Source organism: Nocardia sp. NPDC058658 (assembly GCF_042716665.1).
Classification (GTDB): Bacteria; Actinomycetota; Actinomycetes; order Mycobacteriales; family Mycobacteriaceae; genus Nocardia.
In genome coordinates this window covers 1-54,425 of sequence record NZ_JBHXRR010000023.1, presented here as the reverse complement: position 1 = coordinate 54,425, position 54,425 = coordinate 1, and the positions used below count along the sequence as shown (strand labels likewise).

The following is a 54,425-nucleotide window of genomic DNA, read 5'->3' as shown; positions in this document are numbered from 1 at the left end:
CTTCGCTCAGATGGACCAGACCCGCCGAGATGCCATCGAAGAGCTGGCAGACGAGCTGTAATCCGGACTCTGACAAGATGGTTCGGTGGATGCCAACCGCCGCGCACGTCCTACCGTTCGGTTGCTTGCCGAGGATTTGCCCTCAGGCTGGGCCGACCCGAGAATTTTCCGCGCCGTCAACGAGGGCCGGTGGAACGACCTCCATCCGCTCGGTGAACTTCCGCACCCGTTGCTCCGCAAGGCAGCCCAGCTCTACGGTGACGACCCGCAAGACGATCCTCCGCCACGAATCATCGCCTGTTCGGGCTCGCTCAAACTGCAGGAATTGCGAAATGCTCAGTGGCGCGCAGGAATCTGGACCGACCCAGAATCCGGTGTGCGGTGGGTGTGTGTCGCCGGACTCGCGAAAGGCGGGCACCGGGACGGCGACGACTTCTACGAAAAGTTGAACGCGCTGGTCGAGCGTTCCGGTGGTTCGGAGTTGAGGCCGACCGACGCCGACCGCCGACTGTTGCGCCGTGAGACAGCGGCGTGGGCGATCACTGCCTGGGAACTTCGACTGCAAGCGACCGTCGGGGAAGTCTTGGAAAGTGTCGTAGGCGGAGGTATTGCGCGCTTCGATGCACCTCACCCCGCCCGATCCGAATCGATGGGCGAGATCGAGTTGACTGTCGTCTCCGGCGACTGCGAAGAGTTTGTGCTCGTTGTCGATCTCGACGCGCGCTTTGCCGCAAGCTCGCTCGGATGGTCGCTCATCACCCGAGTTCTCGTCTCGATCTCGCCGCCGACTCAGGACTGGGATCGGTTCGAACGTTCGTTCGCGACCAGCGCGGAGGGCGGGTTCGCGCGGCACCGCGCCGCGCAACTTCGCCTAGCGGCGGAGCGCGGCGAACTGCTGCCCCCGGAGTTCGGAACTGTGAGCCATTTCGTTCACTCGGAACACCTTGCCGCCGCGACCGTCGAGGGAAACGCGACGCGCGCGCTGTGTGGAGTCTTCTTCGTTCCCATGCAAGATCATGAGCGCCTACCCACCTGCCCGGAATGTACCGTCAGATTTGCTGTTCTCCCGAAATAGCTGTGCAGGCGGCACTATCGACGTACCGCCTGCACATCCGAGTCAGCGCAGGCGGCGGCCGTCGACGCTGAAGAAGTACACGTGTTCGGGGTCGGCGGTCAGGCGGAGGCGATCGCCTTTGCGCGGCGGGTTGCGCCAATCGACCCGCGCCACAATGGTTTCGCCGGTCTGGCCGCTGGCGCCTGCGGAGAGGGCACGGCCGTAGACGTAGGCGTCGGAGCCGAGCTCCTCGACCACGTCGACTTCCATCTCGAGGCCGCCGTTGCCCACCTCGAGGTGTTCGGGGCGGATGCCGAGTACCACGGAGCCCTCACCCGCGTCGGCCACCGCGCGCGGCACCCGGACCGGGTAGCCGCCGATGGTGACGGCGCCGTCGTTGACGGGGAGCGTGAACAGGTTCATCGCGGGCGAACCCATGAAACCGGCGACGAACATGTTTGCCGGGTCGCGGTAGAGGTCGCGCGGGGAGGCGCACTGCTGGAGCAGGCCGTCCTTGAGGACCGCGACCCGGTCGCCCATCGTCATCGCCTCGACCTGGTCGTGGGTGACGTAGACCGTGGTGGTGCCGAGCCGCCGCTGCAACTGTGCGATCTGGGTGCGGGTCTGCACGCGCAGTTTGGCGTCGAGGTTCGACAGCGGCTCGTCCATCAGGAACACCCGCGGCTGCCGCACGATCGCGCGCCCCATCGCCACCCGCTGCCGCTGACCACCGGACAGCGCCTTCGGCTTACGATCCAGGTACTGCTCGAGGTCGAGCAGCTTGGCCGCCTCGAGCACCCGCTCGTCCCGCTCGGCCTTGGACACCTTGGCCAGCTTCAGCGCGAACCCCATGTTCTCCGCGACCGACATGTGCGGGTACAGCGCGTAGTTCTGGAACACCATCGCGATATCGCGATCCTTGGGCTCGGCGTTGGTCACATCCTTCTCGCCGATCCGAATGCACCCCGAGTTCACCTCCTCGAGCCCAGCCAACATCCGCAGCGAGGTCGATTTGCCGCACCCCGAGGGTCCGACGAGCACCAGGAATTCGCCATCGGCGATCTCGAGATCCAATGCGTCGACCGCAGGCTTGGTAGCACCGGCGTACAGCCGGGTAGCGCGGTCGAAAGTAACGGTAGCCATGCGTAGATCAACATCCCATCCCGGCAGGAACGTGCCGGACGATCCGAGTACGGGTTCTTATTCGGTACGAGCGCCATCACATTAGCCGCCCCCGCGACGCCAGGCGAGGGACCTGCACACCGGCTGTCGAGCCGCGCTTGTGCAATCCTCGATCATGCGGAAAGTCAGAACCTGGGTTGTCGTCTCGGCCGTATCGCCGATCGTTTTTCCGCTGGTCGTCGTCGGTGTGGCATACGTGGTGGACGCGATCACCGGAACGGGCGCCGACATCGCCTGGAACTGGTTGTTCGTCCTGATCCTGGGGATCGTCTTTTTCCTGCCTGGAATCTGCGCGCCGCTGGTCGGTGCCGCCTTGCTCCCGCGCCGCTCCGGCGCAGTCATCACCTTCATCGGGCTGCTGCTGAGCGCGGCCGCGGCCGCATTGCTGATCACCGGCGGGCTCGATGACGCCCGCAACAGCCTCGATGATCAACCGCGGATGACCCCGCGCTTGTCGATTGCAGAAGCGCTTGTGTTCGCGGTGCCCTATGCGCTGGTCATCCTGGTCAGCCTCTACGCCGCCTGGCGGGTTGTCGCAGCCGCACGCACCCGCGACGAGGGCGCCGGGCCCATCGCACCGCAGGACCGTGCGACCCCCGCGAGCTCCGGGTAGCCTCGGTCGCGGAGTCGATCCGAGCCCTCGAGGAGCTAACGGTATGAGTCGTCCGGTGCGTATCGGAGTTCAGCTTCAGCCACAGCATGCGCCTGATTACGGGCTGATTCGCGATGCGGTGTTGCGGGCCGAAGAGGCCGGGGTGGACATCGTGTTCAACTGGGATCACTTCTTTCCGCTCACGGGTGATCCGGCGGGCGCGCACTTCGAATGCTGGACGATGCTCGGGGCTTGGGCCGAGCAGACCGAGCGGGTGGAACTCGGCGCGCTGGTCACCGGCGGCGGGTACCGGAATCCGGATCTGCTGGCCGATATGGCGCGCACGGTGGACAACATCAGTGGCGGCAGGCTGATCCTGGGGATCGGTGCGGGCTGGTTCGAGCGTGATTACGACGAGTACGGCTATGAGTTCGGCACGCCGGGCAGCAGGCTGAAGTTGTTGAAGGACAGCATGTCTCGCATCACGGCGCGGCTGGCGAAGCTGAATCCGCCGCCGGTCAGACAGATCCCGATTCTCATCGGCGGTGGTGGTGAGCGCAAGACGTTGCGGCTGGTCGCCGAGTACGCCGACATCTGGCATTCCTTCGCCGATGTGTCGACGCTCGCGCACAAGAACAAGGTGCTGGCCGAGCACGCGGCGGCCGTCGGGACCGACGAGTCGCGGATCGAACGCTCGGTGCAGTGGCAGGGTCGTGACGAGGCGAAGGCGCTGCACGACGCCGGCGTCACGCTGTTCACCGTCGGCGTCTCCGGCCCTGACTACGACCTCACGGAGGTGCGTCGCGCGATCGAATGGCGCGACGACGTGAACCCGGAAGTGCTGGAGGGCCTCGCGTAAGCCCCTTCCGCTAGGAGCTGCGTCATACCGCCGCGCTGCGTAACCTTCGATTCGCAAGGTTGCGGCTAGGGTTTATCGCCATGGCAGGTGTACGAACCAAGGCGCGGATCGCCGCCCTCTTGCTCCTCGTCGGCGTCGCCGCGACCGGTTGCGGTGGTGGCTCCGACAGCAGCACCGCACGCGACCTCTGTTCGCCACCCGGTCCGTCAGCGGCGGCCGCCGCCCCTGCCAACCTCGCCGCCGGCGAGACCGCGGGCCCCGACCGCTACACCACGGCGACCACCGCACCGGTCGAGCAGATCGACACCTCGAAACTCGGCCTGCTCAACCCGGGCGTCCTGAGCGTCGGCACCCTCTCCGACGCCCCGCCGAGCATCTGCGTCAACGGCCAGGGCTCGTTCACCGGCTTCGACAACGAACTCCTCGCCGCGATGGCGGCGAAACTCGGTCTGCGCGTGGAGTTCTCGGGCACCGAGTTCGCCGGCCTGCTCGCCCAGGTGTCGGGCAAGCGCTTCGATGTGGGTTCGTCCAACATCACCACCACCGACGCTCGCCGCGAACTGGTCGGCTTCACCAACGGCTACGACTTCGGCTACTTCTCCCTGGTCGTCCCGCAGAACAGCGCGATCAAGGGCTTCGGCGACCTGACCGGCAGCTCGCGCATCGCGGTGGTGCAGGGCACCGTGCAGGACGAGTTCGTGGTGAACCAGCTGAAGCTGGACCCGGTGAAGTTCCCCGACTACAACACCGCTTACGCGAATCTGAAGTCCGGCCAGGTCGACGCGTGGGTCGCTCCGTCCGCGCAGGCCGAGGGTGCGATCAAGCCCGGCGACGGAATCGTGGTCTCGCAGAACACCTTCAGCCTCGACAACTTCGTCGGCTACGCGGTCGCCAAGAACAACCAGCCGCTGATCGACGCGCTCAACTCCGGCCTCGACGCGGTGATCGCCGACGGTACCTACGCCCGCCTCTACGCCGACTGGGTGCCCCGCGAACTCCCGCCCGGCTGGAAGCCCGGCTCGAAAGCCGCACCGGCACCACAACTTCCGGACTTCAAAGCGCTGGCAGCCGAAAAGGCACCGGAGACAGAGCAAGTCGCGCAGAAGTCGACCCTGCAGCAGTTGAAGGACACCTTCTTCGACTGGTCGCTGTACCGCCAGGCCTTCCCCGATCTGATCAAGACCGGCCTGCCGAACACCCTGATCCTGGCGCTGGTTTCGGGCATTCTCGGCACCGTGATCGGCATGCTCCTCGCGGTGATGGGCATCTCGAGAACCCGCTGGTTGCGCTGGCCCGCCCGCGTCTACACCGACATCTTCCGCGGCCTGCCCGCCGTGGTGATCATCCTGCTGATCGGCCTCGGCATCGGCCCGGTGGTCCGCAATATCACCGGCGGCAACCCGTACTGGCTCGGCGCGGTCGCACTCGCGCTGCTGTCGTCGGCCTATATCGGTGAGATCTTCCGCTCCGGCATCCAGTCGGTGGAGCCGGGCCAGCTCGAAGCCGCGCGCGCCATCGGTTTCGGTTACCGCCAGGCCATGACGTTGGTGGTGATCCCGCAGGGTGTGCGACGGGTGCTGCCCGCGCTGATGAACCAGTTCATCGCGCTGATCAAGGACTCGTCGCTGATCTACTTCCTCGGCCTGCTCGCCTCGCAGCGCGAACTGTTCGCCGTGGGCCGCGACCTCAACGCCCAGACCGGAAACTTGTCCCCGCTGGTCGCCGCGGGCCTGATGTACCTGGTGCTCACCATCCCGCTCACCCACCTGGTCAACTACATCGACCAGCGAATGCGCACCGGCAAACCTACCCCCGCCGACCCGATCGAACAGGCCGTCATCACAGAAGGGCGAGGCGCATGAGCGAGCGTAGCGAGCGGCAGACCAGCACAGCTGCCTATGCAGTCATGGCGGAACCGAGCGCCAGCGAGGTGGAGGCATGAGTGCATCGTTGACCGGGACCGGGCTCGAGCTCACGCTCGGCAACAACCACATCCTGCGCGGTGTCGACATCCACGTCGAGGCAGGCCACGCCACCACCGTCATCGGCCCGTCCGGCTCGGGCAAATCGACCCTGCTGCGCGTGCTCAACCGCCTGCACGAACCCGATTCCGGCGACGTGCTCCTCGACGGCAAGTCGGTACTGAAGGACAACCCCGACAAGCTGCGCCAGCGCATCGGCATGGTCTTCCAGCAGTTCAACCTGTTCCCACACAAGACCGTCGCCGACAACATCGTCCTCGGCCCGCGCAAACTGCGCGGCCTGTCCGCCGACGAAGCCCGCGCGCTGGCGATCGAGCAGCTCGAGATCGTCGGCCTGGCCGACAAGGCCGACGCCAGGCCGGCCGCGCTGTCGGGTGGTCAGCAGCAGCGCGTGGCCATCGCCCGCGCGCTGGCCATGAAACCGGAGCTGATGTTCTTCGACGAGGCCACCTCCGCGCTCGACCCGGAGCTGGTCAAGGGCGTGCTCGCGCTGATGGCCGACCTCGCCTCTGGCGGCATGTCGATGATCGTGGTGACCCACGAAATGGGCTTCGCGCGCGAGGTCTCCGACAGTGTGGTGTTCATGGATCAGGGCGTGGTCGTGGAGACCGGCACCCCCGACGCCCTGTTCGACGACGCCAAGACCCCGCGCCTGCGCCGGTTCCTCGACCAGGTCCTCTGACGGGACCCGACAGCTATTCATGCGCGACTGCTAATGTCGGAAGGGCTTGGAGCTCCATTCGATCAGTACCGGCCACGTGCCGGGAAACCGGAAAGAGAGAGCCGATGACCGCCACGCACGCCGAACACCCGCAGCACACCCACGTTCACGGACCCACCTGCGGCCACGTCTCTGTCCCGCACCAGGACCACGTCGACTACGTCCACGACGGCCACCTGCACCGCGAACACGAGGGTCACTTCGACGAGTGCGAGACCTCAGCACACGTCGAGCACACCGCCCACACCCACGAACACGGTCCCGGTTGCGGCCACGTCTCCGTGCCGCACGGCGACCACGTCGACTACGTCCACGACGGCCACCGCCACGCCCCCCACGCGGACCACTACGACGAGCACTGACTGCCCGCATTACTACCGGCTCGACGGTCGGCCGGTTCCCCCGTTACTGTCTGTGCCTGGCGGCTCGCGTCATGCCTGCCGATTGATGGATGGGGAACTTTCGGCCGATGGGCAAAACAATCAGGCGCGCACTGGCTTTCGGTGTCGCGGGCAGTGTGCTGGCCGCGTGCGTCGCCACCTACGGCATCGGCGTCAGCCTGGCCGACGGGCGCGACCCGATCATCGAATCCAAGAAGCTGCTCGCGACGCCGACCACGGCGAACGGCTCGAACATCATGTCGAGCCGCGTCGATGACCGAAACCTGACCATGCTGGTTTTCTCCGCCGCGATGAACAAGCCGATCACGGTGAAGGTGCAGCGCCCCAGGGACGCATCCGTGCCGCGTCCGGCGCTGTACCTGCTCAACGGCGCGGGCGGCGGCGAGGACAGAGCCACCTGGTGGCAGAACACCGACGTCGGCGACTTCCTCGCCACCAAGGACGTCAACGTGGTGATGCCGGTCGGCGGCGCCTGGGCGTACTACACCGACTGGCAGCGCGACGACCCCGCGCTCGGCCGCAATAAATGGCGCACGTTCCTGCTCGACGAACTCCCACCCCTTGTCGACGCGGCACTGGGCACCAACGGCGTCAACGCCATCGCCGCCAACTCGATGACCGCCACGGCCGTCCTGCAATTGGCGCAGGCCAAGCCCGGTTTCTACCGGTCCGTCGCCGGCTACAGCGGCTGCGCGCAGATCGCCGACCCGGTCGGCAAACAGTTCACCAAACTGGTGGTGGAAACCTACGGCGGCGGCGATGTCACCAACATGTACGGCGCCGACGACGACCCGGCCTGGGAAGCCAACGACCCGGTCGTGAACGCCGAAAAACTGCGCGGCACAAACCTTTACGTCTCGGACGCGTCGGGTCTCCCCGGCCCGCACGACAGCACCGACGACCCGTACATGATGAACCCGACCCCCGTCGGCCTCGCCAACCAGCTCGTCGTCGGCGGCGTCATCGAAGCAGCGGTCAACTGGTGCACCCGCAACCTCGAAACCCGCCTGTCCGAACTGAATATCCCCGCCACCTTCGACCATCAACCCACCGGCACCCACTCCTGGGGCTACTGGCGCGACGCCTTCCACCGCTCCTGGCCAACCCTCGCCACAGGCCTCGGCCTCCGCGAGTAAAAGGCATAACGCTCTCGGTTGAGCGGCTGGCTGCGGGCTCGGGTCGGTCCGCAGTCTTCGGGTCTCGAACTCGTTGTGCGGCAACGCCGATGGTGGGACCGGTCAGTCGGTGACGGTGGCGAAGGCTGCCCAGAGGAGGGGGGAGTTTTCGGGGGTGGGAGTGGTGCGCCAGGTGGACAGGCGCGATCTTTGCCAGGTCAGGAGGGTGGGGATGGGTGTGGGGGAATCGTGGGCGGTGTCCACGGCGCAGATGGCGGCTTGCAGGGGGTAGGTCGTGGTGGGGGTGAGGGTGCGGAAGGCGTGGTCGGTGGGCAGGGGCCAGCGGGTGGCGGTGACGAGTTCGGCGCCCGCTGCCAGGGCCGCGGTGGTGAGGCCGAGGGCCTCGGTGAAGCGCAGGTCGCCGCCGCTTTCGCAGGCGATGAGGGCGACGCGGCTCGGCATCGGCCACAGGTCGCGGCCTGCGATCGGGGACGGATCGAGGGAGTGGGTGCCGAGGAGGAGGTCTTTCGCCGACAGGGGGCGGTGGCTGCGGTTCGGGGTGGCGAAACCGCGGGTGTCGGCGGTGCAGCTCAGGTGGAGTTCGGCGTGTTCGCTCTGGCCGGATTCCGGTGCGGCGGAAGTGACATGGCCGACGTAGAAGAGTCGGCTCGCGCCGTCGCGGAGGACGTCGGACAGCCATTCGCGGTCGGTGTCGCCGCGACGGAAGAGCTCGACCGGGTCGGCTACCCGAGGGACAAGTCGAGCACCGTAGCGGCTGAAGTGCTGGGCCACTGGGCTTTCCGCGCTCGGCCGACCGAGTACCGAGCCCAGTTCGGAGTCCGCGCGGAATCCGGGCACGCGCGGGTCGAGCACCGCGACAACGGGCAGATCGCGAGTCTCGTTCCACCGGTGCGCAATTCGCTCCGGAAAATGCACCACTGATACCGGCGCGAGCAGACTCACGTCGGCGATATCGAGCAGCCGGATCGCGGGATCGGGCGCGATGATCTCCCACGGAACCTGGGCGAGTCGGGGCGAGGGCTGAATCCGCAGGTGTGGGCGGACCCCACGCTGGGACAGTTCGTACAGCTGCACGGCCAACCCGTACGGCAACAGCGTGCGTGACAATTCCTGTGCCAGAGCACTTTCCGCGGTTGGATCGACGAGGGCGCCCTCGGTCATCACCCGCCGAAGGTCCTCGGGTCGCGCGGGATCGGGCACCGCATCGGCGAGCGTTCGCAGCACTTCACGCACCTCGTCTCGCGGCAGCATCGCGACCCCGCGCGCCAAGGCGTCGTCGGCCCACCGCCACGACACATACACATCTCCCGCATCGGCCATCCGGACGAAGGCGGTCGGTCCCGGTGCCGTATCCACGACCGTCTCGTTCGGGGGCGGTGTGTTCACAGTGCGATCATTCGACGGTCGCGGACAGGTCGGCCGTAGCGTTGTTCGGCGTGGGTGATGAAGTCCGACAGCACTATTCGGTCACCATCGGTGAGTCTGGGCGGGGGCGCGACGGGGATTCCCGCCGCTGCGGCGACGTCGGCGAGTGCGGCGCCGAGTTGTAATGCGGGCGTGGATGTCGACGCGGGGGAGGTGGGGTCGATGAGCTCGAAGCCGAGGTCGGGTGCGGTCGGCTCGAGGGAAGTCAAATCGAGAGTGGTTCCCGCGCACTGGGTATCGATCAGATCGCTGACCAGTTGACCGTTGCCGGACAGGGCGGCGCAGCGGAAAGCCAGCCGCATGGCGGGTTCGGCGACGGTGCGGTGCCAGTGCTCGCGCTGATTGCCGTTGGGGAGCGTGTGGCGCACGGCATCGATGGCGAGCGCGGCCGGGACCGCCAGGGATACCGCGCGGCTGAGAAGTGCCGGATCCGGTTGTGCCGCTTCCTCGATCGCGGCGTACAGCAGTTCGGCATGCCAGTAGTCGAGCTGGGCGCAATGCATGCCGAGCCCGTGCGCGGCGTAGACGGCGAACGACGCGTCGAGCAGCGCTTCGCCGAACTCGAGATCACCTTCGGCGCAGGCGACGGTGGCCAATCGCAGGCGCACGTCCGCCGCGTCCACCACCGCGCCGCTGGCGTCGAATCGTGCCAGCGCGCGCTCGTAATGCGCACGGGCCGAGGCGAAGTCGCCCCGGCGTTCGGCGAGAAAACCCATCGTCTTCGCGCCGATCCCGGACCGATGCCCCAGCTCGGCCGCTTCGAAGAACGCCTGACTGGCCAGCAACGGTTCCTCGGCCTCGTCGAAGTGACCCGCCCGCACCAACATCGTCGCCAGGTTCTGCCGCGACTCGGCGACGGCGTCGTCGGCGCCCGCAGCGGCGAACGCGGCCACACTCTGTCGAGCGAAGTCGATGGCGAGCTCCCACCGCCCGGTTTCGAACGAGCACGCGGCCAGGTTCATCAGGGGATGACCGGCCAGCTCCGGCACGAATCGTTCTGTCACACCGAGTGATTCGGTTGCCAGTTCGCCCGCGCGCGCCCACTGCTGTCGATGCAATGCCACCGCCGTCAGCGACAACAGGCACGCCACCCGCAGCATCCCCTGATCGGAACTGTCCGCGAGCAGTGTCCGCGCTTCCTCTAGCACGTCTTGTGCCGCGCCGAACTCGCCCAGATGCTGGAATGCTTGCGACAGATTCACCAAAGCCGCAGGTCGCTGGTGCGCGGCATCCTCCGGCATCTCGGCGAGGGCAGTCCGGAACAGGGTCACCGCCCGTCGATGGTCGCCGAGCTCGTCGGCCATGCTCGCCGCGTTGACCAGCGCCGCACTACGCAACCGAGGCGCCGCACTGGCGGCCGCGTTCTCGAAGATCTCCAGCGCCGCGACCACGTCACCACGCTGGTACGCCGCGTATCCCGCGGTGAGCTGCGCGTCGTCCTGGTCGGATGTTCTGCCCGTGGCTGCCATCAGAAGTCCTCGTCCGTTTCGGCGGCGACGGTTTCGGCGTTCAGCCGCAGGTCGCCCCCGGCGAGACGACGGCGGGCGAACCCGCGAATCCGATCGCGAGCGGCCGCCTCGTCTTCCGCTGGTTCGGCAGGCCCGACTGCGGGAACGAAAACGGTGACTTCCAGAGATGTTTCCGGTGTCCCGGGGATCTCGGCCGTTCCCGTCCAGACGTCCCCGCGCAGCTGCAACGCGATCGCCACGTCGGCCGATGGCGGTGACGCCGCACGATCGTCCGGGGCGACCGACCGCACGCGTGCGAAGGGTCGAAGATGGTCGGGGACGGTGCTCCGACAATCGGGCGCGGCGACCACGCTGACCTGCGCTGTCGACACCCCGGACGCCCGTGTCACCTGCCACGACACTGCCTGCTCGCTCGCGTCGAGAATGCCGGGCGGGCAACGCCGCCAATCCCATCCACCACTCCCACGCGCGACGATCAGGCCGCCAACCCGGTCCTGACCACCGGCCGCCAATGCGTAATCGTCGGCGCGCCCACGAGATTCACCGTGCGAATCTGCACGGCGCCCAGCCGCCCCGTCCTGCTTCCGACTGCCCGACGCGCCCCCGCCGTCATCGGAGCCCGCATTGTCACCGTGTTCGATCTCCATTTCACGGAGCCCCGCGCCGCCCGAGAGAGCGGATTCTCCATCACCGGAATTCGCATCGAGCACCATTTCGCAAGTCCCGCTGAGCGATTCGATCTCATCCAGGAGCAGCCGAGCATCCAGCGACGGAATCCCGTCGACAGTCGACGCGGGCCACCACCGACTTGCCCAGTGTGCGTAGGCAAGCCGACGTAGAGCTGTCACCAGATCCGGTCGGGCGGGTTCGGCTGTGAGTGACTGTGGATGGTTTCCGGCGACAACCAACGCGACCGCTTCGCCGTAGACCGCCCACACCCAATCCTGAGCCGCCTCGACATCATCGAGCACCGCAGCGGGCAGTTCGCCACCATCGAGAGCCCAACTCAGGTGCCCGCCAACAACTTCGAGTACCAGCACATCGAGCCCCGGCGCGGCATCGGTGACCAGCGGCGCACCGTCGGGCGCGATGACGAGCAGCCCGGGTTCAGCGCGGCGAAGATCGACAACAGTCATCAGCTGGCCCTCGCTTCCGTCACAGTCGCCTCGGCGGTGAGTGCCTGTTTGACCCGCGTCCGGTGATCCAGCATCACCGACCGCGCCACACCGTCGAGCAGATCCCACAGCTCACCGGGCTCGTACACCGGCATCTCCCGCACATCCCGCCCATGCAATCGCACCCACAACCTGCGCAGATACGGCCGCCACGGGGTCCGCAACTCGGCCGCCACCGTCGCCAGCGGACCCACCCCGTCGACCGCGTGCACCGCGTACCGCCGCGCCTGCAGCACATACCCTTCGCGCCGCCACCGACTGTTGACCACCTCGTGCGCTCGCGAAGTCGCGCCGGACGTGTCGATCGGTGAAAGCCCTAGCGCCAGTTCACAACCCGCGGCGGCGGCGACTCGCAGTGACTCGTCGAGCAACCCCCACGGCGAACAACTGCGCGAGATCTCCCGCGTCACCAGCTCCGGAATCTCCGGCAGATCGGTCCGATCGAGACTGCCCTGCAGCACCGTGAACACCCGCTCGTACACGGTCCGGTCGAACGGCAGTCCGAGATTCGAGGTCGATGCCGAGGCGCCGAGCGCGGGTTGTCGTGGACTCGAATACGTGGTGAGCCCCAGGTCATCGGCACCGTGCGCCGGATGTTCCAGCCACAGGGCGATTCCGCGATGGGTGCCGGCGCGGTCGTCGACGATGTCGTCGAACAGCGGCCCGGCGTCGGCCGGATCACCTTCGCGGGCCAGCGTGCACGCCTCGAGCAGTTCGGTCAGTTCGGCTGCCAGGTCACGCGCGCCATAGGGTGCGAGGGGTCGTCGAGCCCAGGCGATATCCAGCAGTCCGGCCAACTCTGCGGCCCGATCGGGTGCTGTCACATAGGTTTTCAGTGCGGTAGTGGTGCGGCCGCCCGTGCTCTCGTGGACTTCGCGCAACGTCTCCTCGGCCCGCGCCCGCCCGTCACCGTCGGGCGCACCACAGACGATCGCGAGTTCGAAGCAGCGCTGGAAGTACAGGTCCTGCGCGTTCCCCTCCGTGATCCGCAACGCCCGCCGCACCTGCTTCAGCACGGTGAACCATGCAGCGCAGGCCCGCAGGGTGTCCGATTGCGCGTGTACCAGCGCGGTCAACAGCGCGATTCCGTCGGCGTCGAGCACGCTCGCCGCCAGCGTCGGATGCTGCATCGGTCGCAGCACCAGCGGATCGAGGATCAACTTCACCGTTCGCCGCAACGGCCCACCGGCGGCCCCGCTCAGCGCGTCGACCCCGTCCAACTCCCGCCACACCTCATCGAGAACCATGGCGCGCGGTCTGAGCATCGCACCAGGTTATAGGTACCTTCGGCCGCTGGTCACCTCCTCTCGACGGGTAAACGATGACGTTCTCGGCGCGCCTCCGCCGATGGACTGACCGGAGGGTGCGACGAAGGAGTGCCCGGAGGGAGGGAAGAGGCGGAGTTAAGCGCCGAGAACCGCGGCGCCAGCCGCCATTAGATACCGAAAGTTGGGATCGGTAGGCGGCGGAGGATTTCTACCTTTCTCTCAACGGGTTACCAGCCCGAACCACCCAGAGAAACGGAAACCACCATGAACACCAAGCTGATCGCCACCCTCGCCGCTTCCGCCGCCGCCACCGCGCTGTTCGTCACCGGCTGCAGCGACGACGCGAGCACCACCTCCCCGAGCACCCCGGGATCGGCGGCCCCCGCCCCGGCGGCAGGCAAGTCCACTGCCAGCGTCGACGGCAAGGAATTCACCGCCAAGTTCGACACCACCTGCGCCAAGCAGGCAGGCACCCTGGCCCTGGCACTCACCGACACCGCCAACTCCACCTACGGCAGCCTCTCGGTCAGCGCCTCGATCGAGGGCGAGACGGTCCAGGCCGTCGCCATCGCGGGCAGCCAGGGCGGCGCCAACGGCCTGCCCTACGCGGTCGGCTACGGCAACGGCCAGCCCGGCGGTTCGGCCACGCTCGCCAAGGACGGCAACACCTACCGCGTCACCGGCGAGGGCATCAGCGCCGACATGACCAACCCCCTCGCAGGCCCGTCGACCGTCAAGTTCGACATCACCTTCGCCTGCTCCACCATCGTCGGCGCCTGACCATGCGGGCCAAACTACGCGCGGCCGCGGTCGCGTTCGGAATCCTCGCAGTCGGTTATTACCTCTACTACGGACTCACCTACACCCCCGACGAATTCACCGGCGCGATGCTCGGCTGGGTCGGCCCGCAGATGGCCCTGCCGATCATCGCCCTCACCATCGTCCCGATCGTCTTCGCCTTCACCGGCGACGGCATCCTCGAAGCCTTCACCGGCCGCAACAGCAGCGAGTTCCGCGACGCCGCAGTCGGTATCGGCACTATCACCTCGTTCCGGCAGACCGGCGTCTCGGTGAACGACCAACCGCAGGTCAAGATCGATTTCCGGGTCGAGGGGTCCGATGGAAAGGTCTTCGATTCGCACGCCAAGATGATCGTTCCGCTCACCGAACTGGCCCTGCTGCAGCCGGGCGTGGTCCTGCCGGTCCGCTACCTGCCGGGCCGCACCGACAAGGTCGAGGTCGACCGCTCCGGCGACAACGGCGCCGCCCAGCGCGCGATGAACGAATCCCTGATCCGCAAGGGCATCACCACCCGCGGCAAGCTCGACATCGCCGAACGCGGCATCGCCGCCCAGGCGGTGGTCCGCAGCCTCGACGTCCCCGGTCGCATCCGCGGCGGCTACACCGAGATCGCGCTCGGCCTGGTCGTCACCCGTCCCGACGGCACCACTTTCGAAACCCGCGCGGAGAAGTATCTGCCCCCGACGGCGATCGGATCGGTGCAGGTCGGCCGCATCGTCGGGGTGCACTACCTGCCCGGCAACGAGCAGGAGGTAGTGATCGCCCTTCCGGTCAACGCCTGATGGCAACCACCGCGCGCTGTGCCCGATCCCTGTGATCGGACACAGCGCGCGCCTAGTTTTGGTCGTGCGTTCATCTTCGCTTTCCCGACGGCTCGCTTGGGGTGCTTACGGTGCCGGAAGTCCGTTCTACTCAGGAGTCACCGTGAGTCCGAAACCGCTCGCCCTGTTCGTCAAGCATGACGGCCAGTCGGCACGCGCCGCCCTGACCTGTGAATACAAGTGTGGCAACGCTTGCTTTCACGAGCCCCCGAACACCTCGGAGGGTGCCTACTTCGGTGACATCGTCAGCGGCCTCAACCGCCGTGGCCTGATCAAGGGTGGCGCGGCCGCCGTGCTGGCTGTCGGTGCGGTGAGCGCACTGGCCGCCTGCGGTGACGACAGCACCGAGGCGAGTGTGCCGAAGCCGACTCCGGCCGGAACCCCCGGCACCGGAACAGCTTTCACCGCCGTCGCGCCGAACAAGGAAGATGCGCTGACGATTCCGGAGGGCTACGAGCAGCAGGTCGTCATCCGCTGGGGCGACCCGATTTTCGCCGACGCCCCCGCGTTCGACTTCGACAAGCAGACCGCCGCGGCGCAGCTGAAGCAGTTCGGTTACAACAACGACTTCGCCGCGCTGATGCCGATCGAAGGCCAGGCCAACAGCTACCTGCTCGTGGTCAACCACGAGTACACCACCGGCCCGATGATGTTCCGCGGGTACGACAAGGACAAGCCGACCGACGAGCAGATCGCGATCACCAAGGCCGCGCACGGCATGGCCGTGGTCGAGCTCAAGGGTGAAGCCGGTTCGGGCAAGCTGACCCCCGTGTTCGGCAAGTACAACCGCCGCATCACCGCCGACACCGAGTTCCTGCTCACCGGTCCGGCCGCGGGCAGCGCGTTCACCGTCACCGGCGCCGACCCGTCGGGCACCAAGGTGCTCGGCACCTTCGCCAACTGCGCCGGTGGCGTAACCCCTTGGGGCACCGTGCTTTCCGGTGAAGAGAACTTCAACGGCTACTTCGCCAACGGCGACAAGGCTTCCGACCCGAAGGGCCGTGTCAAGCGCTACGGCTTCCCCAAGGGCGGCACCCCGAACCAGTGGGAGCGCACCGACAAGCGCTTCGATCTGAATCAGGAACCCAACGAGGCCAACCGTTTCGGTTACGTCGTCGAGGTCAACCCGTGGGATGCCTCCTCCACGCCGATCAAGCACTCCGCGATGGGTCGCCTCAAGCACGAGGGCGCGTCGATCTACGTCACCGACAAAGGTGACGTCGTCTCCTACACCGGCGACGACGAGAAGTTCGACTACATGTACAAGTTCGTGTCCTCGCGCAAGATCCAGTCGGGCACCGGCGCTTCGGCGATGCGTCACAACATGACCATCCTCGACGCGGGCACCCTCTACGTCGCCAAGCTCACCGGCGACCACGCCGCCGAGATCGACGGCTCCGGCAAGGTCCCCACCGGCGGTTTCACCGGCAAGGGCCAGTGGATCCCGATCCTCGAGACCGGCGACGACGGCAAGGGCAAGTCCCTGGTCGATGGCATGACCGCCGCCGAGGTCGCGGTGTTCACGCGCCTGGCAGGCGACAAGGTGGGCGCCACCAAGATGGACCGCCCCGAGGACTTCGAGGCCAACCCGTTCACCGGCAAGGTCTACGTGGCGCTGACGAACAACGACAACCGCGCCAAGGACGACAAGCCGGGCGTCGACGAGGCCAACCCGCGCAAGCTGAACAAAAACGGCCAGGTCCTCGAAATCACCGACAACCACACCGGCACCGACTTCACCTGGTCGCTGCTGCTGGTCTGCGGTGACCCCGCCGCCGCCGACACCTACTTCGCCGGCTTCGACAAGACCAAGGTCAGCCCGATCTCCTGCCCGGACAACCTGGCCTTCGACCCGTACGGCAACCTGTGGATCTCCACCGACGGCAACGCGCTGAAGACCAATGACGGCCTGTTCTCGGTGATCCTCGACGGCCCCAACCGCGGTGAGACCAAGCAGTTCCTCACCGTCCCCAAGGGCGCCGAGACCTGCGGCCCGATCGTCACCGAATCCCACGTCATCGTCGCCGTCCAGCACCCCGGCGAGTCCGACGACGCCACCCCCGACAACCCGCAGTCGCACTGGCCCGACGGCGGCACCGCCCAGCCCCGTCCCGCCGTGGCGGTTGTCTGGAAGAAGAACGGCGGACGAATCGGCGTATAGCCGGTCCCCGATCCGCTGACGAAACCGCTACTCGGCTGGGCGAGTAGCGGTTTCGTCATGTCGGCGCTCGGCGATCGCCGCGGCCAGCTCGTCCGCGGTGACAACTTCGCCACGCGCGAGCTCAGCCTCCGACTGTGCCATCCGCAGCAATGCCTCTGGGTCCGCTGAAATCGCAGCGGTTTCGGCTTCGGACTCGCTCATCGCACCGGGTCGTGCACGGGGAAGCCGAGCTGTTCAGCGACCGAAATCATGTTCTTGTCGTGGGTCACGATGGTGACGTCGTCCAACCCGCTGCGCAAGGCTGATGCGAGGTGAATGGCATCGAGCGACTTGACGTGCGAGATAATTGCCTCGGCCTCGTTCAAGACGGCATGGTCGAGCGGGATGATGCCGATCCGGTCGAGGATATGATCGCGATCGAGAACCGGTTTTCCTTCGCGGCGCAGAACGCGGGTGAGTTCGGTCCGCAGTAGGCGCGACGAAACTACCGAAACATCCAGGTCTCCTGTGGCCGTGTCGAACCACCGGGCTGCCTCTGGCGACTGGCCGAGCAGAATTCTCACGGCGATCGACGAATCGAGGTAGTACGCCTTCACCACTCGCCCTTCTCGGATTCGAGCAGTTCGTCGATGGTGCTCGCGGTGCGGAGTTCGTGTCGCGGGATTTCGCTCGTCCGCGCGGGACCGGCCAGCTTGCGCGGGATGATGCGCGCAGACGATGACGCGGGCACGATGTAACCGACGCGGTGGTTGTGTCGAGTCAGCTCGTAGACCTCCCCCGATTCGACATCGGCAATCATCTCCGATGGATTCTGGCGGAGCTCCCCAACGCTGATCGACTTCATAACCCCAGTGTAGAGCAGTTTGTCTACATATGTCTACGAGACAATCGTTGCCGGCTAGCTGCTGCCGAACAGGCCGGACATGTTGGCGAAGCGGGCGAAATCGGTGTGGGTGGCGTTGAAGCGGTTGACGTCCGTGCCGCCGTGGATGCCGGGGACGGTGCCGCGGTCGGTGGTCTGCCAGAAGGTCCAGGTGGGCCAGGCGCCGGGGACTTCGGGGTGGTCGTTGCCGCTGTAGTCGGCGATCCAGAGGGGGAATCTGTGGAACGCGTTGGTGTCGGCCATCGCGGTTTTCCAGAAGTTGGGGTAGGTGTAGATGATCGGCGTGCGGCCGGTGAGGGCTTGGACCGTGTTGAGGTAGCGGTGGGTCCAGTCGATGAGGGCGGCGGGGGCGAGGCCGCCGGAGGTTTCCAGGTCGAGGACCGGGGGCAGGTCGAGTGGGCCGTTCTGGCCGAGAACTGTCGTCGCGTACATCGCCGCCTGCGGTTCGGGCGGCAGTTCGGGCCGTGCGAAATGGTAGGTCCCGCGCGCCACCCCGGCGGTGCGCATCAGAATGCTGTCCTGCACGAAGTACGGGTTGACGTAGTGCAGCCCCTCGGTGGCCTTCACCATCGCGAACTGGTGGCCGGCCGCGCGCACCGCGTGCCAGTCGATCATCCGCCCGTCCACATGCTGCCAGGACGACACATCCGGCCCGCTGGGCTCCGCCTGCGCGGTAGCGGGCAGTGCGCAGGCCAGCGCGACGAGCGCAACACAACCACGAACCGTCGAACTCCAGCGCTTGGTGTCCATGGCCGTCGACCGTAGTGGCTTGTTGCCGGTGTGACCAGTGGTGTTGGTGGGTGTCTGTGAATAGTTACCGAAAGCCTGTCGGTGCGTGCCCGTATCTTGGTGCGGACATCGGATGACGGGAGTGCAGGTGGCGCGCAAGCGTGAGGTGCGGTTCGAACCCGCGGTGGCGAAGCCGGGCGAGTTGCGTCCGGCCCTCGCGCCCGGCGACGACCCGATCAATGAACTGACCGTGACCGACGTCGACTATCGGGACGCGGATTTCGCCGACAACCACGTCTCCGGCATGAGCGTCGAGGCCTGCCGATTCGAGAGCGTCCGATTCCCGAGCACGCTGCGCCACAGCGTCATCGCCGAATCCACGCTGCGCGTCTGCGATCTGGCCAACGTGCAGGCCGACGACTCCACGATGATCGAATCCCTGATCGAACACGGTCGCCTCACCGGATTGTCCTGGACCGCAGGCGTTCTCCGCGACGTGCTGATCGAATCCACGCGCGCCGATCTGTCTTCCTTCGCCCAATCTCGCCTACGCACAGTAGTTTTCCGCGACTGCGACCTCCGCCAAGCCGACTTCCAGGGCGCCGAATTCCGCAACGTCCGCTTCGAACGCTGCAACCTCGTCGGCGCCCGCTTCACCGGCGCCCGCATCCAGCAGAACCTGCGCTTCGAGGACTGCGACCTCACCGGCATCTACGGCATCACCGCGCTACGCGGCGCCACCATCCAGGGCGGTGACCCGGAAGGACTGGCATCGACGCTGGCTCGCGAACTCGGCATCACTGTCGAGTGGCAGGTCTACGCCGGCGAGAACTAGCCCAGCCAGTCGAGAACCGAAGCGGCGGTCCAGGATTGCTGCATGCTGCCGAGGGGGGCGCCGGTGAACGGTTCGTAGTATTCGGCGAAGCTACCGTCGCTGGCTTGGCGTAGACCTTCGGCGCGCAGCATGTAGGAGCGTTCGGCCCAGCCTCGGCGGGCGAAGGCCCAGGAGAACAGCCAGCTCATGACCGGCCAGACGGGGCCGCGCCAGTATTCGCGGGGGCGGAACTCCTTGGCGACGGGGGAAGTCGAGGGTGGAAGGGCGTAGCGGAGGTCGGGGTGGCCGCAGAAACGGGGGCCTTCGAAGGTGTTGAGCAGGGCTCGTTCGGCGTGGCGGGAGAGGCCACCCGAGAGCAGGGGCGCGAACATGGCGAGGGTGTCGGTGCTGATCCAACGTTGCAGGCGGACGTCGTAATCCCTTGCAGCGCCGGTGCGTTCGTCGGTGGTGGTGACCACGCCCTTGCGGAAGCGTTCGGCCCAGCCGTGCAGCTCGCGGACGTCGGCGTGCGGTTGTTTGTACTCCTCGCCGATATCGGCGAGCACCTCACACGCCAGCGCGAAGATCGCCGAGACGAACACGTCCTCCACGGCGAAACTCATCACCGAGGTGAGCTGGAAATCGTCGTAATTCGCCCGCCGCATCTGCTCGACCAACCACAGGTAGCGGTCGTATTCGCGGTCGCTCGGCCGCTGGGAGAGATCGGAGATGATCGAGGTGTCGGCCCGGCGGTAAGGCGGAAGGTCCGCGCCTGGAACAACATTGGCGTAGGCGCGATCCCAGCGCGGCGAGTTGTCCATCCCGGATTCCCACCCGTGGTACAGCGTGATCCGCCCGGTTTCCTTGGGGTCGCGGGCGTGCGCGAGCCAGCGGTGCCAGCGCACCAGATCCGGCCAGCGGCGGTTCAGGAATTCCTCGGCGACCGCGCGGGTGGAGCGGCCGTGGCGGCGGGAGTGGTCGAGGATGCGCTGCACGGCGATCGCGTGCACCGGGGGCTGGGTGATGCCGGAGGTGTCGGGGCCGTCGGGTGCGTTGGCGGCCAGCTTGCGACATTCCCAGCGCGCTGGCCCTGGAAAATACCCGTCGACACCGTTGGCGAACACGATGTGCGGGATCATCCCGTTCTTCCACTGCGCCGACAGCAACGTGTCGAGCTCGACCACCGCCCGCTCCACGCTCAACGGCGCCAGCCCCACCGCGACGAACGCCGCGTCCCAGCTCCACATGTGTGGGTAGAGGCGGGGCGCGGCGCTGGTCATCGTGCCCAGGTCGTTGCCGCGCAGGAGGTAGGCGGCGCGGGCCGCGAGCTGCGTCGAGGTGAAACCCGGGTCGGTCATCTATCTATTTTGCGGCGTAGCCGGCCCTACGGCATCTCGGCAGTGGTGTGACGATCAGTACCCGGCTTGACGTGGCGTGTTCTGGGCGGCCGATCCGACCGAGCTGAGCATGGTGGTGATGCACAGACCCACCAGCAGGTTGATCGCCGCGGTCGCGATCTTGGCGTCCAGATCGGCGACCAGGGTGAACGGCAGAATCACCGCGACAGCCGTGAGCAGCAGACAGATCCAGGTGAAGAACGTGAGCGGGCTCGGCATGGCCAGCAGCAACACCATCAACAGGGCCGTCGCCATCAGCGCGGCACCCGCGGCGGCGACGGCATAGGACGTGGTGGAGACGGTGCCGTACGCGCCAGCGCCTTCGGGCGAGAGGATCGCGATGCCGAGCACCCCGCGGATCAACATGATCGCGACGACCACCAGCAACGCGGCAACCACAGCCGTGCCGATCCCACCCGCCCACAGCTTGCCCACATTGACCTTGGGCTCCGGCTCGCCCTGAGGGTAGTGCTCACCCTGGGGATACTGCTGGCCGTGCGGGTACTGCGGCTGGCCCGGGTGCTGGGAATACTGCGGGTTGTCTGGTCCGTAGTTGTACCGGGGATCGGTCATAGTCCGACGGTACTAGTCGGTGCTGACATCCGCGCGTGGAAACGGCCACGGTGTCGAGAACTAACGTGAACCCATGACGGTGACCAGTACCCCCGCCCCGACCGCCCTCATCACCGGCGCCAGCCGTGGACTCGGCGCCGCGATCGCCCGCGAACTCGCGCCCACCCACAACTTGCTGCTCGGCGCCCGCTCCGCCGACGCGCTACAGCCGATCCTCACCGAGCTGCCCGAGGCCACGGGCTGGCCGGTCGCGCTCACCGATTACGCCGCCGTCGCCGCGGCCGCCGAGCAGATCTCGCACCTGGACGTGCTCGTCCACAATGCGGGGATCGCCGATCTCGGCACGGTCGCCGAGTCGTCGGTGGAGCAGTGGCGTGAAACGCTCGAGGTGAATCTGATCGCGGTCGCCGAGCTGACCAGAGTGCTGCTGCCCGCGTTGCGTGCCGCGAACGGGCATGTGGTGCTGATCAATTCGGGTGCGGGTATCCGTGCGAACGCCGGTTGGGGCTCCTACGCGGCGAGCAAGTTCGGACTCCGCGCGTTCGCCGACGCGCTGCGCCTGGAGGAACCCGCTCTCCGGGTGACCTCGCTGTTCCCCGGCCGCATCGACACCGATATGCAGCGCGCGATCGTCGCCGACGAGGGGCGCGAATACCGGCCGGAGGAATTCCTCAACGCCGAGACCGTGGCATCAGCGGTCCGCAACGCCGTCGATACTCCGCGCGACTGCCATCCGACAGAGATCGTCCTGCGCCCGGCATAATCACGCAATTCGAGTGGTTCCAGTCAGAAAACTGACTGGAATCGCGTTGTTTGCGTGATTATGCCGGTCGAATCAGTCAACCCGTGCCGGTCACACATGCTCCCACCGGCACAAAGGGTATTGTCGCGATGCGCGGACGGCCTTCAAGGGGGTCGATGCTGTTCGCGCGCATGTGCCCGACGGTTCGCCTGCTCGATGGATTCCCCGGGTACGTTTCCGCGCGTCGAGAACTGCGGCACCAGCCGCGAAGAGACTTCAAGTAGGGGTTCGCACAGTGGATAGACGTCGAATGCTGGCGCTGTTGACCGCCGGCGCCGCCGTGGCGCTGACCGGCTGCGCGACCGCCGAGGGCGAGACGGTCGAGGCCGGTTCCGCAGGCGGCGAGATCCCCGCTCCGCCCCCCGCCAAGCCCCTGCTGCCGCCTCCGCCGGGCGGCCCGAAGTCGATCATCCCCCCGAAGCCGATCACCGCGCTTCCGGGTGCGGGCCAGTCCATGGCACTGACCGTCGACGACGGCGCCAGCCCCGAGGTCGTCGGCGCCTACGTGAAATGGGCCAAGGACACCGGCGCCCGCTTCACCTTCTTCGTCACTGGCTACTACGAATCCTGGACAATCCACCGCGACGCCATGCGCCCGCTGGTGGAATCGGGTCAGATCCAGCTCGGCAACCACACCTGGGACCACGCCGCCCTGACCAAGATCAGCTCGACCGAGGTGGCCGACCAACTCAGCCGCACGAAGGCATTCCTGCGCAACAACTTCGGTGTCGACGGCACCCCGTTCTATCGACCGCCGTTCGGCTATCACAACGCGGGAGTCGACAAGATCGCCGCCGACCTCGGCTATACCGTCCCGACCATGTGGTACGGCTCGCTGTCGGACTCAGGCCTCATCACCGAGGAATACCTGATCGAATGCGCGCACAAATATTTCGCCGCCCAATCCATCATCATCGGCCACGCCAATTTCCCCCCGGTCACCCACTGCTACGGGCAACTCGTCGACATCATCCGCGAGCGCAACCTGTCGCTGGTCACGCTGAACGACGTCCTGGAAGTACGGAGCTGATCTCGCAAGAACATGGGTAACTCACCGGGAACGAGCTAACCCACCTACCGCACAAAGCTTGCCGCGTCCCCAACTCTCCCCGTACCCGGGTCTGGCCAAAAGACCCGGGGAGGCGGTTACGGGACGATGTTGACCATCTTGCCGGGGACCACGATGATCTTGCGCGGTGCTTGACCCTCGAGCAGAGCGATGACCTTCTCGTCGGCCAGAGCCGCTGCCTCGATCGCCGCGACATCGGCGTCGGCCGGAACCTGAATTCGGCTGCGCACCTTGCCCTTCACCTGAATCGGGTACTCCACCGAATCCGCCACCAGCAGTGCGGGATCGGCGGTGGGGAAGGGGCCGTGGGCCAGGGAAGTGGTGTGGCCCAGGCGTTCCCAGAGTTCCTCGGCGATGTGCGGGGCCAGCGGGGCGAGCATCAGCACCAGGGGTTCCACGGCGGCGCGGGGGGCGCCGGTGGGGTAGGTCTTGGTGAGGTGGTTGGTGAGCTCGATCAGCTTGGCGCCCGCGGTGTTGTCGCGCAGCGCCGCCAGGTCCTCGTCGACGCCGGCGATGGTGCGGTGCACCAGGCGCAGGGTTTCGTCCGACGTGGCGGCGTCGGTGGCCTTCACCGTGCCGGTTTCCTCGTCGACCACCAGGCGCCAGACGCGCTGCAGGAAGCGGTGCGCGCCGACGACATCCTTTGTCGCCCAAGGGCGTGAGGTGTCCAGCGGGCCCATCGACATCTCGTAGAAGCGGAAGGTGTCGGCGCCGTACTGGTCGCACATCTCGTCGGGCGAGATGGCGTTCTTCAGCGACTTGCCGATCTTGCCGTACTCCTGGAAGACCTCGATCTCGACACCGTCGGGACCGGTCCAGAAGAACTTCGCGTCGCGCTCGACGATCTCCGCAGCGGGTACGTAGGTGCCGCGGGAGTCGGTGTAGGCGTAGGCCTGCACGTAACCCTGGTTGTAGAGGCGGCGGTAGGGCTCGCTGCCCGACACATCGCCCAGGTCGAACAGCACTTTCTGCCAGAACCGCGCGTACAGCAGGTGCAGCACCGCGTGCTCCACACCGCCGACGTACAGGTCGACGCCGCCCGGGTCGTCGGGTCCGTGCTGGGGCCCGAGCCAGTACTTCTCGTTCTCCGGGGCGCAGAACGTGTCGGTGTTGGTCGGGTCGGCGTAGCGCAGCTGGTACCAGGACGAGCCTGCCCAGTTGGGCATGACGTTGGTGTCGCGACGGTACAGCTTCGGCCCGTCGCCCAGGTCGAGTTCGACGTTGACCCAGTCGGTCGCCTTGGCCAGCGGCGGGGACGGTTCGGAGTCGGCGTCGTCGGCGTCGAAGGTGACCGGAGCGAAATCTTCCATCTCCGGAAGTTCCACGGGCAGCATGGATTCCGGCAGTGCGTGCGCGACACCGTCGGCGTCGTAGACGATCGGGAACGGTTCGCCCCAGTACCGCTGGCGGGCGAACAGCCAGTCGCGCAGCTTGTACTGGACGGTGCCGGTGCCGTGACCCTCGGCTTCGAGGTGACCGATCATGGTCGCCTTGGCCTCGTCGACCGGAAGCCCGTTCAGGAAGCCGGAATTCACCAGTTCGCCGTCACCGGAGTACGCGGCTCCGGACACATCGCCGCCTGCGATCACCTCCACGATCGGCAGGCCGAGCGTGGTCGCGAAGTCCCAGTCGCGGCCGTCGTGGCCGGGCACCGCCATGATGGCGCCGGTGCCGTAGCCGCTGAGCACGTAGTCGGCGATGAAGATCGGCACCTGCTTGCCGTCGGCCGGGTTGGTGGCGTAGGAGCCGAGGAAGACGCCGGTCTTCTCCTTGTTCTCCTGACGTTCCAGATCCGACTTCGCCGCGATCGACTTGCGGTACACCGCAACAGCTTCGGCAGGGGTGGCGCTGTCGTTGGTCCAGCGGGCGTCGGTGTCGGCGGGCCATGCGGCAGCGGTCAGCTTGTCGACCAGCTCGTGCTCGGGTGCCAGCACGACATACGTCGCACCGAACAGAGTGTCGGGGCGGGTGGTGAACACCTCGATGGTCTCGCCGTCGGCTGAATCCATGGTGGCACTCCCGGGGCCCTGCGTGGTTACGCGGGCTGCCTCCTCCGGGCCCGTCGCTCGTGCCACGGGGAAGCGCACCTGCGCGCCGCGCGAGCGCCCGATCCAGTTGCGCTGCATGGACTTCACGTTGTCCGGCCAGTCCAGGGTGTCCAGGTCGTCGACCAGGCGATCGGAGTAGGCGGTGATGCGCATCATCCACTGCCACATGCGCTTACGGAACACGGGGAAGTTGCCGCGCTCGCTGCGCCCGTCGGCGGTGACCTCTTCGTTCGACAGCACCGTGCCGAGACCCGGGCACCAGTTGACGATCGAATCCGACTGGTACACAAGGCGGTACGAGTCGATCAGCGCACCGCGATCGGTGGCCGACATGGTGTTCCAGTCGCCCTCGGGAACCGGTCGCGCACCGCTGGCGAACTGTTCTTCCAGCTCGGCGATCGGGCGGGCCTTACCGGCCTCCTGGTCGTACCAGGCGTTGTAGATGCGCAGAAAGATCCACTGCGTCCACCGGTAGTACTCGGGGTCGGTGGTGGCGAACGAGCGGCGCGGGTCGTGGCCGAGGCCGAGCCGGTCCAGCTGACGCTGCATCGTGGCGATATTGGCCTCGGTGGTCACGCGCGGGTGCGCGCCGGTCTGCACGGCGTACTGCTCGGCGGGCAGGCCGAAGGCGTCGTAGCCGAGGGCGTGCAGCACGTTGCGGCCGCGCATGCGGTGGTAGCGGCCGAAGACGTCGGTGGCGATATAGCCAAGCGGGTGGCCGACGTGCAGGCCCGCGCCAGAGGGGAACGGGAACATGTCCTGGATGAACAGCTTGTCGGGCGGTGTCTCGCCGGCGAGCAGGCCGACCGGGTTGGGCGCGTTGAACGTGCCGCGCTCGGTCCAGATCTCCTGCCAGCGCCGCTCGATCCGCCCAGCGAGCTCGGCGTTGTACCGGTGCTGAGGTACGTCACTCTCGGTTGCACGAGGGTCCTGCACGGTACCGCCTTCTTGTTCTCGCCGATCCGGGGTAAACATCGTCTAACAGGGTAGAACGTGGGCGCGAGCGCATTTCCGACGACCCGCGCGGTGTGTGGGCGGTCACCTCGCCGGGGAGCGCTCGATCGGCCATCGGCGCAGGTGCGCTAGCCTGCAGGAATGGTCGTCGTCGCTTCCCTGTTGTTCGCGCTGGCCGCGGTCGCCATCGTGACCGGCGTGCTCGGACTGCTCGGCAAACTGCCCCGCAATCGCTTCCTCGGCGTCACCACCGCGGCGGCGCTGCACAGCGACGACAATTTCCGGATCGCCAACCGCATCGCCGCCCCCACCTCCGTCGGTGCCGGTGCCCTGCTGTTCGCCGGTGGTCTGGTCGTTCTGGTGGCCGGTGGTTTCGCGAGCCTCGGCGTTGCCGCGGTCGTCGCCGTGATCGCCGTGTTCACCCTCGGTGCGGGCGCCAACGCCGCGGCCCGCGCGGTCGAACCCCTCATGCCTCCCGCTCCGGTCGGCGGCTGCGGTTCCTCGTGCGGTGGATGCTCCCTGCGCGACACCTGCGCACCCGCCAACTGAGTTCCCGGCGTTTCGGCGCCGACCGCTTCGGCGGCATTCGAAAGCTGGTTCCCTGCTGTTCGTTTCATGGTAAGTGGGCGGGGGTACAAAGGAACTAGGACTTCTCGGGGGGAGTTGACATGTTCCTTGTTTCGGCATTACTGCTCGGCATTATCGGTGGATCCGTTGTCGGCACATCATCCATGGCGGGCATTCCGCTGCTCATCATCGCGGGCCTTCTTCTGGTCGGCGGGATTCGTGATCTCATTCGCGATGGCGTTCCGGTAATCGGCCGGTCGGGCAGGGCTCAGCGGTCGGGGGCGTGGCAATCGTCGCTGGCCGTGGGGACCGTCGGTTCGACCGGCGGCAGCACCGGCCCTGGCGGCACCAGCCACGGGAGTGGCGGCAGCCCGATGGGCGGGGGCGAATCGTCGAGCAGTTGCGGCGGCGGTGGCTGTGGTGGTGGCTGATTCATAAGGGAATTGCAAGGTCGCGCGGATACGGTTGACCTTGCAGTACAACGGAATCAGATCCTCGATCGGGGGAATCATGAAGGTTATCGGAGCGGCTCTTCTGCTCGCGTTGATCGGTGTGATCACTACCAACTATTCGCCGATCGCGGGCATCGCGATGCTCGCCGTCTCGGTGGTCATGTTGGTGGTCGCGTTGATCGTCGTCCAGCGAACTCCGGGCAGGTCCTTCAATTCGAAGCGGCGCTGGGGTTCGAGCGGCACCGCGGCGGGACTCGGTTCGGTCGGTTCCGGCGAATATTTCAGCGGCGGTTCCTCCGGCGGTTGCGGTGGTGGCGGAGGCGGCGGCGGAGGCGGCGGAGGCTGCTGAATCAGCCACGCTCGTAATGGTTTCCAACATTAGGAGGGGCTCATGGAATTCATCGACGTGATCGCCGCGGTGCTCGCGATTGTCGTGGCCGTTGCCGCAGTCGTGGTGCTCATCGCGGTGCCGATCGCGATCATCGGGGCTGTCAGCCGGGCGACCGATACCCCAGCCAGGAGCAACAGGCGGGTGCAACGAGCCGCGAACCTGCAGCGGGCGCGCACGCAGTCGCGGGCAAGGCGCTCGGGCTCGAGTAGTTGGAGTTCCTCCGACAGCGGTTGGTCCAGCGCCAGCGGTTGGTCGAGCGGTGGCGGTTGGTCGGGCGGTGGCGATTCCGGCTCCAGCAGTTGCGACAGCGGTAGCAGCAGCAGCTGCGGTGGGGGAAGCAGTAGTAGTTGCGGCGGTGGCAGCAGCAGTAGCTGCTGATATCTGAACGAGGTTCGTCATGATCTACGGTGCGGGAATTCTGGTCGCGCTGGTCGGCTTGATCGCAGGAAGTCATTCGTTGCCGGCCGGACTCGGCCTGCTCGGATTCGCGGCGATACTGCTGGTGACCGGTGGCGTGCTGAGTTACCGGAATGCACGTCGTATCCGGTCGAGGTACCAGCGTCTGCGGATCAGTACCGGTGGCAAGCCCGGTCGGCGCGGAATCGATGACGCGGATTCGTTGAGCCACCTCTACGGCGGGGACTACGGCGGCGGCGCCGGTGGTGGAGGTGGTGGCTGCGGCGGTGGTGGTGGGGACTGAACCGCTGGTCAGGAGACTTGATGCGTTCGATGAGGGATCATGGAGCTACGTATCGTGAGTTCGACAGTCGCAGGAGGTTCTGATGGCCACAACTCGTGCTGACCTGCGGGGGAGCAGGCTCTACCTCGCGGGGGCGGGAATTCTGGTGGTCATCGGCCTGATCGCCGCGGTGCTCGGGTCGACGTACACCGCGGTGTTCTTGATCGCGGCGCTGGTGTTCTTCGCCCTCGGCGTCACCCGGATCATGCTCGTGCCGAAACCGCGTGGGGGCGGTAAGGCCGGATGGATCGCGGCGGGCAGTGCCAGTGCCGGGTTCGCCGGGACCGGGGATGGCGGCAGTGGGTGCGGCGACGGGGGTGGCGGGGGCAGTTGCGGCGGCGGGGGTGGTTGCGGTGGCGGCGGGGGTGGGTGCTGAACTGCGCGGATCCGGCGCCGCGTGGCCGGTCGGCGATGCGGTGGTGGGAGGGGACTGAACGCGCTCGCGACCGGGACCTGGAAGGGGACCAGGTCCCGGTCGCGATGACCCGGTGTTCCGGGTCGATTCGGAGTGGTCAGCGCAGGTTGGCGAGAGCCGTGTGGACGGCTCGGCCTGCGGTAGGGTCGCCCACGGCGATGCGGGCGCTGCCGTCGGGGTAGGCCTTGGCCTTGATTCCGGCACGGCGTAGCGCTGTGGCCACGCCGGGGCCGGGTAGGTAGAGGAAGTTGGCGTAGCTGCGGGGGACGTCTATTCCGCAGGCGCGCAAGGACAGTCGCAGGATTTCCCTTTCCCGGTTGATGCGGTCGACGCGGTCGCGCAGTTCGGTGGTGGCGGCGTAGGCGGCGCGGACCGCGGCGACCGAGGTGGTGGGGATGCCGAAGGGCAGCTGCTGGTCGCGGATTCGCTGGATCAGCTTTCCTCGGCCGACGCAGTAGCCGATCCGCAGGCCTGCCAGCCCGTAGGCCTTCGAGAAGGTGCGCAGGACGAGCAGATTCGGGTGACGGTGCAGCAGGGCGTGCAGGTCGAGTCGGTCTGTCCCGTCCAGGAATTCGACGTAGGCCTCGTCGAGGAGCACGGGGACATGGCGGGGGATCGCGTCGAGGAACGAACGCACCGCGGCGGCCTCGAGTACGGTGCCGGTGGGGTTGTGGGGACGGCACAGCACGATCAGGGCGGTGCTGCGGTTCACCGCGCGACGCATCGCGGGCAGATCCTGATTGCCCGCCGGATCGAGGGGGACCGGGACGAGCGTCATCCCGGCCATTTCCGCCATGATCGGATAGCCGTCGAAAGTCGGTGTGCTGCTGAGTAGTTCACCACCGCCGAGGGCCCGCATCACCTGCATCGCGACACCGGTCGCCCCGGCGCCGACCACCACATCGTCGGGCGAGACCCCGAGGTGGTCGGCGATCACCCGCGGCAGTTCCTCCGGAAGGAAGTCCGGATACCGGTTCGCCTGGCTCAGTGCGACATTCACCGCAGTGAGCACGGAAGGCAATGGTGGAAAAGGGTTCTCGCTGAGACCGAGATCGAACAGGGTGGGAACCGCGGTGGCGTGGAACCGACGGGAGGGGGTCGTCGGTTCCGCCAGCAGACTCATCGCGCCGCCCCCCATCGGATAGCGGCCGCACCGGCGAAATCACCCGCGTGCGCGAACGCCGACAACAGCACCACCGACCCGTTGCGCAACCGGCCCGCCCGGTTCTCCGCGTCGAGGGTCACGGGAATGCCTGCGGCGAACAGGTTTCCGCACTGATCGAAGGTGTCGGGATGACGTTCGGCGGGCAGTTCCAGCGCGTCGTGCCAGTTGCGCAGGAACAGCCGGTTGGGCTGATTGGTGACGAAGGTGTCGATATCGCCGCTCTTCACCCCGATGCGTTCACACACCGCCAGCGCTACCTCCGGCACGAGCCGGTTGCCGCGCGCGAACACCTTGGTGATCTTGGATTCGGAGAAGCTCACGCACCCCTGACCCTCGCCCGGCTCCCAGTATTTGCGCGGACCGTTCGTGGAGAAATCCATATCGCCGGCGAATTCGGGATAGGTGCGGGTTTCGATATCGAGGATCGGGGCCGAATCGTCCTTGCGCAGCAGCCCGATTCCGCAGCCGTCACCGGGCACCGGCGCCTGCGCCAATTTCCGGATATCGGGCTGGGTGAACACCGGGCCCGCGCAATTCTGGGCGGCGACGATCAGCGCGGTTTTCGCGTCGCTGGTGGCCATCATCATCCGCGCCATCGCCATCATCTGGACGAATGCCGCGCAACCACTGTTGTGCACATCCAGGACCTGCGACGGATGGGCGCCGAGCCGGCGAGCCAGTTCGGGACCCGCGCCGAGCACCGGATTATCGGGCAGCTGGGTGTGGGTGATGATGATGTCGATCTCTGAGGCCAGGTCGGCCCCGTGCCGCTCGCGCAGCGACTCGAACGCCTTCTCGGCCATGTCGACGGCGGTTTCGTCGCGGCCGACATGGTGGCGACCGGTCGGCGAACGGAACATCACGTTCTTCGCCATCCGCTCCGAACGGGAGAACTGGGTGAAGTATTCGGTCGGGACGGGGTCGCCGGGCAGATAGCTCGCGACATCGACCAGACTCACCTGCGGCATATTCACTGCATCCACTCCGGCTTGATCGGCAGCCCATTGGCCGCGCGGTATTCACAAATGGCTTTGAGGTTGTCCAGCTCGAGCTGGTGTCCGGCGGAGAACATTTCCCAGAAATCGCCGACCCACACGGGGCGCTTCGGCGGTGCTGTTTCGGGATAACCGTTCTCGTCGTAGAAGGGGTGCTTGCAATTGATCCAGGTGACCACCGAACCCGGCTTGTTGAACACCACCTGGGCGTCGACCACCCGCATCAGATAGATCATCCAGAGGTGCTCGGACTGATCCCACGCGCAGTGATAGTCGACGGTCATCGCGTCGGAATGGGCGACGGTGCGGGTGAAACACTTGGTCGCGTCACCGAGGCGGTCGTAGGCCAGCCACAGGCCGGGCTCCTCGGTTTCGACGAATCCGCGCAGGCTGTAGGTCCATTCCTCGAGCGAACGGGTGTCGGCGAGGTATTCGTAGACCTCACGCGGTGGCGCGGCGATATAGGTCTGCACGGGGCAGTAGTCGCCGAAGACCTGCTCGTGCGGATAGACCGAACGCAGCATGTCCATGATGATCGGCGTGGTGGTCTCCCGGTCGGAGTTCTCGATCCGGATGACGCCGGGCACCACCTCCTCGGGGATGTCGGACAGGGCTGGCAGGGCGCTGGTGGTCACGGGGTGCTCCTGGATTCGAGGGCTGACAAGAAGGGCAGAAAGGGTGGGACTTCGTCTGGGTCGCAGAGGATTTCGAGGAACGCGGGTCCGGGGGCGGCGAAGCTGCGTTCCAGCGCCTCGGCCAGTTGTGCGGGTTCGGCGACGGTGTGGGCGGGCAGGCCGGGGAACATGGCCGCGAGGCCCGCACCCAGGTGCGATGGCTGAAAACGATTGAAGCTGTAGCGATCCTGGTAGTAGAGCTGTTCTCGGGTGACGCACATGGCGTGCGCGTTGTTGTTGAACACCACGAACGTGATGGGCAGGTTGTGTTCGATCGCGGTGTGAATCTCCATGCCGTGCATGAAGAACGAGCCGTCACCTGCGATGACGACGGTGCGGTGCGCGCCGTCGGGTGCGGCGCGGCGGGCGAACGCGGAACCGATACCCGCGCCGAAGGCGTAACCCATGCCGCCCATCCCGAGTGCGACCGTGAAGCGCCCGCCCTCGGGTACCCGTAGGTAATGCACCACGGACGCGCCGGTGTTACCCGCATCGGCGAAAATATCCGCGCCGGCGGGCAGTGCGCGCTGAATCGCCTCGACGACGGTGCGGTAGCGCAGGCCGGGGCCTGCGGCTTCCGGGACGGTCATCGGGGTGAGCCGGGGCGCCTGAGCGGAGGCTTCGGAGCTGCTCGGCTCGGCGATGCCCGCCAGCAGTGTGGTGATGGTGGCGGCGAGGTCTGTGCTGGTGGCGTGAGTGGCAGGCAGGTAGGGCGGTAGCGCGCCGATGCTGAGGACCGGGAGTTCGGCGAGTGCCGCGTCGAGACCGGCGCGGGCGGTGATCGGAAGGCGGGTGCCGACCAGCAGGCAGGCGCTCGCCGCGGAAAGCGCTTCGACCAGCTCCGCATGCCCCATGGCGCCCGCGACACCGCAGTAACCGGGCCCCGTATTGGAGTACACGTCCTTGGCGTCGGGGGCAAGGCCGATCGAGGCGTCCAGTGCCGCGACCAGCTCGGCGAGTTCCGCGCGGGCATCGTCGCGAGCGATCTGATCACCGGCGACGATCACGACCTTGCCGACGCGCCTGGCTTCGGCGAGGTCGGCGGCGATGGTGTGCGCGGGCGCGAGAACGGACACAGAGCTGATTCGGCCGAGTTCGGGCCGCTCTCCCGCTGAGCTGGGGAGAACACTCACCGAGGCAATCGGCGGGTCCTGGGTCGAGCTGTCGGGTAAGACCGGCATCGACTGCTGCTGAACATCTTTCGGAATCAACAGCACCGCAGGCCCGCCTGCCTCCGCCGCCGCGATCGCCGCGGCGAGCTGGGCGGGCAACTCGGCCGGATCGGTCACCCGGGCGCAATACCGGCTGATCGTCGCGAAAAGCGCGGTGGCGTCGATGGAATCGGCCAAGCCGCTCGAATCCTGAAACGCACCGAGCCCTTCGAGGGCGGTCGGTGGCTGACCGACCAACGCCAGCACCGGCACTCGCGAGGTGTACGACTCAGCAAGTCCGGCAACGAGATTCACCGCTCCGCCACCCGAGGTGGCAGCGACGACCCCCAGCCCGCCGGTGCTGCGCGCGTACCCGTCAGCCATCGTCGCGGCCGAGAATTCGTGTTTGGCGACGATCCCGGCAGGCGAACCGCCCGCATCGAAGATCGCGTCGTACAGGTCCTCGATATTGGCGCCGTCCACGCCGAAGATCTGGGTGATTCCCCGGTCGGCTACCGTCCGTACCAGGTAGTCCACGACTCTGTCCGGCATCGGCCCTCCTTCTCCGCGACGAAATGTGACGCTGTCGTTCACCGCGTCTATCGGGAACTACGAGGCACGCCGACGGGGAGTTCAGAGGGTGGGCGAAAACCACCCCTTGTGTGTACGTACACTTATACGTATAGTGAGTTCATGCCCAACAAGACGATCTACGTAGCCGACGACGATCTCCCCGTGTTCCAGCGGGCGCAGGAGCTCGTCGGCGGAAACCTCTCCAGCACCGTGGTCAGCGCGCTGCGCAGGCTCATCGAGCTGGAAGAAGGCCGTGAGGCCGGCTTCGAGGAGATCACGTTGCAGGTGGGTCGCGACGGTGTCCGGCAGGTGCGCTTCCAGGGCACACTGCTGGGCGAATGGCGCGATGCCGACGACAAGCAGGCGCTGCACCAGGCGGTGTATCGCAGTCGCAAGGGCAAGCTCGTGCTCTACACGCACTCGGCGAAGTGGGAGGACTACCCGACCGGTGAGGCCGCCGGTGAGATGAAGGAATGGAAGTACTGGCGCCGCATGTTCGGCATCGGCAACGCACCCTGGGATTGGGGCGACTACGACTACGAGATCCTCGATGACCTGAAGGATCTGAAGGATCGCGTCCCGGACAAGCTCTACCGCAAGGTCGAGGACATGACCGCGCATCCCAAGGTCGAGGAACTCGACATCTAAATCCTTTCGGCGACAACCACATACCCAACCCGAGCACCGCAGCCCCTGGGGGCTGTGTGGATCAAACATGCACTTATTCGCACCAATGAATGTAATCTTCTGGAAAGGGACGACCATGGTCAACTCGGCCATCACCGCACGCGGCCTGCACAAGGCCTACGGCGAACACACGGTCCTCGACGGCATCGACATCACCGTCGCGCAGGGCACGATCTTCTCCCTGCTCGGCCCCAACGGTGCGGGCAAGACCACCACCGTGCAGATCCTCACCACGCTGATCGGCGCCGACGCGGGCGAGATCACCGTCGGCGGCCACGACGTGGTGACCGACGCCGCCGGAGTGCGGCGCATGATCGGTGTCACCGGGCAGTTCGCGGCGGTCGACGAACTGCTGACCGGTCGCGAGAACCTGCAGATGATGGGCGACCTGAATCACCTGCCGAAGCGCGAAACCCGAAGTCTGGCAACCGAACTGCTGGAACGCTTCGACCTGGTCGAGGCGGCCGACAAGCCCGCGAGTACCTACTCCGGCGGCATGACGCGCAGGCTCGACCTCGCGATGACGCTGGTGGGCAACCCGCAGGTGATCTTCCTCGACGAACCGACCACCGGTCTCGACCCGCGCAGCCGACGCGCCATCTGGGACATCATCCGCGCCCTGGTCGACGACCTCGGCGTGACCGTCTTCCTCACCACCCAGTATCTGGAGGAGGCCGACCACCTGGCCGACCGCATCGCGGTGCTCGACCACGGCCAGATCGTCGCCGAAGGCACTGCGGCAGAACTGAAACGGCTGATCCCCGGCGGCCACATCCGCATCGATTTCAGCGAACAAGCCGCCCTCGACGCCGCCCGCTCCGCGTTCGGCGCCACCGCCCAGGTACTCGAGGGCAGCGACGGGCTCACCCTCGCGGTGCCGGGCGACGGTGGCGTGCGCTCGCTGCGCGCGGTGCTCGACGTGCTCGATGCCGAAAACATCGAAGCGGGCGGCATTTCCGTGCACACCCCGAACCTCGACGACGTCTTCCTCACCCTCACCGGCCGCACCACCACCGAGCAGGAGTCACTGCGATGACCACCCAGACCAAGTCCGCCTCGTACGTTTTCGCCGACACGATGACGATGTTGCGGCGCAACTTGATTCACGCCAAACGCTATCCGAGCATGGTCTTCAGCATCATCATCATGCCGACCGTGCTGCTGGTGATCTTCAACTTCGTGTTCGGCGGAGCGCTGGAGAAGTCGTCGGGCGGCAACTACATCGATTATCTGACGCCCGGCATGATGCTGATGCTGCCCGCGTACATGACGGTGTCGGTGGCGGTGTCGATCGCCAGTGATGCGAGCAAGGGCATCGTGAATCGCTTTCGGGTGATGTCGATTTCGCGGTCGTCGATGCTCACCGGGCAGGTGCTCGGCTCGCTGCTGCAGGCGGTCGGCGGTATCGCCGTGATGACCGGCGTGGCGCTGCTGATCGGGTTCCGGCCCAACGCCGATGTCGTCGAGTGGGTCGCCGCGCTCGGTCTGCTCGTGCTGGTGACCTTCGCCTTCTCCTGGCTCGCCATCGCACTCGGGCTGATCTCGCCCACCGTCGAAAGTGCCAGCAACGCACCGTTTCCGATCATCTTGATGCCGTTTCTCGGCAGCGGCCTGGTAGCCACCGACACCATGCCGGTCGGGTTGCGCCAGTTCGCCGAATACCAGCCCTTCACGCCCATCACCGAAACTCTGCGCGGGCTGCTGATGGGCACCGAGATCGGCAGCAACGGCTGGGTCTCCCTTGCCTGGTGCGCGGTGATCGCGGGCGGCGGTTTCCTCTGGTCCAAGTCGATCTTCAGCAAGCAAGCGAAATAGCCTGTCGCGCAAACGGTCCGGTCTCCACTGAAGGAGACCGGACCATTTGTGTGATCAGACGTCGGCGACCAATATGGTCCGCCCGGAATCGACCGAGGTGATCTCCACCTTGCTGATCGCATCCGGCGGAGCGTCGATGGTGCGATCCACCGTCAGCTCGGTACCGGGGCCCGCGGGCCACTGGTCGAGTTCGAACCGCTGCTCACCCGCGGTCACCACCAGGCCGTAGGTGTGGGTGTAGCTGGAACCGTAGGCGCTCGGCGCGTAACGGCAGGTCATCACCAGGCGCGTGCGGTCACCGTCGGCAACGAGTTTCACCTGCGCGCTCACCGGCGTCTGCTCCACCGCCTGCATCTGCTGTTCGGCGACGATCTGCTCGGTCGGGGTGTCCGAACCGGCGACATTCATCGTCACCGGAATCGCGATCGCCACCGCGGCCGCGGCAGCCGCCACCGCGCTCCCGACACCTACCCAGCGCCTGCGCTTGCGTCGCCGTTCGGCAGCCGCGGCCAGCGACGGGATCAGATCGGGGACCTGCGGTGCGAGCGGTTCCGGCGCGGCGATCATCGACAGCGCGGTATCGCGGTCGACCAACCCGAGCATGCCGGGCATCCCGGACAGTTCGGCCACCGCCTGCTGGCAGTGCGCGCAATCGGTCAGGTGCGTTTCGTATTCGCGCCGCTCGGCGGCACCGAGCGAACCGAGGACATAGGCAGCGTCCCAGGTGCTGTACTCGTCAGCGAGGTCGGTCATCGGTTCGTCACCCCCATCTCCTGTAGCGCCAGTCGCATGGCACGCATGCCGTAGTGCAGGCGTGATTTCACCGTCCCCGGTGGGATACCCAGTTCGTCGGCGATCTGGGCCATACCGAGGCCGCGATAGTAGGCCCGCACGATCACCTCGCGATGATCCGGACTCAACGTGTTCAGCGCGTCGGCGACCAGCCAGCCGTCGAGCGCGCGATCCGATTGATCGGGGCTCGCCTGCTCCGGCAGGGTATCGGTGCCGAATTCGCGGCGGTTGCGCGCACTGCGGTGTTCGTCGACCGCGAGATTACGTGCCACGGTGAACAACCAGGCGCGCGGCGAGGTATCGGTCTGTTCCAGCACGGCGGGACGCTGCCAGGCGCGCAGCAGGGTTTCCTGCACGATGTCCTCGGCCCGGCCCGGATCGCGCACCAACCCGAGGGTGAAGCGCCACAGTGCGGGTGCGTGCTCGGCGTAGAGCGCGCGCATCAATTCGTCGCGACCGTCGTTCATCGGCGGCCCTGGTCACTGCTCGTCGTAATTCATGTGTACTCCTGCTCGTCTACAGGAGTAACGGAGTCAGTTGCGTTCGAGTTCAATCGGGTGCGTGGCGAGCAGAGCCAGCGGCAACGGCTGACGGCGCAGCACCGCCGACCACAGGTCGTGGCGGTCGGTGGCGATCGGATCCGACGGCAGCGCCGACACCACGATCCAGTCGTCGTTGTCGAGTTCGCCGTCGAGCTGGCCCATCGACCAGCCCGCGTACCCGGCAAAGATCCGCAGCTGCTCGACGAGCGGGCCGATCTCGGCGGGGTCGGCGTCCAGATCGACCAGCACCACCCGCCCGTCCACCCGGCGCAGGCCACGGATATCGGAGATGTCGACACCCGCGCGCAGCACCGCGAGGCACAGCGCGGCGTCGCGTTTGACCGGACCGCCGATATAGAGGTCGGTCGGTGCGGCGGCCAGATGGGCCCAGGCGGGCAGCACATCCACCACCGGGGTCTCGCTCGGCCGGTTCAGCACCACGCCGAGACTGCCCGCGTCGTTGTGTTCGATCACGTACACGACGGTGCGTCGAAAAGTGGGTTCCACCAGGTCTATCGCGGACACCAGCAGGTTGCCCGCGCGCACGCCCGCCGCGGGCTGACCGCGCCGCCGATCGTCGCCGTGCCCGTCGCGAGTCCGGCGCTCGTCCGGGTCGTCTCCGCCTGCCACCGAGCCATCATCGCATTTTCGGCGGCGGTGCGCGCTTCCCGTGGACCGGATCGGAACCGGAATTTCATCCCGCGCGCACGCCACGGATCGCCCGGTAGGGTCGCGCTATGCACTCGCCCGCCGTCCTGCTCGACGACAACGATGCCGTGTACGACTACTACCTGCGGCATCAGCAGAACAGGTGGAAGGCGCTGGCCTCGTACGCGGTGCTGGCCCGGCGATTCCAGCCGCGGGTCCGGTTCGCCGAGGGCGCGAAACAGCAGTTGAAGGCACTGGTCCGCAGCGGGCGGCCGGTGATCTACGCGATCAACCATCTCTCGACCAGCGACCCGTACACGGTCGCGGCGACGGCGTGGCGCTCGCCGTTGCGTTCCAAGATCGGGCGGGTGCGGGTGCTCGCCAAGGACGAGCTTTTCCTCGATCCCGAGCAGCGGCGCAAAGTGGACATGATGGGCGGGATTCCGGTGTTCCGCGGCAAGGATCACGGCATCCGGGCGGTCAATGCCGCAGGTCAGCGCATGATGGATGTGTGCGCGCAGCGGTTGGCCGCCGGTGATCACCTCGCGATCTTCCCCGAGGGCACCTGCAATGAGGTAGATCACACCAAGGTGCAGGCGGTGGGCAGCGGAATCGGGCATATCGCGTTCCGCGCGGCCAAGCTGGACGCCGCACCGGCGATGATCGCCATCGGCATGAATTACGGGAGCTACGAGGCCGGTGTCGCACCCACCGCGGCGGAGGTCGTGTCGGGCGTCGCCTACTTCCGGGCGCCGATCCTGGAACTGCCGCAGCGGCCCGCCGACATCGCCAGGCTCGTCAAGGAAGAGCTGCAACTGGCCGTCGACGGTGCCGTCGCGAATTACTGAGGCAGGCCGAACAACTCCCTGGCCCGCTGCGGGACGTAGGCGATGTAGTCGGGGTGGGTGGTGATGAAATGCAGGACCACCGGGCACATCGGCAAAACGCTGTAGCCCTCTTCTCTGCTGGCGTCCAGTGTTGCCTCGACCAGGACATTCGCCAGTCCGCGGCCTTCGAAACGTGGGTAGATCTCGGTGTGGACGAGGGCGCGTTCGTCGCCGGTGTCCTGGTATTCGATGTAGCCGGCGGGGTGACCGTCGGTGGTGAGTTCGAACCGCTCGAGGGCGGTGTTCTTGCGGACCTCGGTCGCCATACAATGACGCTACCGCCTTCACAGGGACAACCCACTGATCAAATGAGAACATGGGTAACTCCCCAGCCACCTCCGAGCGGCCGCAAACTTGACGTGAGGCCGAGAGCGAACGGTCGAGCTCGATACGACACGCTGAATACGCGAAAGAGGCGCAACAGCGGAGAGGCGGAACAGAACTGATGAGTCGTGTGCCGGTTGTTGTGCTTGCTCCGGACAAGTTCAAGGGGTCCCTTTCGGCGCCTGAAGTTGCTGAGGCACTCAGGCGGGGGATTTCTCGGCGGGCGCCCAAGGCGCAGGTGCGGTGTGTGCCGGTGGCCGATGGTGGGGACGGGATGGTCGACGCTTTCGTCGCGTCCGGGTGGACGCGGGTGGAAGTGGAGGCGCCTGGGCCGACCGGCGAGCCTTCGACGGCGGTGTACGCGGTGCGTGGGGACACCGCGGTGGTGGAGTTGGCCGTTGCGGTGGGGCTGGTGAAACTGCCGGGTGGGCGGCTCGATCCGCTGCGCGCCGACACCTTCGGGCTGGGTGTGGTGATCGCGCACGCGCTCGACGCGGGGGCGCGCGAGATCGTGATCGGGCTCGGCGGCAGCGCCTCGACCGATGGTGGGTCCGGGTTGTTGCGGGCGCTCGGGCTGCGGTTGCTCGATCAGCAGGGTGTCGAATTGGCGGGATACGGGGATGTGTCCGCGATGCTCGAACAGGTTGTCTCGGTGGATCGAGGCGGATTGCATCCTGCTGTCTCGACGGCGCGATTCACGTTGGCCTGCGATGTGGACAACCCGTTGCTCGGGCCCGCTGGTGCGGTGGCGGTGTACGCGCCACAGAAGGGCGCCACCGCTCGGCAGATGACGAAACTCGAAGCGGGACTGACCAATTGGGCGGCGGTGCTGGGCACCGGGTACGCCGAGATCGGTGGGGCCGGCGCCGCGGGCGGGACCGGGTTCGGGGCGCTCGCGGTATTGGGAGCGCAGGTGCGCAGCGGGATCGATGTGCTGCTCGAGCTGCTGGAATTCACGGCACTGCTCGACGAGGCCACGCTGGTCGTCACCGGTGAGGGTTCACTCGATCACCAGAGCATGCACGGGAAAGCGCCCGTCGGGGTGGCGGCGGCGGCGAAGCGGGCGCGGGTGCCGGTGATCGCGGCGGTGGGGCGAACTCTGTTGTCGTCCGGGGAGATTCGCGCCGCCGGGTTCGCCGCGTGCTATCCGCTCAGCGATCTGGAGCCCGATCCGGCGCGGTCGATCAGTGCCGCGGCGGAGCTGCTCGAGCGGATCGGCGAGAGAATCGCCGTGGAGCACTTGTAGTCGGCGAGCGTTCTACAGCGCGACGCGTGCGGCCTGCGGCTCGGCGATGCGCGGCGGCTGGGTTACGGCGGCCAGTTCCGAACGGTGGCTGTTGCCCCAGGTCTCCAGCGGTTCCAACGCGAGGCGCAGGGTTTCGCCCAGCGGGGTGAGCGAGTACTCCACGCGCGGGGGAATCTCGGGGAAGATCTCGCGATGCACCACACCGGTGCTCTCCAGGTGCCGCAGGTTCTCGGCGAGCACCTTCTCGCTCACGCCGTCGAGCAGCCGCCGGATCTGCCCGAACCGCTGCGGTCCGTCGCCGAGCACCCACATCAGGTGCAGCTTCCACTTACCGCCGACCACGTCGATGGCCAGGCTCATGCCGCATACATCGTGATCTGCGTCACTACTCATCGTCGCCACACCCTTCTGACCGTATTTCGAACCTCTAGGTAAGCAACCGCACCACAACGTTCGGTCTTCCCGACGATACCCGGGCCGACCACCATGGAAAGCGACACCGAATCACCCAGTCTCGAAAAGTGAAGGGCCACAACATGTCTGACAAATCCGTTTCCGTCCTCGGCCTCGGCCCGATGGGTCAGTCCATGGTCAAGGCGTTCCTCGGGGCGGGCGTCGAGGTGACGGTGTGGAATCGCAGCACCGCCAAGGTCGACGCCATGGTGGCGCTGGGTGCCAAGCGCGCCGAGACCGTCGCCGAGGCGCTCGACGCCAACGAGGTCTCCGTGCTCAGCCTGACCCACTACGACGCCATGTACGACGTGCTCGGCCAGGCGATCGACCACCTGCCGGGCAAGGTCATCGCCAACCTGTCCTCGGATTCCCCGGAGAAGGCGCGGGCAGGTGCGAAGTGGGTCCGTGAGCGCGGCGCCGAGTTCTTCTCCGGCGGTGTGATGTCGGCGGGCGACAATATCGCCCATCCCGCGTCCTACATCTTCTACAGCGGCCCGAAGCCGGTGTTCGACGCGCACGCCGAACTCCTGCGCCCGCTGAGCCCTCAGGAATACCTCGGCACCGACGACGGCCTCGCCCAGGTCTTCTACCAGGCACTTCTCACGATTTTCCATCCGTGGCTGCTGGCCTTCGACCAGGCCACCGCGGTGATCGCGAAGTCCGGCCACGACATCGCCCAGTTCGTCCCGTTCGCGGTCCGTGCCAGCGAGGCGTTCCCCTACTTCATGGAACAGTTCTCCGTCGCGAACCAGAACGGCGGCTGGGCCGACTTGGCCAGCCTGAAGATGATGGACGCGGGCGCCCAGCACATCATCGACGCCAGCGAGGAAGTCGGCGTCGACGCGGGGTTCTCCCACCTCGCCCAGTCGTACTGGCGCAAGGCCATCGCCGCGAGTGAGGCTGCGGGCGAACCGGTTTCGACCTACGCCCTGATGCTGGGCAAGGCCTCCTGATGCCGGGCCGATCCGTCACCGTGATCGGGCTCGGGCTCGGCCCGATGGGGCAGCAGATCGTGCGCACCTATCTCGCGGCCGGAGTCGCGGTGACGGTCTGGAACCGCACCCCGGAGAAGGCCGACGGGCTCGGCGCCGAGCGCGCCGACTCGATCGCCGAAGCGGTGGCGGCGGCCGAGCTCATCGTGCTCAGCCTGACCCACTACGACGCGATGGACGCGGTCCTCGATTCCGTTGATCTGACCGGCAAGGTCGTGGTCAACCTGTCCTCGGATTCCCCACAGCGCACCAGGGAAGGCGCGGCGTTCGTCCGGGCCCGAGGTGGTGAGTTTCTCGCCGGTGGGGTGATGGCTCAGCCCGAAGAGCTCGCAGGCTCGTCGGCCTACATCTTCTACAGCGGGCTCCCGGAAGTCTTCGAGGCGCAGCGAGAGTTGTTGCGGCCCTTGGCGGCAGCGGAATATCTGGGTGCCGACGACGGCGCGGCCCAGGTCTACTACCAGGCGATGCTGGCCCTGTTCCTGCCGCTGCTGCTCGGCTACGAACAGGCGCTGGCGATCATCGAGCGGTCCGGCTCCGAGATCGCTCGGTTCCTGCCCTACGCCCAGCGCTCACTGGGCAGTCTCGGCGACCTGTACGCCGCGTGGGCGGGGATGGCAGCGGACGGCGGCCTCGCTGATGCGGCCTACCTGCGGATGATGGCGGCCGGTGCGCGGCACGTCGTGGAGACCGGCACCGCCGTCGGCGTGGATACCGTGCTGGCGGAATCGGTTTCGTCCTTCTGGGACCGAGCCGTCGGCACGTCGGCCTCGACATTTCAGCTGCTTCGCCGATGACACACCGAAACCGTCCGGCACAGTTGCTGCCGGACGGTTCGGTCGTGCTCAGGCGGTCTCGGCGCCCAGCCTCGGGAACGGCTCGGTGGAGAACACCACTTCCACCGCTACCTCGAAATAGGCTGCCAGGCGCAGGGCCAGGTGCAGGCTGGGGCTGTATTCGCCCCGCTCGAGGTAGCCGACGGTCTGGTAGTGCACACCGAGTGCCTCGGCCAGGTCCCGCCGCGAGATGCCGCGCTCGGCGCGCAACATCGCGATGCGGTTGTAGATGACCTCAGAAGGCACGTTGCATCGCCTTGTCCCTTCGCTGCGCCATCACGGACCCGGATTCGTTGCTCGCCATGCGCCGCAGGATGAACGGTGCGATTGCGAGACCGACCACGGCCCAGAGGCCCAGCACCCCAACGGTTTCCAGGTGCCGCCACGACTGGTCGAGTTCGATCGTGACCGCTTCGGCGGGCAGCAGGGCCGAACGCATACCCAGTCCGAGCCAGTAGATCGGGAACACCTGGGCGAGCCCCTGCAACCAACCGGGCATGGCGGTGATCGGGTAGAAGATGCCAGAGATGGCGATGATGGCCATCAGCGGGATGGTGAGCAGGAAGCCGGTGCGCGTGTCCAGGACGCTGCCGAGGATCGCGCCGAGCGGCAACACCGCGAGCAGGCCGAGGACAACCACCCACGCGAAGGTCGCCACCGCCCCTGCTCCGCTCAGCGAGAAGCCGCCGATGATCACCATGCTCACGCCGAGCACGATAGCCAGCTGCATCAGGACCGCGCCCGCCGTGGTCAGGATCTTGCCGACGAAATAGCCGACCATCCCCTTCGGGACCGCCTTGGCGCGCAGCAACGTGCCGTCCTCGCGATCCTGCACCAGCACGTTGAGCAGCGCGTACATGCCGTTGAACGAGATGATGGTCGACAGCATGCCCGGCACAGCCAGCTCGGCGATCGACAGATCGCTGTCGCCGTAGGTCTTGTCGCGCAGCAGGAACAGCACGCCGAGAGTGATCGCGGGCGTGAGGAACTGGCCGATCAGGTCGATGGGGTTGGTGTAGGCCTGGCGCAGTTCGATGAGACCGCGGTTGATGCCTGCCCGGGTGCCGCTCATAGGGTGACCTCCGCGAGAGTGTGGACGGCGGCGGCTTCCTCGCCGGATTCCGCGCGCCGAACCAGCGTCATATAGGTGTCTTCGAGCGAGGCGCGACGAACCTCCAGGTCGCCGATGGCTTCGCCGTGCTGCTTGAACAGTTCGTGCACGAACTTGGTGGACTCGGTGGTGGTGTGCACGAAGCGCTGGTCCTCGACGGTCCAGCTGACCTGGGCTTCGCCCGCGATGGACCGGGACAGTTCGTCCGGGGAACCGTCGGCGATGATCCGCCCGCCTGCCAGGATCAGGATTCGGTCCGCGAGCTTCTCGGCCTCGTCGAGGTCGTGGGTGGTGAGCAGGACGGTGGTTTCTTCGAGATCGGCGAGGCGGTGCACGAGATCGTGGAAGTCGCGGCGCGCGGCCGGGTCGAAACCGGCGGTCGGTTCGTCCATGAACAGCAGTTCGGGCTTGCCGACGATGCCGATCGCCACGTCCAACCTGCGGCGTTGACCGCCCGACAGGGTGGAGATCTTCGCGTTCGCCTGGTCGGTGAGTCCGACCAGATCGATGAGTTCGGCTGTGTCCCAAGGTCGTTGAACTCGACCCGTGGAATAGGGGGCGTAGTAGGTGCCGAGATGCCGAAGTAGTTCGGCCACCCGCCATTTGGCGTGGTCACGCCAGGATTGGAGCACCACGCCGATGCGGGCGCGCCAGAGTTCGTCACCGTGTTCGGGATCGGCCCCCAGCACGTCGACCTGACCGGCCGACCTCCTGCGGAACCCCTCGAGGATCTCGATCGTGGTGGTTTTGCCCGCGCCGTTGGGGCCGAGCATGACGAGCACTTCCCCGCGTTCGGCTCGGAATGTCACATCGTGCAGGACGTCTGTCTCGTCGTAGCGCATCCGTAGTTGCCTGACGTCGAGAACAGCGTTGTTGTTCGAAGTCATGAGTCCTCCCAGTCATCGACCTTCGATGATATGTAGCATACGTACTACATTCCATCGCGGCAATACTTCACCGGAATTGGACATTTCGGGAAACGAGAGCACTGCTCTTGATTTGCGAGGCGGGCGCGCGCATACTCGTACTCAACAGAGAGCAGTGCTCACAGTTTGAGGAGTGATCGATATGACCAACACCCGCCACCTGCCCCCGACCGGCATCGACCCGTTCGTCAACAAGATCGCCAACCTGCTGCCCAAGTTCGGGGTCAGCATCATGGGTTCGCGACTGCTCGCGGTGCGCGGGCGCAAGAGCGGCGAATGGCGCACCACCATGGTCAATGTGATGACGGCCGCCGACGGTGAGCGCTACCTGGTCGCGCCGCGCGGACACGTGCAGTGGGTGCGCAACCTGCGGGTGGCGGGCGAGGGTGAACTGCGGCTGGGTCGCAAGGTCGAAACATTCACGGCCACCGAGGTTCCCGATGCCGACAAGGTCCCGCTGCTGCGGCTGTACCTGGAGAAGTGGGGCTGGGAGGTCGGCAAGTTCTTCGAAGGCGTCACCAAGGATGCGACCGATGCAGAGCTTGCCGCGATCGCCCCCGGTTTCCCGGTTTTCCATCTCGCATGATTGCGCGAGAACATGGGTAACTCACCGGGCACGGGCTGACTCACTCGCTGTAGGGCCGTCGGCCGCGTCCTCGGATCGCCCCGCGCCTGGGTCTGGCTTGAATTCGCGGAGAGGCGGCACAGTACTCGATCGCGGCGGCGTAACCCTGGATGCCGAGGCCCGCGATGACCGCGGTCGCGATCGGGGAGACGTAGGAATGGTGCCGGAATTCCTCGCGGGCGTGCACATTGCTGATGTGCACCTCCACGATCGGCACCTCCGGGATCACCAGGGCGTCGCGCAATGCGACCGAGGTGTGTGTCAGGCCGCCGGGGTTGATGACGATGGCCGAGGCCTCGCCGCGCGCCTGCTGGATCCGATCGATCAGGGCGCCTTCGTGATTGGACTGGAAGGCGACCACCGTGCGACCGAAGCGCGCGGCGGTCTGTTCGCACAGGGTGACGACATCATCGAGGGTGTCGGCGCCGTAGATCTCGGGCTGACGGGTCCCGAGCATGTTCAGGTTCGGCCCGTTGATGACCAGGATCGGACCTGTGGGGTGCACGGTTTCCATGCAGGCCAGCCTAATAGGGGCATGCTCGGGGTATGCCTGGCCCGGGTGGTTTCAGGCTGTGTTTTTGGAGCGCTGGCGCGCTCGAGCGGGGCCCTCCGGTGCCCCGATCTTCCCTCCCTGCGGGTACTCCTTCGTCGCACCCTCCGGTCAGTCCAGATCGGGGCGGGCCCCTTTGGGTAGAGACTTCCTGGGATTACCCGGCCCAGGTTGTGGACATATCGGTCGCTACGCATCCATGCCTACCCGGCCCAGGCTGTCGGCATCGGTCGCTACGCATCCTGCTGACGCGGCCCAGGCTGTCGGCATCGGTCGCTACGCATCCATGCCTACCCGGCCCAGGCTGTCGGCATCGGTCGCTACGCATCCTGCTGACCCGGCCGGGCTGTGTCCGCGGACTACAAGCCGGTGGGGCCTTCTGCGCGTAGGTCGTCTACTTTGCGCATCGCTTCTCTTAGTTCGGCGAGCCAGGATTCGGCGTGTTTGCCTGCGAGTTTGACGGTCCAGGCGAGGGCGTCGGCGCGGGAGCGGGCTACGCCTGCGTCGATGAGGGTGTCGAGGACCTGGCGTTCGGGCTGGCGCAGGCGGGTCATCACGGGGACGGCGAGGTGGGTGAAGACGGTTCGTTGGCCGTCCACCTTCACGCCCCAGGCGACGCTGCGGCCGTAACGGCGCTGGGCCTCGTCGGCGATCTGCATGCGCGCGGGGCGGGTGGACTCGCGGAAACGGGCGAGGGTGCCTTCCTTGGTGGCGGTGCTGGCGTCGTCGGGGAGGGGGAGTTCGCCGACCACCACGATCTCGTCGCGGTCGATCTCGATCTCCACCGGTCCGGTGAACCAGTCGGCGGGCAATCGTCCGGCGAACCAGTCGGGGGCGTCGGCCGGATCGGGGAGGTCGGCTTGCTGCCAGCCACCGGGTCGGCCGAATTTGGGTTCGCGAGGAGCGTTGCGCATGGTGGTCACCTGCTATCTGTCTTATGTACGTTGCATTGATTACAAGATTACGCCGTTGTGGGTGCGAGAGATTCCGCTCTGCGTGAACGGGTAGTTTTCGATTCACGAGGGGGGTCCCGAGGGGGTTGGCTGACGGTGGCCCTGGGTACCCTCGCGTTGAATCGCCGGACAAATGCGAGATCCGCACGACCCGGCGTAGCTGTCGGTACGGTTGACACAGCAGTTGTTGCCGCTTACTGGGCGAGGTTGGAAATGTTGTCCTCATCAGGGCGAGATTTCCGGCACAATCGAGGTGTCGAGGTCGGGGAGCGTCCCGGCCTACCGGGGCATTGGAGACGGGTCAACTTCCGGTACGGTGGATTTGTTACCGGAGTGGCAAGAGTGAAGAGTGGGCGATATGGATGTGTGGGGATCCCGCCGCTTTCGCGTCCGGGGCGCAATGGCGATCGCGGGGGTTGCGACCCTCGCCATTGCGCTGTGCTCGTGCGGAGTGGGTGGGAAGACGAGCGAGTCGGAGACGGTGGTCCAGCGGTTCACCGATCTCCTCGACGATCAGGACTACGGCAAGGCCGCTGACCTGACCTCGTACCCCGCCGCCGCTTCGGCAACCATGAAGCAAATGTTCGAGGGCCTGAAAACGGGCACCGTCGACTACGAGGCGTCACAGGTCATCGACCTCGACCCGCAGTCGGCGATCTTCAGCATGGACGTCGCCTGGAATTTCGGCGAGAAGAAGGACTGGACCTACACACTGCAGGGCACCGTCCGCAAGCTCGCCATCGGCTGGCGGATCTCCTGGGAGCCCGCCGTCGTGATGCCGCAGCTGGCGAACAACCGCACCGTCAAGCTCGTGCGCACCACCGCGAAGCCGCCGCCGAAGGTCGTCGACCTGCCCGGCGAGGTGCTGATGACCGAGCAGACGCTCAATGTCATCAAGATCGACCCGAGCCGCACCGGCGACCTCGTCGCCACCACCAACGCACTCGCCGACGCCATCGAACCGGTCGCGCCACTGATCACCGGGCCGTCGCTGATGCAGCAGCTCGCGGGCTCGCAAGGTCAGCCGATCGTCGCGGTGAACCTGCGCGACGGCGACTTCGCGATCCTGGAACCGCGGATGGCCAAGATCGCGGGCGTGGTGATGGAGAAGCAGCCCAAACTGATCTCGGCCGACCGGCGCACCCGCTCGCCGATGCTCGACGCGCTGCGCAAGGTGTGGCAGGACAGCCTCGAGGCGACCGCGGGCTGGGGCGTGCAGATCTTCGAGGCCGACGGCCGGTTCGTCAACCAGGTGGCCGGTTATCAGGGGCCCGCGGGTCCGGATATCGCCGCGACCATGGATCAGCGATTGCAGCGTGCCGCCGAGGACGCGGTGGTGAGCGCCGGCACTCCGGCCACAGTCGTGGCCATCCAGCCTTCGACGGGCGCGGTCGTCGCGGTGGCGCAGAACTCCTACGCCACCGAGAAGGGTCCGATCGCGTTCACCGGGCTGTACCCGGCGGGCGGCACGATGGAGCTGTTCCGTGCGGTCGCCGCGGCGACCAAGAACAAGCCGCCGCAGGACGTGACGGTGGCCGAAGCCGCCGAGGCGGCCACTGCGCTGGGCGTCGGCGTCGACTTCAAGGTGGCCGGGCTCGACGAGGTGACCGGGCGGATCAGCGCGCCGGGCCGCAGCACCGAGCAGGTGCGTCAGGGCGCGGGCGCGGACGCGGTGCAGGTGAGTCCGTTCGGAATGGCGATTGCCGCGGCGGCCATTTCGCGTGGCTCGGTGGCGCCGCCGATGATCGTGGCAGGCCAGCCGGGGACCACCGATACGCCGGTCCCCGCCTTGCCTCAGCCCGCGGTCGACCGGTTGCGCGCGATGATGCACGAGGGCATCGGCAAGCCGGAAACCGCTGCGCTGCGCGGGTTCCGCGATATCACCGCCTTCGCCGCGACGGGCGGCACCGACGGTTGGCTGCTGGCGACGATGGGTGATCTGGTCTTCGCGGTGCACATCGCCGACGTCGACAGTGGTGACGCCACTTCACGACTGGCGGCCGTGCTGCTCAAGTCCCTTGCCACTCCGGAACCGTGAGTTAATACGGGTCAGTGGGTATGACCCGGTCTCGAAGTCGATCTTGACCAGTTACGCTACGTCCGTGAAGAGATACGCGCCGTTCGGTATCGATGCTGTTTTGGTGATCGTTTTCTGCGCTATCGGAAGGCGTAGTCACGATGAGGCTGTCATCGCCGGGTTGCTGAAGACGGTGTGGCCCTTCGGGTCAGGGCTGATCATCGGGTGGGCGCTCGCGGTGTTCGTCGCGCGGAATACGCGGTTCGACGCAACGGCGTTGTGGCCCACCGGCATTCTGATCTGGGCCAGCACACTGGTCGGCGGGATGGTGTTGCGTGCCGTCAGTGGACAGGGTGTCGCGGTGAGTTTCGTGATCGTCGCGGCCTGCGTGCTCGCGCTGTTCCTGTTGGGGTGGCGGGCGGCCATTCGCGCGCTGCGGTGATCAGATCCGGCGCTGCTGCTTGAACTCTTCCTCGTATTCCTTGTTGTCGTCCTTGCGGAACAGGAACGCGAAGACGATCCAGCCGACGACGGCGACCAGGATGAAACTCACCAGCCGGTAGACGAACGCCGCCGCGACGGCCTGCGCGGCGGGCAGCCCGGCGCCCGCGGTGAGACCGTAGATCAGCGTCGCGTCCACGTAGACGATGCCGCCCGGCGCGAATGGAATCGACCCCACCGCCTTGCCCGCCGCGAACGCGATGAGCAGCCCGGACAGCTTCGGATCGGCCCCGACCGCGAAACACGCGGCGCCCAGACACGCCACATCGGCGAACCGGTGCACCAGCGCCCACACCCCGACCAGCGCCGCGTCCTTCTTCCCCAGGTCGACCGACTCGAGTTGCGCGCGCAGCTCGGCCAGCTTGGCGATGCCGTGATCGGCGGGCTTCTTGCGCAGTCGGTTGACCAGCGCGAGCACCCGCCGCAGGATCGCCTCGAGCGTGCCGGGATGGCGCGCGAGGTAGTTGCCGATGAACAGGATCGCGCCGAGCACCACCAGCGAGCCGATGAATTTGAACCCGATGCCCTGCCCGACCAGCGCGGCACCGGCGATCCCGATCAGTGCCAGTCCGGCGGCGGCGACCACGCCGGAGAAGACCAACTGCCAGGAGGCGACGATCGGGCTGGCACCCCAGCGCCGGGTCTGGCGGTAGGTGAAGGCGGTGGAGAATACCTGACCGGCGGGCAGTGTCAGCGACATCGCGGTCGCGCCGTAGACCACCGATACCGATTTCCCCTGGCTGACATCCACCCCACCCGCGTGCAACAGCTGTTTCTGTACTCGGCCGAACCCGCTCATCGAGATCGCCTGTAAGACGATGCAGAGGATCAGCCAACCCCAGTGGATCTCGGTGAGCGTGCGCCACGATTCGTGCAGGCGGGGCCATAAATAGATCCCTTCGCCGACGAGCAGCGCTAGGACCACCGCGCCGAGCACCCACTTGACCCACCGGAACCGGCGGCGGCGCTCGGCCGGTGCGCCTGCTAGGTCGCCGTCGGCCGTCACGGTCTCAGCCTAATGAACACAGTCGGCTTCCGGCCGTCCGCAGACTGCGCACGGCCGCAGCGTTGGCGGAGGTACGCCTAGCGAACGTGGGTGTTCTTCCTCGTCCGTGCGCGGCGCGGCGATCGCGGACTTCGGCCAGGCCAGGCGGGTTTTTCGGCGTCTTCCGCGCAACTGGACCTCGTCTCCGGTTATCCAATGTTGCTGCTCGCTTTCGTCGGCGAAGTAGAGCGCGCTGCCCGAAGCGAGAACGCGGCCGGGATGATCTTTGGCCAATTCGGTGAGCCGCGACGCCTCGTTGACGGGGTCGCCGATCACGGTGTATTCGAAACGGTTTGCGGCACCGATGTTTCCGGCGACCGCCAGGCCGGCCGAGACGCCGATGCCGACGTCGAGGCTGGTCACCTCGCGCAGGGCTTCGCGCAGGTCACGGGCGGCGGCGAGGGCGGCGCTCGGTGCGTCGGGGCGGTCGAGTGGGGCGCCGAAGATGGCCAGCGCCGCGTCGCCGACGAACTTGTTGACGAAACCGTGGTGGCTGTCGATCACGTCGACCACCACCCGGAAGAACTCGTTGAGCAGGCTCACCACCTCGGTCGGTGGGCGCTCGGCGGCGGCGGCGGTCGAACCGACCATGTCCACGAACAGCACCGCGACGAACCGGGTCTCACCACCGAGTTCGGTGCCGTAGTCCAGCGCCCGTTGAGCCACGTCCTCGCCGACGTGCTGGCCGAACAGTTCCTGCAGCTTGCGCCGCTTGGCCGCCTCGTCCATCATCCGGTTGAAGCCCACCTGCAGCAGCCCGATCTCGGAGCCGTCGTAGACCTCCACCTGCACGTCGCGCGCGCCTGCCTGCACCTTGTTGATGGCGGTGGACAGCTGACGCACGGGGTCCGAGATCGAGGAACCGGTCAGCATCGACAGTGCCAGCGCCTGCAGGATCACCACGCCACACAGCAGCAGGATCGAGATGGCAAGCGACTTCGCCGAGAACTTCACGTCCGAGGAGATCTGGGTGACGCACAGCAGCACGATCGCGATGGTCGGCGCGAATGTGCCCATGCCCCAGGTCATCGCCATCCGCGTGCCGACGCCGGGGGTGAGCGTGTGGTCGAAGGTGCCCTCGGTGAGCGCCTCGGCGGCAACCGGGCGCAGGATGCGTTCGCCGAGCATGTAGGTGAAGCCGAACACGATGGTGGCGGCCATACATTCGGTGACGATCACCGCGCCCGCCAGCTCCGGCGAGTCGGCGATGATCAGCGCGGCCAGGATGGCGCCACCGATGATCCACAGGATCAGGTGCACGATCGACTGCCGCAGCGGCACGTGCAGCGCCGCCATCTGCTCACGTCGGCTCGGCGGGCCACCGCGCATCTGCCAGCGCATCACCGGCCGCAACATGAGCGCGGCCGCGAAGATGCTCAGCACCGCGGCGACACCGAAGACGAGCAGCGGTGCGAGCAGCCCGATCTTGCGCACCCCACCCGGATCGCCCTCGGGAACCGGCAGGCCGTACTGGATGAAGGCCCACACCAGGACGAAGCCGAACACGTTGGCCAGCAGTACGGACGTCAGGTACAGCGGCCACCGCGTTCGCATGGTCTGTTTGACCGCTTCCAGAGGATGAGAAACTTCCTTCATGTCAGCTCATCCCCTCCGCGCGGTAGTCGGTGCCCGTGTCTCAGTCGTGCAAGGTCCACAGAAGGTCTCACACATCGCTCAACACGCTACCGGTGATCGGTGGGCCACCGAGAACGCAGCCGAGGTTATCGGCCGGTTTCAGGACATGGACGTGTCCGCCACAGTGTCCCCGTTCGGGGGAACCTCAGTAGCCGCACGAGGATGTCCGGGATTCACACGACCGGACATCCTCTGATAGTCGGACCTCAGTCAGTCATGACTGACGGAATCTGCACTAAACCGGAATCCAAGACGGCCACCACGGGGGGACGTTGTCAGGTGGGCAGATCGGGGCCGGGTAGTGGCCGCCAGGGTTGTGTCGCCAGGAATATAGTACCCAGATCAAAAGCAATGACAATATTGCAGCGGCGGCTATGCCCCCGAGGCGTGGCCACGTGCCTAGATTCATTGTTAATCGCAAGATTCCTACCCATGCCGTGAATGACACTACGACAACGATCGGCAGGTAGAGAATCACTAGCGATGCGGTATTGAGCCCGTTGTTTATACCGATATCACATGTAGCCCAAGAATTGAGCAGCAGTAACGCCGCCGAAGCGGCAGTTGCAATGCTTGCGGCTAAGGCGACTAGCCAATTTGTTCGGGTAACTTTAGGTGGCGGGTTTTTGGATTCAGGCTGCGTCACTTTGTTCTCCGAATCTGCGTAATCTCTTCTCCGTTCATGACCCCTGCTTCCATTTGCTGCATCGCCTCTTGTACGCCAGCGTGTAACTGTGCTTGAGTCATATTGGCTCCGTATTTATCATAGAGAGCGGCCCCGATATTCATGCTGATGTCATCGCCGCTGTCGTTCGTTCCAGTTACTCCGTCGCCGAGGTTGGCAAATGAGATAAGAGTATCAGTGTCGAACCCTGAAGCACGTCCTACATACCCGTAGTGAATATTCGAATAGATGTCGTACGATACTGCCTTGTCCTGGGAAGGATCTTTGAAATAGAAATCTTCGCCAGTTTCAAGTCCGAACTTCTGTTGCAATTGCCACTTATGATCCCAGTCGCCTCCGGTTTGAACCAAGTTCATAAACTCCGCTTTCGCGGCCAGGTGGCGCGCATCCGGATTTTGCGTAAGTAGCTCGTACCAGTGGCGATCTTCGTTGAGCTCGCTCATATCGGATACATCTTTGGATGCTAAATTGGTCATCATTTCATCGTAGATATATTTCTCGGTTTCGGTGAACCGAAACTCACTAAGGCTAGTGTTGCCGATATCCACGAAATTCAGCAGGGGTGGTCGGTCAGCTTTTGTGGGTGATTCGCGTTGAATTAGACCCGATAGGATTGCAATTTCCGTGCGGGCTGCCGCCGAGACTGCCGTAGCAGTATCTGCCGCGTGCTGTAGCGCGGCGAGCAATTCAAGCGTGTATCGCCCAGCCTCTGCCATGAGTTCGAGCCCAGCAGTGGTAGCGGCGGGGGTTGTGCCCGCGCGGTGTAAGTCTCTTATTTTGGCGTTCGCAGTTACGATACCTCTATCGTCTACTTCGAACCCCTGGCCTTCGAAGTGTTTCGCTTTCGTGGTGGCGGTAGATCCGGCTGTAAATATATCTTGTATCCCGGTGGTGAGCACCGTACGAAGAACGTCTACCTGGTTAGCAATATGATTACCGGCGGTTGTCTCGCTTACAACGCGCGAGGCCGCAGCCTCCGCACCTGCCCCGGACCATGATTCAGCCAAGTCGTCTTGCTCAACGAGCATGTCGGACAAATATCGCCGATACTTTTCGTTGCTTTGAGCCAGATTGTTCAGACTGTGTGTTGGGTAGTCCCAACTCATAATCTGTCCGATTCGTAACGATCCCTGAGTCACGCGAGGCCGCCCATGGATTTTAGTCGCTCAGCAAAGGTGTTGTCGGTAATCTCATAGTCATTTTTAGCTCCGGCGGCGATAGTTGCCATTTCTTCTTGCCTGGCTGCGGAAGAATTATAGGCTTTGCGAATAGCGTTATCCGCTTCGCTCATGACAGCATCCCATTCCGTTCCCTCGATCCAAATTCCTTCCCTGCCATCGGAAATATTGGGAAGAATGGAGTTCTTGCCGAGAGCTTTGATCTCTTCGGCAACCCCGGTCAGCCATTTAGCCCAAGCCTCCAATGCGATTGGATCGACCTTGAGACTCATAAGATCCCCTCCCCCGTAGCGGCTACATTGTCAGTAGACCGCTGGTCAATAGTCTTGTCAATCGATGCCAAGCGTTTCTGCTCCGATCAACGCTCTGGGTAGGTCGGCGCTGTCCGAACCATCCCCCTGGGCACCATGCAAAGTTGCCGAGCGACCAGCTCGCCGCATCGCTGGCGTGTCATGGAGTACTCCTAACGGTCTCAGGGGGCCGTGCCCCGCCCTCATATAACTTAGACGCACGGGGGCGAGTCAGCGGCAAATTGTTCCGTC

58 protein-coding genes and 2 pseudogenes (1 of these 60 running past the window's edge) are annotated in these 54,425 nt (G+C 66.2%); 30 read left to right on the top strand and 30 right to left on the bottom strand.

The genetic code is table 11. From position 1 onward, the window contains the following. Both ACFWUP_RS25560 and ACFWUP_RS25555 read left to right on the top strand, forming a co-directional pair. Positions 1-61: the end of a helix-turn-helix domain-containing protein gene (locus ACFWUP_RS25560; RefSeq protein ID WP_379238412.1), read on the top strand. 314 nt of this gene lie to the left of the window's left edge; only the last 61 of its 375 coding nucleotides appear in the window; its start codon lies off the left edge, out of view; it ends in the stop codon at positions 59-61. Positions 62-85: 24 nt separating this feature from the next. Further along, positions 86-1,075 carry a DUF3039 domain-containing protein gene (locus tag ACFWUP_RS25555; RefSeq protein ID WP_379238410.1) on the top strand — a complete coding sequence of 330 codons (990 nt, stop codon included), beginning with the start codon at positions 86-88 and terminating at the stop codon, positions 1,073-1,075. Between the two features lie 42 nt (positions 1,076-1,117). Here ACFWUP_RS25555 and ACFWUP_RS25550 read toward each other — a convergent pair whose 3' ends face one another. Further along, positions 1,118-2,197: an ABC transporter ATP-binding protein gene (locus ACFWUP_RS25550; RefSeq protein WP_379238408.1), complete on the bottom strand. Its 1,080-nt coding sequence runs from the start codon at positions 2,195-2,197 to the stop codon at positions 1,118-1,120. A 154-nt stretch (positions 2,198-2,351) separates the two neighbouring features. Here ACFWUP_RS25550 and ACFWUP_RS25545 point away from each other — a divergent pair, with 154 nt between their 5' ends. The 6 genes from ACFWUP_RS25545 to ACFWUP_RS25520 all read left to right on the top strand — a co-directional run bounded on the left by ACFWUP_RS25545 (position 2,352) and on the right by ACFWUP_RS25520 (position 7,927). Further along, entirely contained in the window at positions 2,352-2,849 is a 498-nt protein-coding gene (locus ACFWUP_RS25545) for a hypothetical protein (protein ID WP_379238406.1), read from the top strand. Positions 2,850-2,892: 43 nt separating this feature from the next. Next, a complete protein-coding gene (locus ACFWUP_RS25540) occupies positions 2,893-3,687 on the top strand; it encodes an LLM class F420-dependent oxidoreductase (protein ID WP_379238405.1) in 795 nt (264 codons plus the stop codon). An 80-nt stretch (positions 3,688-3,767) separates the two neighbouring features. Next, positions 3,768-5,549, top strand: a complete 1,782-nt coding sequence (locus ACFWUP_RS25535) for an ABC transporter substrate-binding protein/permease (RefSeq protein WP_379238403.1) — start codon at positions 3,768-3,770, stop codon at positions 5,547-5,549. 76 nt (positions 5,550-5,625) lie between these two features. Next, positions 5,626-6,351: an amino acid ABC transporter ATP-binding protein gene (locus ACFWUP_RS25530; RefSeq protein ID WP_379238401.1), complete on the top strand. Its 726-nt coding sequence runs from the start codon at positions 5,626-5,628 to the stop codon at positions 6,349-6,351. A gap of 104 nt (positions 6,352-6,455) precedes the next feature. After that, positions 6,456-6,752, top strand: coding sequence for a hypothetical protein (locus ACFWUP_RS25525; RefSeq protein WP_379238399.1), 297 nt, complete (start codon positions 6,456-6,458; stop codon positions 6,750-6,752). A 107-nt stretch (positions 6,753-6,859) separates the two neighbouring features. Beyond that, positions 6,860-7,927, top strand: a complete 1,068-nt coding sequence (locus tag ACFWUP_RS25520; protein WP_379238397.1) for an alpha/beta hydrolase — start codon at positions 6,860-6,862, stop codon at positions 7,925-7,927. Between the two features lie 102 nt (positions 7,928-8,029). On the opposite strand, the gene ACFWUP_RS25515 is transcribed toward ACFWUP_RS25520, so the two are convergent. The 4 genes from ACFWUP_RS25515 to ACFWUP_RS25500 form a co-directional block, all read right to left on the bottom strand. Then, positions 8,030-9,247, bottom strand: coding sequence for a CHAT domain-containing protein (locus ACFWUP_RS25515; protein WP_379238505.1), 1,218 nt, complete (start codon positions 9,245-9,247; stop codon positions 8,030-8,032). 62 nt (positions 9,248-9,309) lie between these two features. Beyond that, positions 9,310-10,821: a tetratricopeptide repeat protein gene (locus tag ACFWUP_RS25510; RefSeq protein ID WP_379238395.1), complete on the bottom strand. Its 1,512-nt coding sequence runs from the start codon at positions 10,819-10,821 to the stop codon at positions 9,310-9,312. Further along, on the bottom strand, positions 10,821-11,957 hold the full coding sequence (locus ACFWUP_RS25505) for a hypothetical protein (protein WP_379238393.1): 1,137 nt from the start codon (positions 11,955-11,957) through the stop codon (positions 10,821-10,823). Before ACFWUP_RS25505 ends, ACFWUP_RS25510 begins: the two co-directional genes overlap by 1 nt. Further along, positions 11,957-13,243 (bottom strand): hypothetical protein, encoded by a 1,287-nt coding sequence (locus ACFWUP_RS25500; RefSeq protein WP_379238503.1) that lies wholly within the window; start codon positions 13,241-13,243, stop codon positions 11,957-11,959. Before ACFWUP_RS25500 ends, ACFWUP_RS25505 begins: the two co-directional genes overlap by 1 nt. A 285-nt stretch (positions 13,244-13,528) precedes the next feature. Between ACFWUP_RS25500 and ACFWUP_RS25495 the strand changes: the two genes are divergently transcribed. The 3 genes from ACFWUP_RS25495 to ACFWUP_RS25485 all read left to right on the top strand — a co-directional run bounded on the left by ACFWUP_RS25495 (position 13,529) and on the right by ACFWUP_RS25485 (position 17,047). Further along, a complete protein-coding gene (locus ACFWUP_RS25495) occupies positions 13,529-14,044 on the top strand; it encodes a lipoprotein LpqH (RefSeq protein WP_379238391.1) in 516 nt (171 codons plus the stop codon). Between the two features lie 2 nt (positions 14,045-14,046). After that, positions 14,047-14,847, top strand: coding sequence for a hypothetical protein (locus ACFWUP_RS25490; RefSeq protein ID WP_379238390.1), 801 nt, complete (start codon positions 14,047-14,049; stop codon positions 14,845-14,847). Positions 14,848-14,989: 142 nt separating this feature from the next. Then, complete coding sequence (locus tag ACFWUP_RS25485; RefSeq protein ID WP_379238388.1) at positions 14,990-17,047, top strand: PhoX family protein; 2,058 nt, start codon at positions 14,990-14,992, stop codon at positions 17,045-17,047. Positions 17,048-17,074: 27 nt separating this feature from the next. Here the strand turns inward: ACFWUP_RS25485 and ACFWUP_RS25480 are convergent, their stop codons facing one another. From ACFWUP_RS25480 to ACFWUP_RS25465, 4 genes and pseudogenes are all read right to left on the bottom strand, one after another. Continuing rightward, complete coding sequence (locus ACFWUP_RS25480) at positions 17,075-17,248, bottom strand: hypothetical protein (RefSeq protein ID WP_379238386.1); 174 nt, start codon at positions 17,246-17,248, stop codon at positions 17,075-17,077. After that, the gene (locus ACFWUP_RS25475) at positions 17,245-17,646 is read right to left on the bottom strand and encodes a type II toxin-antitoxin system VapC family toxin (RefSeq protein ID WP_379238384.1); all 402 of its coding nucleotides are present in this window, start codon (positions 17,644-17,646) and stop codon (positions 17,245-17,247) included. Before ACFWUP_RS25475 ends, ACFWUP_RS25480 begins: the two co-directional genes overlap by 4 nt. Before the next feature lie 92 nt (positions 17,647-17,738). Continuing rightward, a pseudogene (locus tag ACFWUP_RS25470) lies at positions 17,739-17,891 on the bottom strand (type II toxin-antitoxin system Phd/YefM family antitoxin); the annotation flags it as partial. A gap of 54 nt (positions 17,892-17,945) precedes the next feature. Beyond that, positions 17,946-18,680 (bottom strand): glycoside hydrolase family 25 protein, encoded by a 735-nt coding sequence (locus ACFWUP_RS25465; protein WP_379238382.1) that lies wholly within the window; start codon positions 18,678-18,680, stop codon positions 17,946-17,948. A gap of 112 nt (positions 18,681-18,792) precedes the next feature. On the opposite strand from ACFWUP_RS25465, the gene ACFWUP_RS25460 reads away from it, so the two are divergent. Continuing rightward, a complete protein-coding gene (locus tag ACFWUP_RS25460) occupies positions 18,793-19,494 on the top strand; it encodes a pentapeptide repeat-containing protein (RefSeq protein WP_379238380.1) in 702 nt (233 codons plus the stop codon). On the opposite strand, the gene ACFWUP_RS25455 is transcribed toward ACFWUP_RS25460, so the two are convergent. Both ACFWUP_RS25455 and ACFWUP_RS25450 read right to left on the bottom strand, forming a co-directional pair. After that, a complete protein-coding gene (locus ACFWUP_RS25455) occupies positions 19,491-20,831 on the bottom strand; it encodes an amylo-alpha-1,6-glucosidase (protein WP_379238378.1) in 1,341 nt (446 codons plus the stop codon). The genes ACFWUP_RS25460 and ACFWUP_RS25455 overlap by 4 nt on opposite strands. 54 nt (positions 20,832-20,885) lie before the next feature. Further along, entirely contained in the window at positions 20,886-21,443 is a 558-nt protein-coding gene (locus ACFWUP_RS25450; RefSeq protein WP_379238376.1) for a DUF6069 family protein, read from the bottom strand. Positions 21,444-21,516: 73 nt separating this feature from the next. On the opposite strand from ACFWUP_RS25450, the gene ACFWUP_RS25445 reads away from it, so the two are divergent. Together ACFWUP_RS25445 and ACFWUP_RS25440 are read left to right on the top strand one after the other, a co-directional pair. Then, a complete protein-coding gene (locus ACFWUP_RS25445; protein ID WP_379238374.1) occupies positions 21,517-22,206 on the top strand; it encodes an SDR family oxidoreductase in 690 nt (229 codons plus the stop codon). Positions 22,207-22,495: 289 nt separating this feature from the next. Continuing rightward, on the top strand, positions 22,496-23,275 hold the full coding sequence (locus tag ACFWUP_RS25440) for a polysaccharide deacetylase family protein (protein WP_379238501.1): 780 nt from the start codon (positions 22,496-22,498) through the stop codon (positions 23,273-23,275). A gap of 116 nt (positions 23,276-23,391) precedes the next feature. On the opposite strand, the gene leuS is transcribed toward ACFWUP_RS25440, so the two are convergent. Further along, positions 23,392-26,298 (bottom strand): leucine--tRNA ligase, encoded by a 2,907-nt coding sequence (gene leuS, locus ACFWUP_RS25435; RefSeq protein WP_379238372.1) that lies wholly within the window; start codon positions 26,296-26,298, stop codon positions 23,392-23,394. Positions 26,299-26,457: 159 nt separating this feature from the next. Here leuS and ACFWUP_RS25430 point away from each other — a divergent pair, with 159 nt between their 5' ends. The 6 genes from ACFWUP_RS25430 (at position 26,458) to ACFWUP_RS25405 (ending at position 28,841) form a co-directional block, all read left to right on the top strand. Next, positions 26,458-26,865 carry an SdpI family protein gene (locus ACFWUP_RS25430; RefSeq protein WP_379238371.1) on the top strand — a complete coding sequence of 136 codons (408 nt, stop codon included), beginning with the start codon at positions 26,458-26,460 and terminating at the stop codon, positions 26,863-26,865. Between the two features lie 119 nt (positions 26,866-26,984). Further along, positions 26,985-27,314 carry a hypothetical protein gene (locus ACFWUP_RS25425; protein WP_379238369.1) on the top strand — a complete coding sequence of 110 codons (330 nt, stop codon included), beginning with the start codon at positions 26,985-26,987 and terminating at the stop codon, positions 27,312-27,314. A gap of 79 nt (positions 27,315-27,393) precedes the next feature. Beyond that, the gene (locus ACFWUP_RS25420) at positions 27,394-27,684 is read left to right on the top strand and encodes a hypothetical protein (RefSeq protein ID WP_379238367.1); all 291 of its coding nucleotides are present in this window, start codon (positions 27,394-27,396) and stop codon (positions 27,682-27,684) included. Positions 27,685-27,726: 42 nt separating this feature from the next. Beyond that, the gene (locus ACFWUP_RS25415; protein WP_379238365.1) at positions 27,727-28,104 is read left to right on the top strand and encodes a hypothetical protein; all 378 of its coding nucleotides are present in this window, start codon (positions 27,727-27,729) and stop codon (positions 28,102-28,104) included. A 19-nt stretch (positions 28,105-28,123) separates the two neighbouring features. Next, entirely contained in the window at positions 28,124-28,426 is a 303-nt protein-coding gene (locus tag ACFWUP_RS25410) for a hypothetical protein (protein WP_379238363.1), read from the top strand. A gap of 82 nt (positions 28,427-28,508) precedes the next feature. Next, positions 28,509-28,841, top strand: coding sequence for a hypothetical protein (locus ACFWUP_RS25405; RefSeq protein WP_379238362.1), 333 nt, complete (start codon positions 28,509-28,511; stop codon positions 28,839-28,841). 136 nt (positions 28,842-28,977) lie between these two features. Here the strand turns inward: ACFWUP_RS25405 and ACFWUP_RS25400 are convergent, their stop codons facing one another. Genes ACFWUP_RS25400 through ACFWUP_RS25385 form a run of 4 tightly spaced genes read right to left on the bottom strand, consistent with a single transcriptional unit; the run spans position 28,978 to position 33,417 of the window. After that, positions 28,978-30,003 carry a pyridoxal phosphate-dependent aminotransferase gene (locus tag ACFWUP_RS25400; protein ID WP_379238360.1) on the bottom strand — a complete coding sequence of 342 codons (1,026 nt, stop codon included), beginning with the start codon at positions 30,001-30,003 and terminating at the stop codon, positions 28,978-28,980. Beyond that, a complete protein-coding gene (locus tag ACFWUP_RS25395; protein WP_379238499.1) occupies positions 30,000-31,013 on the bottom strand; it encodes a 3-oxoacyl-ACP synthase III family protein in 1,014 nt (337 codons plus the stop codon). Before ACFWUP_RS25395 ends, ACFWUP_RS25400 begins: the two co-directional genes overlap by 4 nt. 2 nt (positions 31,014-31,015) lie before the next feature. Continuing rightward, positions 31,016-31,675 carry an SRPBCC family protein gene (locus tag ACFWUP_RS25390; protein WP_379238358.1) on the bottom strand — a complete coding sequence of 220 codons (660 nt, stop codon included), beginning with the start codon at positions 31,673-31,675 and terminating at the stop codon, positions 31,016-31,018. Then, positions 31,672-33,417: a thiamine pyrophosphate-binding protein gene (locus ACFWUP_RS25385; RefSeq protein WP_379238356.1), complete on the bottom strand. Its 1,746-nt coding sequence runs from the start codon at positions 33,415-33,417 to the stop codon at positions 31,672-31,674. Before ACFWUP_RS25385 ends, ACFWUP_RS25390 begins: the two co-directional genes overlap by 4 nt. 141 nt (positions 33,418-33,558) lie before the next feature. Here ACFWUP_RS25385 and ACFWUP_RS25380 point away from each other — a divergent pair, with 141 nt between their 5' ends. From ACFWUP_RS25380 to ACFWUP_RS25370, 3 genes are all read left to right on the top strand, one after another. Beyond that, the gene (locus ACFWUP_RS25380; RefSeq protein WP_379238354.1) at positions 33,559-34,086 is read left to right on the top strand and encodes an EXLDI protein; all 528 of its coding nucleotides are present in this window, start codon (positions 33,559-33,561) and stop codon (positions 34,084-34,086) included. 115 nt (positions 34,087-34,201) lie between these two features. Further along, complete coding sequence (locus tag ACFWUP_RS25375; RefSeq protein ID WP_379238352.1) at positions 34,202-35,161, top strand: ATP-binding cassette domain-containing protein; 960 nt, start codon at positions 34,202-34,204, stop codon at positions 35,159-35,161. Next, complete coding sequence (locus tag ACFWUP_RS25370) at positions 35,158-35,940, top strand: ABC transporter permease (RefSeq protein ID WP_379238350.1); 783 nt, start codon at positions 35,158-35,160, stop codon at positions 35,938-35,940. The genes ACFWUP_RS25375 and ACFWUP_RS25370 overlap by 4 nt, the downstream gene beginning before the upstream one ends. Positions 35,941-35,994: 54 nt before the next feature. On the opposite strand, the gene ACFWUP_RS25365 is transcribed toward ACFWUP_RS25370, so the two are convergent. The 3 genes from ACFWUP_RS25365 to ACFWUP_RS25355 form a co-directional block, all read right to left on the bottom strand. Further along, a complete protein-coding gene (locus tag ACFWUP_RS25365; RefSeq protein WP_379238348.1) occupies positions 35,995-36,693 on the bottom strand; it encodes a zf-HC2 domain-containing protein in 699 nt (232 codons plus the stop codon). Then, positions 36,690-37,199: a sigma-70 family RNA polymerase sigma factor gene (locus tag ACFWUP_RS25360; RefSeq protein WP_379238346.1), complete on the bottom strand. Its 510-nt coding sequence runs from the start codon at positions 37,197-37,199 to the stop codon at positions 36,690-36,692. Before ACFWUP_RS25360 ends, ACFWUP_RS25365 begins: the two co-directional genes overlap by 4 nt. A 66-nt stretch (positions 37,200-37,265) precedes the next feature. Then, positions 37,266-37,904, bottom strand: a complete 639-nt coding sequence (locus ACFWUP_RS25355) for a YqgE/AlgH family protein (RefSeq protein WP_379238344.1) — start codon at positions 37,902-37,904, stop codon at positions 37,266-37,268. Positions 37,905-38,011: 107 nt separating this feature from the next. Here ACFWUP_RS25355 and ACFWUP_RS25350 point away from each other — a divergent pair, with 107 nt between their 5' ends. Further along, on the top strand, positions 38,012-38,770 hold the full coding sequence (locus ACFWUP_RS25350) for a lysophospholipid acyltransferase family protein (RefSeq protein WP_379238342.1): 759 nt from the start codon (positions 38,012-38,014) through the stop codon (positions 38,768-38,770). Here ACFWUP_RS25350 and ACFWUP_RS25345 read toward each other — a convergent pair. Then, positions 38,764-39,075 carry a GNAT family N-acetyltransferase gene (locus ACFWUP_RS25345; RefSeq protein ID WP_379238340.1) on the bottom strand — a complete coding sequence of 104 codons (312 nt, stop codon included), beginning with the start codon at positions 39,073-39,075 and terminating at the stop codon, positions 38,764-38,766. The two genes, ACFWUP_RS25350 and ACFWUP_RS25345, sit on opposite strands and share 7 nt — an antisense overlap. A 179-nt stretch (positions 39,076-39,254) precedes the next feature. On the opposite strand from ACFWUP_RS25345, the gene ACFWUP_RS25340 reads away from it, so the two are divergent. Further along, positions 39,255-40,379 carry a glycerate kinase gene (locus tag ACFWUP_RS25340; protein ID WP_379238338.1) on the top strand — a complete coding sequence of 375 codons (1,125 nt, stop codon included), beginning with the start codon at positions 39,255-39,257 and terminating at the stop codon, positions 40,377-40,379. 12 nt (positions 40,380-40,391) lie between these two features. Here ACFWUP_RS25340 and ACFWUP_RS25335 read toward each other — a convergent pair whose 3' ends face one another. Then, positions 40,392-40,772, bottom strand: coding sequence for a winged helix-turn-helix transcriptional regulator (locus ACFWUP_RS25335; RefSeq protein WP_379238336.1), 381 nt, complete (start codon positions 40,770-40,772; stop codon positions 40,392-40,394). Between the two features lie 86 nt (positions 40,773-40,858). Between ACFWUP_RS25335 and ACFWUP_RS25330 the strand changes: the two are divergent. After that, positions 40,859-41,785 (top strand): annotated as a pseudogene (locus ACFWUP_RS25330) (NAD(P)-dependent oxidoreductase); the annotation flags it as partial. After that, complete coding sequence (locus ACFWUP_RS25325; protein WP_379238334.1) at positions 41,785-42,618, top strand: NAD(P)-dependent oxidoreductase; 834 nt, start codon at positions 41,785-41,787, stop codon at positions 42,616-42,618. The pseudogene ACFWUP_RS25330 and the gene ACFWUP_RS25325, both read left to right, overlap by 1 nt. A gap of 48 nt (positions 42,619-42,666) precedes the next feature. Here ACFWUP_RS25325 and ACFWUP_RS25320 read toward each other — a convergent pair whose 3' ends face one another. Genes ACFWUP_RS25320 through ACFWUP_RS25310 form a run of 3 tightly spaced genes read right to left on the bottom strand, consistent with a single transcriptional unit; the run spans position 42,667 to position 44,655 of the window. Further along, a complete protein-coding gene (locus ACFWUP_RS25320; protein ID WP_067455043.1) occupies positions 42,667-42,903 on the bottom strand; it encodes a helix-turn-helix transcriptional regulator in 237 nt (78 codons plus the stop codon). Then, a complete protein-coding gene (locus ACFWUP_RS25315; protein ID WP_379238332.1) occupies positions 42,893-43,729 on the bottom strand; it encodes an ABC transporter permease in 837 nt (278 codons plus the stop codon). The genes ACFWUP_RS25320 and ACFWUP_RS25315 overlap by 11 nt, the downstream gene beginning before the upstream one ends. Then, positions 43,726-44,655, bottom strand: a complete 930-nt coding sequence (locus ACFWUP_RS25310) for an ABC transporter ATP-binding protein (protein WP_379238330.1) — start codon at positions 44,653-44,655, stop codon at positions 43,726-43,728. The genes ACFWUP_RS25315 and ACFWUP_RS25310 overlap by 4 nt, the downstream gene beginning before the upstream one ends. A 181-nt stretch (positions 44,656-44,836) precedes the next feature. On the opposite strand from ACFWUP_RS25310, the gene ACFWUP_RS25305 reads away from it, so the two are divergent. Then, the gene (locus tag ACFWUP_RS25305; protein ID WP_379238328.1) at positions 44,837-45,280 is read left to right on the top strand and encodes a nitroreductase family deazaflavin-dependent oxidoreductase; all 444 of its coding nucleotides are present in this window, start codon (positions 44,837-44,839) and stop codon (positions 45,278-45,280) included. Positions 45,281-45,320: 40 nt separating this feature from the next. Here the strand turns inward: ACFWUP_RS25305 and aroQ are convergent, their stop codons facing one another. Both aroQ and ACFWUP_RS25295 read right to left on the bottom strand, forming a co-directional pair. Then, entirely contained in the window at positions 45,321-45,833 is a 513-nt protein-coding gene (gene aroQ / locus ACFWUP_RS25300; protein WP_379238326.1) for a type II 3-dehydroquinate dehydratase, read from the bottom strand. 395 nt (positions 45,834-46,228) lie between these two features. Beyond that, complete coding sequence (locus ACFWUP_RS25295) at positions 46,229-46,783, bottom strand: hypothetical protein (protein ID WP_379238324.1); 555 nt, start codon at positions 46,781-46,783, stop codon at positions 46,229-46,231. Between the two features lie 490 nt (positions 46,784-47,273). Here ACFWUP_RS25295 and ACFWUP_RS25290 point away from each other — a divergent pair, with 490 nt between their 5' ends. Together ACFWUP_RS25290 and ACFWUP_RS25285 are read left to right on the top strand one after the other, a co-directional pair. Further along, positions 47,274-48,860 (top strand): NTF2-like N-terminal transpeptidase domain-containing protein, encoded by a 1,587-nt coding sequence (locus ACFWUP_RS25290; RefSeq protein WP_379238322.1) that lies wholly within the window; start codon positions 47,274-47,276, stop codon positions 48,858-48,860. A 64-nt stretch (positions 48,861-48,924) separates the two neighbouring features. Then, complete coding sequence (locus ACFWUP_RS25285) at positions 48,925-49,281, top strand: DUF3054 domain-containing protein (RefSeq protein WP_379238320.1); 357 nt, start codon at positions 48,925-48,927, stop codon at positions 49,279-49,281. On the opposite strand, the gene ACFWUP_RS25280 is transcribed toward ACFWUP_RS25285, so the two are convergent. The 4 genes from ACFWUP_RS25280 to ACFWUP_RS25265 form a co-directional block, all read right to left on the bottom strand. Then, positions 49,282-50,346 carry a YbhN family protein gene (locus ACFWUP_RS25280; protein WP_379238318.1) on the bottom strand — a complete coding sequence of 355 codons (1,065 nt, stop codon included), beginning with the start codon at positions 50,344-50,346 and terminating at the stop codon, positions 49,282-49,284. Positions 50,347-50,355: 9 nt separating this feature from the next. Beyond that, entirely contained in the window at positions 50,356-51,939 is a 1,584-nt protein-coding gene (locus ACFWUP_RS25275) for an adenylate/guanylate cyclase domain-containing protein (protein ID WP_379238497.1), read from the bottom strand. Between the two features lie 723 nt (positions 51,940-52,662). After that, positions 52,663-53,811, bottom strand: a complete 1,149-nt coding sequence (locus ACFWUP_RS25270; protein WP_379238316.1) for a polymorphic toxin type 44 domain-containing protein — start codon at positions 53,809-53,811, stop codon at positions 52,663-52,665. Between the two features lie 29 nt (positions 53,812-53,840). Beyond that, a complete protein-coding gene (locus ACFWUP_RS25265) occupies positions 53,841-54,155 on the bottom strand; it encodes a type VII secretion target (RefSeq protein ID WP_379238314.1) in 315 nt (104 codons plus the stop codon). Positions 54,156-54,425: the final 270 nt, after the last annotated feature.

Bases quoted from the DNA above. Each gene is read 5' to 3' on its own strand.
- ACFWUP_RS25550 (WP_379238408.1), bottom strand. From the start codon at position 2,197: ATGGCTACCGTTACTTTCGACCGCGCTACCCGGCTGTACGCCGGTGCT.
- ACFWUP_RS25545 (WP_379238406.1), top strand. From the start codon at position 2,352: ATGCGGAAAGTCAGAACCTGGGTTGTCGTCTCGGCCGTATCGCCGATC.
- ACFWUP_RS25540 (WP_379238405.1), top strand. From the start codon at position 2,893: ATGAGTCGTCCGGTGCGTATCGGAGTTCAGCTTCAGCCACAGCATGCG.
- ACFWUP_RS25535 (WP_379238403.1), top strand. From the start codon at position 3,768: ATGGCAGGTGTACGAACCAAGGCGCGGATCGCCGCCCTCTTGCTCCTC.
- ACFWUP_RS25530 (WP_379238401.1), top strand. From the start codon at position 5,626: ATGAGTGCATCGTTGACCGGGACCGGGCTCGAGCTCACGCTCGGCAAC.
- ACFWUP_RS25525 (WP_379238399.1), top strand. From the start codon at position 6,456: ATGACCGCCACGCACGCCGAACACCCGCAGCACACCCACGTTCACGGA.
- ACFWUP_RS25520 (WP_379238397.1), top strand. From the start codon at position 6,860: ATGGGCAAAACAATCAGGCGCGCACTGGCTTTCGGTGTCGCGGGCAGT.
- ACFWUP_RS25515 (WP_379238505.1), bottom strand. From the start codon at position 9,247: ATGGCCGATGCGGGAGATGTGTATGTGTCGTGGCGGTGGGCCGACGAC.
- ACFWUP_RS25510 (WP_379238395.1), bottom strand. From the start codon at position 10,821: ATGGCAGCCACGGGCAGAACATCCGACCAGGACGACGCGCAGCTCACC.
- ACFWUP_RS25505 (WP_379238393.1), bottom strand. From the start codon at position 11,957: ATGACTGTTGTCGATCTTCGCCGCGCTGAACCCGGGCTGCTCGTCATC.
- ACFWUP_RS25500 (WP_379238503.1), bottom strand. From the start codon at position 13,243: ATGGTTCTCGATGAGGTGTGGCGGGAGTTGGACGGGGTCGACGCGCTG.
- ACFWUP_RS25495 (WP_379238391.1), top strand. From the start codon at position 13,529: ATGAACACCAAGCTGATCGCCACCCTCGCCGCTTCCGCCGCCGCCACC.
- ACFWUP_RS25490 (WP_379238390.1), top strand. From the start codon at position 14,047: ATGCGGGCCAAACTACGCGCGGCCGCGGTCGCGTTCGGAATCCTCGCA.
- ACFWUP_RS25480 (WP_379238386.1), bottom strand. From the start codon at position 17,248: ATGAGCGAGTCCGAAGCCGAAACCGCTGCGATTTCAGCGGACCCAGAG.
- ACFWUP_RS25465 (WP_379238382.1), bottom strand. From the start codon at position 18,680: ATGGACACCAAGCGCTGGAGTTCGACGGTTCGTGGTTGTGTTGCGCTC.
- ACFWUP_RS25460 (WP_379238380.1), top strand. From the start codon at position 18,793: ATGACGGGAGTGCAGGTGGCGCGCAAGCGTGAGGTGCGGTTCGAACCC.
- ACFWUP_RS25455 (WP_379238378.1), bottom strand. From the start codon at position 20,831: ATGACCGACCCGGGTTTCACCTCGACGCAGCTCGCGGCCCGCGCCGCC.
- ACFWUP_RS25450 (WP_379238376.1), bottom strand. From the start codon at position 21,443: ATGACCGATCCCCGGTACAACTACGGACCAGACAACCCGCAGTATTCC.
- ACFWUP_RS25445 (WP_379238374.1), top strand. From the start codon at position 21,517: ATGACGGTGACCAGTACCCCCGCCCCGACCGCCCTCATCACCGGCGCC.
- ACFWUP_RS25440 (WP_379238501.1), top strand. From the start codon at position 22,496: ATGCTGGCGCTGTTGACCGCCGGCGCCGCCGTGGCGCTGACCGGCTGC.
- ACFWUP_RS25430 (WP_379238371.1), top strand. From the start codon at position 26,458: ATGGTCGTCGTCGCTTCCCTGTTGTTCGCGCTGGCCGCGGTCGCCATC.
- ACFWUP_RS25425 (WP_379238369.1), top strand. From the start codon at position 26,985: ATGTTCCTTGTTTCGGCATTACTGCTCGGCATTATCGGTGGATCCGTT.
- ACFWUP_RS25420 (WP_379238367.1), top strand. From the start codon at position 27,394: ATGAAGGTTATCGGAGCGGCTCTTCTGCTCGCGTTGATCGGTGTGATC.
- ACFWUP_RS25415 (WP_379238365.1), top strand. From the start codon at position 27,727: ATGGAATTCATCGACGTGATCGCCGCGGTGCTCGCGATTGTCGTGGCC.
- ACFWUP_RS25410 (WP_379238363.1), top strand. From the start codon at position 28,124: ATGATCTACGGTGCGGGAATTCTGGTCGCGCTGGTCGGCTTGATCGCA.
- ACFWUP_RS25405 (WP_379238362.1), top strand. From the start codon at position 28,509: ATGGCCACAACTCGTGCTGACCTGCGGGGGAGCAGGCTCTACCTCGCG.
- ACFWUP_RS25400 (WP_379238360.1), bottom strand. From the start codon at position 30,003: ATGAGTCTGCTGGCGGAACCGACGACCCCCTCCCGTCGGTTCCACGCC.
- ACFWUP_RS25395 (WP_379238499.1), bottom strand. From the start codon at position 31,013: ATGCCGCAGGTGAGTCTGGTCGATGTCGCGAGCTATCTGCCCGGCGAC.
- ACFWUP_RS25385 (WP_379238356.1), bottom strand. From the start codon at position 33,417: ATGCCGGACAGAGTCGTGGACTACCTGGTACGGACGGTAGCCGACCGG.
- ACFWUP_RS25380 (WP_379238354.1), top strand. From the start codon at position 33,559: ATGCCCAACAAGACGATCTACGTAGCCGACGACGATCTCCCCGTGTTC.
- ACFWUP_RS25375 (WP_379238352.1), top strand. From the start codon at position 34,202: ATGGTCAACTCGGCCATCACCGCACGCGGCCTGCACAAGGCCTACGGC.
- ACFWUP_RS25370 (WP_379238350.1), top strand. From the start codon at position 35,158: ATGACCACCCAGACCAAGTCCGCCTCGTACGTTTTCGCCGACACGATG.
- ACFWUP_RS25365 (WP_379238348.1), bottom strand. From the start codon at position 36,693: ATGACCGACCTCGCTGACGAGTACAGCACCTGGGACGCTGCCTATGTC.
- ACFWUP_RS25360 (WP_379238346.1), bottom strand. From the start codon at position 37,199: ATGAACGACGGTCGCGACGAATTGATGCGCGCGCTCTACGCCGAGCAC.
- ACFWUP_RS25350 (WP_379238342.1), top strand. From the start codon at position 38,012: ATGCACTCGCCCGCCGTCCTGCTCGACGACAACGATGCCGTGTACGAC.
- ACFWUP_RS25345 (WP_379238340.1), bottom strand. From the start codon at position 39,075: ATGGCGACCGAGGTCCGCAAGAACACCGCCCTCGAGCGGTTCGAACTC.
- ACFWUP_RS25340 (WP_379238338.1), top strand. From the start codon at position 39,255: ATGAGTCGTGTGCCGGTTGTTGTGCTTGCTCCGGACAAGTTCAAGGGG.
- ACFWUP_RS25335 (WP_379238336.1), bottom strand. From the start codon at position 40,772: ATGAGTAGTGACGCAGATCACGATGTATGCGGCATGAGCCTGGCCATC.
- ACFWUP_RS25325 (WP_379238334.1), top strand. From the start codon at position 41,785: ATGCCGGGCCGATCCGTCACCGTGATCGGGCTCGGGCTCGGCCCGATG.
- ACFWUP_RS25315 (WP_379238332.1), bottom strand. From the start codon at position 43,729: ATGAGCGGCACCCGGGCAGGCATCAACCGCGGTCTCATCGAACTGCGC.
- ACFWUP_RS25310 (WP_379238330.1), bottom strand. From the start codon at position 44,655: ATGACTTCGAACAACAACGCTGTTCTCGACGTCAGGCAACTACGGATG.
- ACFWUP_RS25305 (WP_379238328.1), top strand. From the start codon at position 44,837: ATGACCAACACCCGCCACCTGCCCCCGACCGGCATCGACCCGTTCGTC.
- aroQ (WP_379238326.1), bottom strand. From the start codon at position 45,833: ATGGAAACCGTGCACCCCACAGGTCCGATCCTGGTCATCAACGGGCCG.
- ACFWUP_RS25295 (WP_379238324.1), bottom strand. From the start codon at position 46,783: ATGCGCAACGCTCCTCGCGAACCCAAATTCGGCCGACCCGGTGGCTGG.
- ACFWUP_RS25275 (WP_379238497.1), bottom strand. From the start codon at position 51,939: ATGCGAACGCGGTGGCCGCTGTACCTGACGTCCGTACTGCTGGCCAAC.
- ACFWUP_RS25270 (WP_379238316.1), bottom strand. From the start codon at position 53,811: ATGAGTTGGGACTACCCAACACACAGTCTGAACAATCTGGCTCAAAGC.
- ACFWUP_RS25265 (WP_379238314.1), bottom strand. From the start codon at position 54,155: ATGAGTCTCAAGGTCGATCCAATCGCATTGGAGGCTTGGGCTAAATGG.